This window comes from Neptunomonas qingdaonensis, assembly GCF_900113275.1.
Lineage (GTDB): Bacteria > Pseudomonadota > Gammaproteobacteria > Pseudomonadales > Balneatricaceae > Neptunomonas > Neptunomonas qingdaonensis.
In genome coordinates this window covers 1-57671 of sequence record NZ_FOOU01000003.1, presented here as the reverse complement: position 1 = coordinate 57671, position 57671 = coordinate 1, and the positions used below count along the sequence as shown (strand labels likewise).

Genomic DNA, 57671 nt, shown 5'->3' with positions numbered 1-57671 from the left:
TTTTCCTACAAGTACGCCCATTGTTTTCTCCAATTTTGTCCGGTTTAAAATAGTCAACCAGGATACCAATAGTATTGACACCCTGAATAAGAATTTACTCGCTCTGTGCGCTATCATCAGCGCTGGCAGCCGCTTTAATCAAAGCTTCCAGATCGCCTGATGCTGCCATTTCACAGATAATATCGCAACCACCTACCAATTCACCATTAACCCACAGCTGAGGAAACGTAGGCCAGTTAGCATATTTTGGAAGTTCGGCACGAATCTCCTGGTTTTCAAGAATATTTACAAATGCAAATTTCTCACCGCACGCCATCAGAGCCTCTGATGATCTTGATGAGAAGCCACACTGAGGGAAACGTGGTGTGCCCTTCATATATAACAGGATTGCATTGCTCTCGATCTGCTCTTTAATGGTATCAATTACGCTCATCTGGCTACCTTCTGAAGACACTACTGTCGTATTAACTTATGTATGGACTTATTACTACTATTTAGAAAAAATATTATCACATACCCAACCAAATTACTCGGGTAAGGTATCAAAAAAAACACCTCATATTATGCAAGTTTTTCCTGCTCTTAGACCTTTTATGGTGTTTACCACAAAGGATTTCAAGTTGATGATTCTGCATAGTTGCGAAAAAAGACTAGTATCAATAGAATGATGTTCTTCAAACGGCAGCCATGGCTGCCTTTTTTCGTTGTAGGGAGATAATAATATGCCACAACAGCCTTTAATGAATACTTACAAACGACTCTCCGTCAGTTTCGAACGCGGGGAAGGCTGCTGGCTTTACGATACTGATGGCAATAAATATCTGGATGCACTATCCGGCATAGCTGTATGCGGGCTCGGGCACTCACACCCGGCCGTCACAACGGCAATTTGCGAACAAGCTAGCCAGCTAATACATACATCCAACCTGTACAATATTCCGCTACAGGAACAACTTGCCGCTCGCCTGACCAATATATCTGGAATGGATAAAGTCTTTTTTTCCAACTCAGGCGCGGAAGCTAACGAAGCAGCCATCAAAATTGCGCGCAAATTCGGTCATGCTAAGGGTATCGAAAAACCGTCAATCATTGTGATGGAAAGCTCCTTTCACGGCCGAACGATGGCAACTCTGAGCGCCACTGGGAATCGGGCAGTTCAGGCGGGATTTGAACCGCTTGTCGGCGGCTTTGTTCGTGCCCCTTATAATGATGCTGAAGCTATTCGCGCCATTGCTGCCAACAATAAAAATATCGTCGCCATTCTGGTAGAACCCATACTAGGTGAAGGCGGCGTGCTCATTCCTGCCGATGACTATCTTGCACAGCTAAGAAGCATCTGCGATGACAATGACTGGTTACTCATGCTGGACGAAGTACAAACAGGTAATGGCCGGACAGGGCGCTACTTCGCTTACCAGCACAGTTATATTATTCCTGATGTTGTAACAACCGCTAAAGGCCTCGGCAATGGCTTCCCGATTGGTGCCTGCCTTGCCAAAGGGCGAGCAGCCACTACCTTTACTCCCGGCGCGCATGGTTCTACTTTTGGCGGTTCACCCTTGGCTTGCGCCGTCGGACTGGCTGTGACTGATACCATTATGAACGAGGACCTCTGTGATCGTGCAGCATCACTGGGCAAACGCATACTGGATGGCTTCAAAGAGCAACTCGAGGGCATGAACTATGTCAAAGAGATTCGCGGCAAAGGTCTGATGATTGCTATCGAGCTAAATGAAGCAGGCTCCGAGTTGGCTATTTTAGCCAAGGTCAAAGGTATTTTGCTGAACATCACCGGCGGCGGGCATGTTATACGTTTACTACCACCACTGGTCATGACTGATACTGAAGCGGACCTGTTAGTCAACACACTGTCAAAACTGATTAAAATTTACGCTGCTGATGAGCGTTCAAAACCCAGAAGCTAGAGCCAAGCTCTGAAACAACATGGAAAGTCGTTATTTCGACATACATATATGAATATTAGACATTTTTTAACACTACTGGACTTGTCTTCAGAAGAATTAAAACAGATTATCAATCGCGCTATCGAGCTTAAAGCTATGCGCAACAGAGGAGAAGTTTACGAACCTCTGTGTAATAAAGTGATGGCGATGATTTTTGAAAAGTCATCTACCCGTACACGTGTTAGCTTTGAAGCAGGCATGGCGCAACTGGGCGGACATGCGATGTTTCTATCATCTCGTGACACCCAACTGGGACGAGGCGAACCTGTTGAAGATTCTGCCCGCGTAATTTCCAGCATGGTTGATGTCGTGATGATCAGAACATTCAGCCATGAAATAATTGAGAACTTTGCAAAACATTCAAAAGTACCGGTTATTAATGCGCTCACCGACGATTATCATCCCTGCCAGCTATTGGCCGATATGCAATGTTTCTTTGAGCATCGCGGTGATATTCAAGGCAAAACGGTTACCTGGATTGGAGATGGCAATAATATGTGCCATTCCTATATAAACGCGGCGGCGTTGCTGGACTTCCATCTGAATGTTGCATGTCCACAGGGATTCGATCCTGATGCCACACTCCTTGCAGAAAACAAAAACCGGGTCAGTATCTTCAGAGACCCGAAAGAAGCCGTCAAAGGTGCTCACCTGATCGCTACAGATGTTTGGGCATCTATGGGCCAGGAAGATGAACAGGAAGTTCGCCTTAAGCGCTTCGAAGGCTACCAAGTCAACCCCGCGCTGATGGATCTAGCCCATCAGGATGCGATTTTCATGCACTGCCTACCCGCACATCGCGGCGAAGAGGTCAGTGATGAGATGATGAATGACCCACGATCAGTGGTATTTGATGAAGCAGAAAACCGCCTGCATGCGCAAAAAGCACTGCTTGAATTTCTCTTGGTTAATTAAAAATCAATCAAGAGTCACATCACAATCAAATATCAGTTAAATAAAATTTAGCTAAAATGAGTCGGCTAATCTTTACGAAGCATTAGCCGTCACCCCCCTTTTAAGACTAGACTGTAATAATTAATATCAAATTATTAAGCTCAAACTATTAAGATCAAGCTATCCGACGTTTAAATAGCACTTGCAGGACTGATGCATGATTGAACTAAGACATCTCAAAACGCTATCAGCCTTACGCGATGCGGGCAGCCTGGTTGAAGCCGCTGAACGCATTCACCTGACTCAATCCGCCCTTTCTCATCAAATAAAAGATCTGGAAGACCGGCTTAACTGCTCCCTGTTTATCCGCAAAACAAAACCTATATGTTTTACTTCCGCTGGCCAGCGTTTATTGCTCCTGGCTGACGAAGTGCTGCCGATGATTCGTAATACTGAGCGGGATATCGCAAGGTTGGCAGGTGGCGAAACCGGACGACTCAACATCAGCATCGATTGCCACAGCTGCTTTGACTGGCTAATGCCAACCATAGATCACTTCAGACAGCACTGGCCAGAAGTAGAAATGGATCTTTCCAGCGGTTTCACATTTCAACCACTGCCAGCGTTATCGCGTGGTGATCTGGATCTGGTTATCACTTCCGATCCCGAAGAGCGCAACGGCATCATCTACATCCCCCTTTTCAGTTACGAATCGGTACTCGCCCTGAGCAAGCGACACCGCTTGGTTTCGCGTAAATATATTCAGCCACAGGATCTCGCTTCAGAAACGATTATTACCTATCCGGTTGATCAAAATCGTTTGGATCTGTTTACCCGTTTTCTTGATCCCGCCAACATAGAACCTCAAGAGATACGTACCGCAGAACTGACCCTGATGATTCTTCAGCTAGTCGCCAGTGGCCGTGGCGTAGCAGCACTCCCCAACTGGGCACTGCATGAGTATTTGCAACGAGACTATGTTGTAGCCAAGCCTCTGGGTGAAAAAGGCGTTTGGTGTACACTTTACGCGGCCATTCGCGAAGACCAGAAAAACAGCGAATTCATGCAGGACTTCCTGAACACAGCAAAAGAAGTGTCGTTCAGCACATTAAGCGGCATTAAATCAGCCTGAGCCTATAGGCTCAGCGCTGAGGACACTGTTTCTGATCTACTTTTGATTCAGCTGGTACTCTTCAATCACATCCTTAGCAGCCCTGAAAGCCTCCTGTGCCGCCGGTGCGCCGCAGTAAACAATAGAGTGAAGCAGTACTTCTTGAATTTCTTCTGGGGTACAACCGTTATTCAACGCACCACGCACATGACCTTTCAACTCAGCAGGCGCTTTTAAAGCAGCCAGCATGCCAATCGTCACCAGAGAACGGGTGCTGCGCGGCAATCCTTCACGCTGCCAGGTAGAACCCCAGGCATGTTCATTTATCCAATCCTGAACCGGCTGCGTCAGTTCCGTTGTATTGTCGATTGCACGTTGAACGAACTCCTCACCCATCACTTCTGTACGTACTTTTAGTCCGTTCTCGTAATCTTCTCTGGACATAATTTACCCTCGCTAGACAATTTCTATACACATCAGTTTGATGAAAACATTTAAGTATTCATTCTACGAAACACTAACAATGCTCAATATGAGTATCTATATTTCAGACAATTTTTCTTAAGCGGATACTACAGCCATTTTTCCTGATCTCAACACTTGTTTATTAATGATGATTGCTTACACTGTGAACCCTCTTATACACACTATAAATATAGACGGATCACCATGACTATCTGGACCCCAAACAGCTGGAGAAACAAACCTATCGTTCAGCAACCTGCGTATGCTGATCTTGAGCAAGTACGCTTGGTAGAACAACAGCTGGGTAAATTTCCACCTCTGGTGTTTGCGGGTGAAATCCGCTCTTTACACAACAATTTGGCAGAAGTCGCCCACGGCAAAGCGTTTTTACTGCAAGGGGGTGATTGCGCCGAAACCTTTTCAGAGTTCAACGCCAATAAGATTCGCGACACGTTTAAAGTACTGCTGCAAATGGCAGTAGTGATGACATTTGCTGGCAGCGTTCCGGTTATCAAAGTAGGCCGGATAGCGGGCCAATTTGCCAAACCTCGCTCATCCGATGTAGAAACAAAAGACGGGGTTACGCTGCCGACTTACCGTGGAGACATCATTAATGATAACGCCTTCACGCCTGAAGCCCGTATCCCTGATCCAGAAAGGTTATTGAAAGCCTATCACCAGTCGGCTGCTACGTTAAATTTACTGCGTGCTTTTGCACAAGGCGGTTTCGCCGATCTGCATCAGGTACATCGCTGGAATCTCGGCTTCGTCGAACAAAGCCCGTTAAGCGAAAAATATCAGCACATGGCAGATCAGATTGATCAAACACTTGCGTTTATGGAAGCCTGTGGGATACACGCAGAAAACACGCCACAAATTAAGGCGACATCTGTATATACATCTCACGAAGCCCTGCTGCTTGGATATGAGGAAGCGCTAACCCGTCAAGACAGCATGACACAAGACTGGTACGACTGTTCCGCCCATATGTTGTGGATTGGTGACAGAACGCGTCAGACTGACCATGCGCATGTCGAATTTCTACGCGGCGTAAAGAATCCAATCGGCATCAAAGTAGGGCCAACAACCGTGCCGGATGAGCTCATCAAGCTGCTAGACATACTGAATCCGGACAACCTGCCAGGGCGCATCACATTAATTGCCCGCATGGGAGCCAATCAGATTACTGAGAAGCTGGCACCACTGGTACGCGTAGTGAAAAGCGAAGGCCGCCATGTCGTCTGGAGTTCTGATCCAATGCATGGCAATACGATTACGGCTACCAGTGGCTACAAAACCCGCAGCGTCGATGCTATTTTATCTGAAATCAAAGGATTTTTTGCGGTACACCGTGCTGAAGGCACGCATGCAGGCGGTGTTCATCTGGAGATGACCGGCCACAATGTGACCGAGTGTATTGGTGGTGCATTTCAGATTACCGAAGAAGGTCTGGCGGATCAATATGATACCTTTTGTGACCCACGCCTCAACGGTGAACAGGCACTTGAATTAGCATTTATGATTACCGATACCATGAAATCAGCAAGAAACCACACACTGTGAGACAGCACAAAGAACTCTTATTAATCCTTAACGCTATCTCTTCAGAGATGATGGAAAAGGGCTTATGGCAAGCGACTCCTCCTTCACAGGAGGCGCTTAGCAGCCCTGAACCTTTCTGTGTGGATACCCTGACCTTTTGCGAATGGGTTCAATGGATCATGCTGCCACGCCTGGAGCAGATGGCTCAGTCACAAGCATCCTTGCCGGGCAATAGCGATATGTTCCCGATGGCTGAAGAAGCATTTAAAGGCGTCGACACGGAGACGGCAGAGCTACTCAGCCTGATCCTGCGACTGGATCAATGTTTACGCACCAGCCATTAATTTTCCACTCCTGTCAGCCACTTGTATAATCTACAGCGGATACACCCTATCCGCTGTAGCGATAACCTGGATAACAGCCCCTACAACAGATCAAACGCAGACCTGTCGTGTAATCTCAATTCTGTTTACACGGCCTGTAGAATACTACCCTGACCCTTAATATCGTTTAAGCTTTTTTGCCATGCGTAGCGCTCAAATAAAATAGCCAGCCCTATCAAGCTGTCATTTTTTTTGTTAATCGGGATACACTGTCTTTACTGAAGAAAACTGAACAGACCGATTTACAGTTTTCAACCGATTTTCAACTAAGGTCGTTTATAATGGACCAAAGTTTCTTTGAACCGTTTCTTATCATTCTGCTTAGCGCGGTCATTGCTATTAACTGTCTGCGCTATGTGCAACTTCCTCCGATACTCGCGTATCTGTCTGTCGGTGTTATTGTTGGCCCATATTCGTTCAAGTTTGTTGAATATTCTGACACCATACATCTACTCAGCGAACTGGGGGTTGTCTTTTTATTATTCATGCTGGGGTTAGAATTCTCCCTCCCCCGCATGATCACGATGCGCAAGACCGTATTTGGACTTGGCTTTTTGCAGGTTCTCAGCACCAGCCTACTTATTCTTCTGGTCGCCATACTGCTCGGACTACCCTTAGCAACGGCCATTGTCATCTCAGGTGCGTTAGCACTTTCATCCACCGCTATAGTGACAAGAGAGCTTATTCAGGCAAGCGAACTAAACACAGGTCACGGCCAGATCTCTGTTGGTATTTTACTCTTTCAGGATTTAGCTGCCGTATTTTTCCTGATTATTGTGCCCTCTCTCAGCGGCCAACAAGAAATTGACGGCCAAACCATCTTCGTGATGTTACTCCAAGGGGTAGCCCTGCTATTAATCTTACTTTTATTTGGTCGTACTCTACTCCCCACACTGTTTAATGAAGCCGCTAAAGCACATTCAGACGAACTCTTTGTGATGACCGCCTTAGTCGCAGCCCTGACTGCTGCGTGGTTAACTTACACGGCGGGGCTATCCATGGCACTGGGAGGGTTTTTAGCAGGCATGATGCTCGGCGAAAGTCGTTATAAGCATCAACTCAAAGCAGATATTCGCCCCTTTAGGGATCTGTTACTCGGGCTGTTCTTTGTGTCCGTCGGCATGCAACTCAACCTTATTGCGTTACAAGAGAACTGGTTCTGGATCATTGTTATCACCATCAGCTTACTGGCATTTAAAACGCTGACAACCACCGGATTAGCATTCATTCTCCACAAAGACCTGAAAAACGCCTTTCGTGCAGGTTTAAGCTTATCTCAGGGCGGAGAATTTGGTTTCGCGCTACTCACTCTCGCCATGAGTCACCAGTTAGTCAGCTTACAGCTGAATTCAATCATCACCTCTACCATTATTCTTAGTATGGTGTGTACGCCACTGTTAATTAAGCTAGGCAGGAAGCTCTCTCACTACCTGACAGTCAAAGTACACCCTTCCACACCTGACCCCTTTACACTCACACATACCCTGCAACAAGAAACCCGGGAACTGCATAATCATGTTGTCATTTGCGGTTATGGACGTGTCGGACAAGTCATCACACGCTTTTTAAAACCACTTAACATCCCCTATGTCATTATTGATTCTGATCCACTACGCGTGCGTGAATCCGCCGCCGCAGGCGAACGTATCTACTACGGTGATGCTAAACGCCACGATCTTATGAAGTCCATCGGCGCAGAACGCGCAAAACTCATCATTGTAACCTTCCCCGATGAAAAGGAAGCGCTGAAAACATTACTCAGCTTACAGCACCATCTGACTCACGTCCCCATTCTGGTTCGTACCCGTGATGACTCAATGCTCGAAGCGCTGCAGCAAGCGGGCGCAACCGAAGTGATACCTGAAAAACTGGAAGGTAGCCTGATGCTGGTATCTCATGTACTCACGATGCTGAAAATCCCAGCGGCTGAGATTCGTGAACGTATTCGCCAGGTGCGGAGCGAGCGTTACCAGATGCTACAAGGCTATTATCACGGCACGCGTTCCAGCAAAGTCGATAAAGAAGGCGCCGCTAACACTATCCTCCATCCGGTATTTCTTTCAGCCGATAGCGCTGCATGTGGCCACACCATTTATTCGCTGACATTAGAGCGCTACCAATCCAGTATCCAGTTGATAAGGCGCCAGCAAACATCCCTGCAACACCCCTCCCCCGAAACAATACTGGAGGCAGGTGACATCCTGATTATTCAGATGCCTGCCGATCAGCAAGAAGTGCTGGAAGCTAAACTATTATCAGGTGGCTGACCCTCTCGCTGGTTACTGTTAAGATAGCGCTTTTTTATCTCAATCAGTGACGAGGTTTACCATGTCCCAATTCAATAGCATCAGCGATCTCCTGCATGAAAGCGGAGCTCAATTTCGCATCTTTGATATGGGACGTCGCATCTCGAAAATCAGTAGTGGCCAGTTTGAAAAACTGGAGCAGGGCATGATCCCTTACCCTTTGCCCTATTTACACCATGCATGGCTAGCCCTGATGCTATGGAACAATAAAGACAAACAACAGAATGTTGTCTGGTTTCTAAAATTTCCACTCGACGAACAAGGCTTCCTTGTCCAGGCGGTGCGTGATGATTTTCTCAATCGGCTGATGCAGAATATCAGCCAAATGCTGCAAAAGGAAAACCTCGATCAGAACAATGACGCATTAAAAGACAACCCTTTTTCCTTCACACCCGATCAGGAGAAAATGGCGATGTTTCATGCGCAATCAGCCACCATTATCCAACAACCCGCCAGCCAGTTTTATACCGGTACGAAAGCATATTTCAGTGGTGATCTGGGTTGGGAGAACTGGTCGACACTCGGCTATCAGGGTATTGCGGATCTTGCTGCTCGTTTAGATGAAGATAACAACAATGCTTATCTATTAAATGCGATTCCGCACCTACCCGCCGAACCTCTGCGAGCATTGTGCACATGCCTGGAACATGTTGAACCCGATCACCGTATCGCTAAAGCGCTGCTAAGCCGCTTACAAGAGCAATTACAAACAGACCCGGATGAGACAGGCAATACTAATCTGGTTGCTGCGCTGTTACGCGGCTTATCCAACATCCATAATGAAGAACTAAAGAAAGCGACGATTCATCAGACGCTGACCTCCTCATATGCGGCAAAAGCAGAAGTCATGGCGGCCATCGCAACGCGTTGCAACCTGTCATTGCAATATCCGGATCTGTTAAGCCTGTATCTTGAAAAATTAGCCGTTTCAGAAGCAGGACAAACCGGCTTCTCGCGCATTCTGGCTGACCTGATGTTTATTCCAATGATGCGGATACTGATATTACAAGCGTTCAGAAACCCACAACGAAGCGAAGAGCTGTCTGCCGCCATAGGACTGATGTTTGGGACATCGTTTGAGCACTCTACGAAAAACTAACCGACTGACTCAACATTATCAGGAAGTTTTATACTCAGGTTCATTTCACTGACTTTCTGCTCAGCTTTCTTTTTATAGGAAGCTCGGGCACGAGAGCCCTCAGGCTTCGTCAGATAATAGAGTAATGAAGCCGCTTGCTCCTCGGAGATCGACTGAGACTGACTCCACTCGCGGATAAATGCATACAAGGTCGCGTCACGATTATCGGTTATCGCCTGCGGATGCGGCTGATCCAACAACTCTCCCTGGCGAAAGCGTCGCACTACCATTTCGTAATGATAAGAAAAAACCGGAAAAACAACGCGCTCCTCTTCTGAACGCAAACGAAACCATTCCGCTTCACGCCCTGCATGATAAACCACCGGGTGGCTCCACTGATGCTGAGTCGGATGATCTGCATAGCGACAGGCTTCTATGTAGGCCTGCCTGACACCCGGCACACCATCGCCAGCACCAATCGTTTCAAGAATCTTAAGAAACTCAGAAACTGTCGGCATCCACGCCAGCGTTTCTTTACAACGATCAACTGCCGTTACCAACTGCATTTCTGAAAACGCCGCCAGGCTCAATGCCCACTCTCGCTTAGCAATACGGATCTCTTCCTGCGTTTCAAAACAACTTTTGAACTTATGGCCATAAATTGCCATAAAGCGCGCAAAAATTAAGTTCACCAGCGCTTTCGTTTCAAGACTTATCGGGTCGGAAGATTTTTTTTCAGCCGCTGTCGTCTGGACATTACCAGTCTGTGTCTTTGATATCCATGATGGCTGCTGTAACCCGTTTTCGTTTTTCTTTAGTATCTCGGCGGGTGTTTTCATCATTTATACCTGAACCTGAAGAGTGTCGTGGTTGCTGATTACGTTGCTGCTCATTACGTTGTTCCCGGGCGTCACGCGTCTGTTTTTGCACCCATTCACGTTTAACCCACGCCAGAAATTTCTGATCCCAGTTACTTTCTTTTCGCTCTTTATCGATATAGTAGAGTATGAACTCATCCAGACATGTCTCGACAAATTCACGCGGAATCTGATGCCGTGGAAGAATCGAAAAGAACATGTCAGAGGGCGTCCAGCCCAAATGCATCATATGCAGTTGTTGATTGCGTTCTTCATGACGATCAAATAACTGCTGTAATTCATCTTTCTGCCGCTTCCAGCCAATACTACCACCAAAAGCCGGAGCGGGCCCACGATCACGCATATTGTTACGCGATGGCAGAGGCCGTCTCGGGTACGGCGGCGCATCTACAATCGGCAACCGGGCAATGCGTTGCAGCTCGTCCTGCTGCTCTTTATGATGATTGGCTTCTACGAATGCAGGCTCCTCAGCAGAGCCTGATGTGTGATTTTTTTCGTTGTTCTGTTGGGATGAAAATACGCCAGGCGCTGTCGTTTTTACAGGTTGAGATACTGATTCTTCACGTCTTTGTGAAGATCCTTGGGTAGCTCTTTGAGACACGCTTTGCGACGTTATTTCGGTGATCCTAACGGATCCACCCGCATTAATAATAACGTTAACAGGAGATTTCGCTGTTAAGATCGACAGTAGTTCAGCGACTTTTTCACGCGTCCAGAAGTCAGTCAAACTCAGCCACTGCTGAGCGGACAGCATGGCTTCACACTTACCCGACTTATCGGTAATACCGGCGATACTTAATTGCTCATGACAAATATAAAAGAGTAACGCGGCTTCCACACCTAGCTTACGTGCCAGTGAGGGATAAACAAACAACGGTTTTTCAGGAATCGTAATCGACATTCAAATACCAAATAAGGGTTGGTGCTGAGCAGCAACCCTCAACCGGTGATGCTAATACTCAACATTACGTATGTTGTGCGAACTCTTCTACAGCACGTAAAATATCACTCCGGCTGATCTGCCCAACCAGCTTGCCTTCACGCGTCACCGGCAAACGGCGTCGCCCTTTATCAATAAAAATTCTTGCGACTTCAATAATATTCGCATCATGACCAATCGTTTCAACATTGGGAGTCATATAGTTGCCAACAGTTCCGCCAACCTCCTCTTCGTGATAGGTCAGCGTCAAAATCGCTTTAAGACAATCGACTTCCGATATAATTCCAACCAACTCACCTTGTTCATTGGTCACTGGTGCGCCTGAAATCTTATATCTCAGGAAACTATTGATCGCTGCAAAAAGATCGGTTTCAGGATGAAAAGTTACCAACCCTGTTGCCATATAATCCTGAACTTTTACAGATTTTAACATTCCACATCCTCCAATCTGATATCAACACTTCCTTGCCCATACTACTTTCCTTTATTTATATAGTAGTTCAGCGGGCAGACAACATATATTGATTTCAGTTAAATACTACTGTTTTATTTCCACACACTAATATCCGGTCTTCCAGATGCCAGCGCAAACCACGAGACAATACACTTTTTTCCACATCACGCCCCAAACGAACCATATCTCCTGGTTGGTCACGATGACTGATGCGAATAACATCCTGATCAATAATCGGACCTTCATCCAGGTCCTGCGTTACATAATGACAGGTCGCTCCAATCAGTTTTACTCCCCTATCATGTGCTTGGTGATAAGGTTTTGCTCCGGCAAATGAAGGCAAAAAACTATGATGAATATTAATGATCTGATGAGGGTATGTCTCACACAGTTCATGCGGCAATATCTGCATATAGCGCGCTAAGACAATCACATCCGCCTTATACTCATTGATCAGTGATTTGATTGTATCAAAGTGATCTTGTTTGTTGTCTTTATCCACCGGAACATGATGGTAAGGAATATCATGCCATTCCACCATTGTTCTAAGGTCATTATGGTTAGAAATTACACAAGGAATATCACAAAACAACTCTTTTGAATGAAAGCGATACAGCAGATCGGCTAAACAATGAGATTCGCGGCTGGCCATCAGAACCACACGTTTGGGTTGATTCGAATCAGTTATCTGCCATTCCATTTTAAAAGACTGAGCAATAGGTAAAAATGCATCTCTTAGCCCATCCAGCTCAAAAGGCAAAGAGCAGGCGATAATTTCCACTCGCATGAAGAACCAACCGATCGACGGATCTGAATGTTGATTAGCATCGGTTATTGAGCCGCCGTGACTCGAAATAAAGTTACTGACCATAGCTACAACACCCACTCTGTCGGGGCAAGCCAGCAGCAATCGATATCGACGTTCCATTGTTTACAGATTCCTGTCAGATTAAAAACGAGGAGTAATAATAACAGCTTAAAGACGATTCAGGCATCCAATCTTGGTTGAATGAGTCCTTCATCAATAGATTATCTTGCCTGGTTTATATTGACGACCTGATATCTGCTGTATTTATAGCTATGATAAAATAAAAGAAACTTAGCAGGCTGCCGGGCTTGGCCGGTCGTCGATCCGTGTTAAGCCCGACAGTCCGCGAAGCACAGGAGTTTGTTGCTGATGCATTTCACGCCCGAACGCATGGCCCCCCTAAAAGCATTACGCCTTGGCATTGATAGTCATCATGAACTGATCATCTATCTCAGAGCAGACTGCCCTGTGTGTCGCTCAGAAGGTTTTTCGGCCATGTCTCGCGTGCTGGTTTCATCTGATCAGCAATACGCCATTGCGACACTCAATATTGTCACCGGTGATCTGCTTCAAAAAGGGCAAATAGGATTTTCCGAACCCGCATGGCGACGACTGGCACTAAAAGATAGCGACTCAATATGGTTATCACACCCAAAGCCCGTTCAATCCCTCTCGTATGTCAGGGCGAAAGTATATGGCCACACGCTGGATGAAATGGCTTTTCAAAGCATTATCAACGACATCGTTGAAGGTCGCTATGCCGATGTGCATGTGGCTGCTTTTGTAACGGCCTGTGGGGATGACCATCTCAACAATGATGAAATTACAGCACTCACCCACGCCATGATTAAGGCGGGCAGTCGCATTGACTGGCATTTACCCATGGTTGTTGATAAACACTGCGTTGGCGGCCTCCCCGGTAATCGCACGACACCTATCATTGTCCCTATTCTGGCTGCCTGCGGTTTAACCATGCCGAAAACGTCTTCCCGTGCCATCACCTCACCTGCCGGTACAGCAGACACAATGGAAACATTAACCAATGTGAGCTTATCTCAGGAAGAGATGCGCCAGGTAGTAAAGCAGGAAGGCGCTTGTCTTGCCTGGGGAGGATCCATGCGACTCAGCCCGGCGGACGACCTGCTGATTCAGGTTGAACGGGCACTCGGGATTGATAGCGAAGGACAGCTTATTGCATCGGTTCTTTCCAAAAAAATTGCCGCCGGGGCCACACATGTATTAATCGATATCCCTGTGGGCCCAACAGCCAAAGTACGCACGACGGCAGCCGCTGAACAATTAGCAAGAAGCTTCCATAGTGTGGCCAAGAAACTCTGCCTTAATATTGAAGTTCTATTTTCCGACGGATCTCAACCCGTGGGCAGAGGCATTGGCCCTGCGCTTGAAGCCTATGACATTCTTGCGGTACTGCAAAACACCCCCAACGCACCGGCAGACTTAAAAAATCGCGCGTGCATGGTGGCAGGAGCAATGCTGGAAATGATCGGCCATGAGAAGAAAGGCGAAGGTAAGAAAAAAGCCCTGCGCATTCTTGAAAGCGGACAAGCATGGGAGAAGTTTAAAGCCATTTGTCACGCACAAGGCGGCCTACACATGCCTCCTGTTGCTCCCTATCGATACAGCCTGGTTTGTCATCATGCAGGCGTCGTAGCAGAAATTGATAACCGTCAGTTGGCTCAGGTTGCAAAACTAGCTGGCGCACCGGCGGATCCGGAAGCAGGTGTTGAGTTTTTTGTAAAGCTGGGCGAGCATGTAAAAGAAAATCAGATTCTTATGACGATCCATGCTGCTAACGCGGGCGAACTTAATTATGCCGTTGAGTATCTGGAAGACCATCATACTATCGTCCGGATCGATGAGGCAGAGATCTAAAAAAAGCTAAAGCATCAGAGAGTTAAAGAGAACCATTATGCCACCGATACTATTTAATCTTGACTCAGACCCTTCACTGTTTGACGCACTGCTTGAGGCTATGGCCGCCAATAGAGGTCAACTGGAGCAGCGCAAGTTCCCTGATGATGAGTCTTACCTGCGTGTCCATAGTGACTGCGCGGATCGTGATGTCATCATCTACTGCAACCTGTATCAACCGGATAACAAAATATTACGTCTGTTGTTTCTGATTTACACGGTGAAAGAGATGGGCGCCAAACAGGTCGGCCTTATCACTCCCTACCTGCCCTATATGCGTCAGGATAAACAGTTCCACCATGGCGAATGTGTTAGCTCACGGCCTTTTTCCCAACTGTTGTCAGCGGCACTGGACCTGTTAGTCACCATGGATCCTCATCTGCACCGCTACCATTCTCTTGACGAAATTTACACCATCAAATCGACAGTAGTACCCGCTGCACCATTAATCGCAGAATGGATTAAACAGAATATATCTACGCCCCTGTTAATCGGCCCTGACATAGAAAGTGAGCAATGGGTTTCTGAAGTAGCACGGATGTCTCAGGCGCCATTTCAGGTATTACAAAAAATTCGTCACGGCGACACAGATGTTGAAGTCTCATCACCACACCTGGAGCAATACCATGATGCAACGCCGGTTTTAGTCGATGATATTATATCCAGTGGCCGCACCATGTTAGAAACTATTCAGCACTTAAAGCATGCCGGCATTAAAAGACCAGTGTGCATTGGTGTACATGGCATTTTTTCCGGCGATGCTTTTATGCAACTAGAGCAAGTCTCAGATGTCGTCACAACCCAATGCATACCACATCCCAGCAACCGTATAGATATTGCGCAGCCTCTGGCTAAAGCAACCTTACTGCTACTTAATGAATAATCCACCTAAATGAATAACGCACAAACATTAATGCCGCAAACCAGATTAGAGCCAAAAAAAATTGAATTCAGCCCCTCTTCAGGATCACTGTTGATAATATCAGGGCAAACACAGCACTTTTGGCAACACACTGTTCCTTCTGGTTCCCGTATTCAGAAGAAACGAATCAATTTAACCTTTGTCATGTTCTTCCATCATTAAACAGAGGGTTTTATGAATCCAACTATTGATCTACTTAACAACCATCGATCTATTCGTCTATTCAAAAAAGATGCTGTTACCCAGGAAACTATCAACACACTTATTAGCTGCGGCCAGGCGGCGGCGACGTCCAGCTTCATTCAGGCCTGCACCGTCATTCAGGTCGAAGATAGTAGCAAAAGAGAGAAACTTGCCGAGTACGCCGGCAATCAGAAATATGTACAAACGGCTCCGGTCTTTCTGGTTTTTTGTGCCGACATGAAACGTCATGAGCTAGCCTGCGACATGCATAACGAAGAGATGCTGAGCGGCTTTACCGAACAATTTATTACCGCTACCGTAGATTGCGCCTTGTTTGCGCAAAATGTTGCGATCGCAGCCGAATCGCTTGATTTGGGTATTGTCTATATCGGCGGTATTCGCAATAAAATTGCAGACGTCAGCAAGCTGCTGGATCTTCCTGAATTGGTTTATCCGGTATTTGGTATGTGCATTGGTTACCCGGATCAAACCCCCGAAGTCAAACCCCGGCTACCCTTACCTGTTGTATTAAAAAAAGATTCATACTCTAACGTTCAAGATTCTGAGCTACTGGCCGATTACGATAAAGTCATCCGCGATTATTACAATTCGCGAAGTGGCGGCAATAAAGATATGAGCTGGAGCGAACAAATAGCAGGGATGCTAAGAAAAGAAGCCCGACCACATATGCTTGATTTTTTAAAGTCACGTGGTTATTTACTGAAATAATCTGTGTACTCCCTGCGCAGTTAACATACAAAAATATCTGTATTGTTGTCAGGGGGTACTTTGTCAGTGAGTACTGATGGACGCATTAACCAATCTGAAAACCAGCCTTTCACCGGAACAGGCTAGTAGTGATTCCCAACCCACTGTTCAGGATCTGAATCGTCTTCTTATCCTGCAGCGAGATTTGCTGGAAAAGATCACTCTTAATCTGCCGCTCAAAGCTGTGCTGGACGGACTTTGCCTGGAAGTAGAGAAGATTGTCGGTTCATGCCAGGTATTCATTATGGTTCTGGATAACCGGGGATATTTAGATCTGCTCAGCGCCCCCAGCATTTCAGAAGAAAATACAGAACTTTTCAACCGCCTGGCACCAGGCCCTAATGCCGGGTCCAGCGGCACTGCGGTATTTTCAGACCAGCCCGTTTTTGTGATCAATACTCAGACTGATAGCCGCTGGGGGCATTACCAAAAACTCGCATATTCCAATAACATCGGTGCATGCTGGTCATACCCCTTGCATGAATCAGCGCATAAAGCGATAGGAAGTATTTCCATTGCCAGCGAATATCCAAGAAGCCCTTCCACCTTCGATGCGCGGTTACTGGAAAGCGCAGCACACATTGCAGGGATTGCCATCTCACGTCATCTGAGCCATACGAATCTGCAAAACTCAGAGCAACGTTTGTCCCATATAGCGTCATCAATTCCGGGGGTGGTTCTTCAAACTGAATTCGACATCAACAACAAACCTTTTTTTACCTATGTCAGCGAAGGCATTAAAAAACTGTGTGGCATAGAATCTACAGAAGCACGTAAACACTTCAACCCGGTCTGGAAACGTTTACATATAGATGACCGTGCAACCATTAAATCTGCGTTACAAAGCAAGCAACATAATGACTCGTTATGGACAATGGAATGCCGTCTGACAGATGAAAATGGCAAGATCAAATGGATACACCTGGCATCCACTCCTGAATGGGACGAACAGAAGAGTCTCAAACGGATAAACAGCATTGTGCTGGACATCACCAGTGAGAAAGAAGCCAATGCACGCCTTGAACTAGCCGGTATCGCATTTGCCTCCACCAATGAGGGCATTATGGTCGCCGACAAAGACAACCTGATTGTTGATGTCAATCGTGCCTATTGTGAAATGACAGGATATTCAAGGGAAGAACTTATCGGCACCTCCCCATCAATACTAAGTTCTGGCCGCCATGAAGCTAACTTTTTTCATAACATTGAAGACACCATAAAAGAACAAGGGTTCTGGCAAGGTGAATTATGGAACCGCCGCTGTAACGGCGCCATCTACCCTCAATGGCTGAATATTAATGCTGTCTTAAACAACCAAGGTGAATTAACCCACTACGTCAGCGTGTCTGCAGATGTCAGTAATATTAAGGAATCAGAAGCAAAACTTCGCCACATGAGCCAACATGATGCGCTGACAGACCTGCCTAACAGACAACTTTATAAAGTACTGCTGGATCATGCCATCGAACATAATCTGGAAGATCAGCATACTGCTGTATTAATGATAGATCTTGATCGCTTCAAACATGTTAATGAAACCATGGGACATCAAGCAGGCGACCAGTTGCTGATTCAGGTGGCTCGTCGCTTACGCAATGTGATTGCTGACAGTCATCTTTTGGCACGCGTAGGCGGCGACGAATTCGCCATCATGATTGAGAACTGCCCCCATCAGGGCGAAGCCGAACGTGTCGCGATGCGGATCGTAAATGCATTAGAAACCGCCGTTGATCTGGATGGCCATAATTTTTTCACCACGGCCAGTATCGGCATTACGCTATATCCGCAGCATGGGTTTGATAGTGAAACCTTAATTAAAAATGCGGATGCTGCTGTTCATCAGGCAAAAGATGATGGGCGTAATAATTATGCATTTTATCAGCCCGAACAAACCCACGTTATTGAACAATGGGTGCGTTTAGAGCCTGAGCTGCGAAGAGCCTTAGCCCTAGATCAGTTCAGGGTATTCTACCAACCACAATTAGATGCAGTCTCCGGAAAAATATCAGGCGTCGAAGCGCTACTACGCTGGCAACATCCAACGGATGGCTTAATGCCCCCGGGGATGTTTCTGCCAATCATTGAAGAGATCGGTCTGATGAACCAGGTAGGAGACTGGGTGCTGGAACAAGCCTGCGCTCAGGCGGCGGCATGGAAAAAAGCGGGTTACCCTGTATTTCGTATTGCCGTCAACATTGCCGGTCAGCAGGTGCTTAACCATAGTCTCGTTACTACCGTCACCGAACTTCTTAGCAAATATGATATAGATCCTGATCAACTAGAGCTGGAGATTGTCGAAAATATTGTCATGAAATACGATGATGCCGCGCAACCTGTACTTAATGAATTACGCAATCTCGGCGTTCGTTTAGCGCTAGATGACTTTGGTACAGGCTACTCATCACTGAGTTACCTTAAAATGCTTCCTGTACAGAAGGTAAAAATAGATCAATCACTCGTCAGGGATATTCCCGACGACCCGAACGATGAAGCTATCGCCAAGGCGATTATTGCATTAAGTCACAGTTTAAACCTTAGCGTCTGCGCGGAAGGCGTTGAAACAGAAGAACAAAAAGCATTCCTGCGAAACGAAAACTGCGATCAATTACAAGGCTACCTTATCAGCCGACCTATTCCTGCAGCAGAACTCACGCTATGGCTGGATCAACACATCCTGGATCACCCTTAGGTCAGAGTTTAGGATGCAATAAACGGATCCACTCTAAGACAGCCTCTTCCGGATCTGGCGTCTCACACGCATCGATCAATAACATCTCCTGCACACTGACAGCTTGCAACTCATGCATCAGCTCATTCATTTGCCGACCGCCATCCGCAAAATTATCATAAGAGCTATCACCTAACGCAATCACGGCATATTTCACATGAGGCAGTAACGGACTTTGGTCGCTTAACTGAGAATACAGAGGCAACAAATTATCAGGAATATCGCCTTCTCCGATCGTTGCTGAACAGATAATAAGCACGTCTGTATCTTCGCCGATGACATCATCAATGCAAGGATGGTTAAACACTTCACATTGATGCCCTAACTGATTTAATTCCTCACAAGCCTCATCTGCCATCTGTTGCGCATTACCATAAGTGGAACCTACCAGAAACTTAACTTTAGCCATCCATTACCCCTAAAAATCATCAAAAAATTATGCCGCCATACTATAAATAAAAGCGATTTGACTAAACACCGCTATTTAGTAAGGATGTTCCAAAAAACTTTAGCTAATTTAGTCGTTAGCGCTATACTGATATTGCAACTATAAAAGCTCAGGAGCGGTTACATGGGAAGCCAAAGTCTATCCAAACTTCTACAATCATGGGAAGAGCATGTCGCTAAAGTCAGTGAACAAACTGAAGTAACTTTATCGATAAATCAAGCAGACGTAGTAAGACTAGCCGCGTTAGCTGAAATTTATAAACTTCCAGAAAAACAGATAATCGCTACATTAATTCATGAAGCCCTCAACGAGCTTGAAGCCAAAATGCCTTATGTGCCCGGTAAAAAAGTCATTCGCGTTGAAGATGGCGATGAAATATTTCAGGATACTGGCCCGATGCCCGAGTACTTAGCTGCGCAAAAACGTTTATTAGAGCAGTAACATCACCGAATAAGGATTGAATTCAATAGCATGATCGCCGAGAATTGTTATTTTATAACATCGTGAACTTCTTTCATGCTATCAAACATCCCCACCAATATTATTACCGGCTTCCTTGGCGTTGGTAAAACAACTGCGCTAAATCAACTCATCAAACAAAAACCTGAAAATGAAACCTGGGCTATTGTCGTTAACGAATTTGGCCAGGTTGGCATTGATGAAAGTATGTTACCTGACCAGGCAGGCATAAAGATCAAAGAGATTGCCGGTGGCTGTGTGTGTTGCGCCCTCGGACCCGCATTAACCATCAATCTCGCCATGCTGATACGTCGTACTAAACCGGATCGGGTCATTATCGAACCGACAGGATTAGGCCATCCTGAAGGATTAATTGACATACTTCAAAGCGAATCATTCCGTGATGTTCTGACCCTACGCAGCATTATCTGCTTACTTGATCCACGTGTTCTGGAGCAACCTGAAGTACTGCGGCACCAGGCTTTTATTGATCAGTTAAATCTGGCGGATATTGTTGTTCTGAATAAATGCGATCTTGCCACACAAGATCAGGTTGACGAAGCTCAGCAACTTTCGGAGCAAATGTTTCCGCCAAAGCAGCAGATTGTTCAAGCGATACAAAGTGATTTCCCGATTCAATTATTAGATCAACATCGCAATAGTGAACTGACAGCTTGCTACCCGGATGCACATAAAGGAAACAGATCATCAGCAGCCCCGGCAGCGCTGTTTTTAGCGGAACCGAGCAAACCCGTCAGACGAATAGGCAGTCATCCGGAAGTCTTTAGCTGCGGATGGGTTTTTCATCCCGATGATCAGTTTGATCATGACAATTTACTCGCATTTTTTAATTCTCTGCAGGCTGTCTGGCGCTTAAAAGGTGTGTTTCGAATTGGACACGCACGTGTCTTGTATAACCGCGCTGCAGATGAAACTACCACCCAGCCTATCGCCTGGAGAAGAGACTCCCGACTCGAAATCATTAGCCAGACAGCGATGGATTGGGACGACATTGAAAAAAAGCTGATTTCTATCATCAAAAGCCCCCAGTCTTAACGGAGAATGAATAATCAGGGCTGACAACTGTCGTTAAGAGGATAAAGGCTGGTATAATTGCGCCCAAATACGTCAAATGGTCTGTAAAATGTTTAACTTTGTCGTCAAAAATAGTTCAAAATTGCCCAAACTGGTGACCTTCATAACCCTACTCTGCATGCTTATGAGCCCTGCTTCGCGCGCCGAAGAGAGTGTCTGGGAATATGAGATGCAACCTGGTGATCATATTTGGAAAATTGCTCACGAATTATTAACAGATTGGCGTAGCTGGCAAACAGTTGAACGCCTGAATAATGTAGACAACGACCGCCTCATGGCTGCGGGCACCATTTTACGCATACCAACGTCCATGATCCAACAACGCCCGGCAACGATTCAGCTGATTGAAGTATCCGGCCCCGTCACCCTAATCAGCGCTAATGATCAGTCAGGGCAACCACTCAAAGATCAGGTGTTACAAGTCGGTGACCAGATCCAAACCGGAACCAATGCCAGTGTATTATTGAAATTTGAAGATGACACTCAAATTTTACTCAACCCTGAAAGTGAGTTCATCATCAATCAGGCAAGTATCATTGGTTCAAAGAAAAATGTTATTGATATCAAAGTCCTGCTCAAAGCAGGTGAAGCACAAGTGCGCGCCAATCCTGAAAAAGTCCCGGGATCTCGCTTCGTTATTGAAACACCTTCTGCTTTTGCCACTACCCGCGGTACTGTGTATCGTGTGCGTGCCGACCAGAGCCTGACAGCAACGGAAGTAACACAAGGTAAAGTAGATGTAGAAAACAACCTTGGTCGGACAAAAGTACCTCAGAATTTTGGTACTTTGACGGCAAAAAACTCGCCGCCGCAAAAACCAATACGCTTATTAGCGGCTCCGGCTGTGCCTGCGATTGATACCATCCGCTACCTTCCGGCCAGGCTCAGTTGGGGCCTGATCAAAGGTGCGACGTCCTATCGTAGCCAACTATCCGATCAGCCAGAATTCCAGCGCATTCTGCTGGATAATCTGGGGCAACCACCTAAACTGAACATCCCTGCGACTCTGGCAGATGGCCAGTATTGGTTGATGGTACGTGCAACTGACACCAACGGGCTTCAGGGGCTGGAGTCATTACAACACTTCTCTATCGACGCCCGCCCTTTCCCACCGACCATCCAATCACCTTTCTCTAATGACCCTGTTTACACTGGCGACGTTAGTTTTGTTTGGGCACAACCAGAAGAAGCTGAAGAATACCTGTTTGAACTTTCTGTAAAAGAAGATTTTTCCACACTCGTTCAACCAGCCTCCACCCTGAACAGCCAAACAATTAGCGTCTCCATTGCTGATCCCGGCACCTATTTCTGGCGTGTCACCAGCATTAACGCTAAGCAAAAAACAGGGCCTAGCGGTTACACAAACACGATCACCGTTCGCCCGACACCGGCGACCCCGGAATTACAGGAAGCAACCACCAGCAAAACCGAATTAGGGTTTGCCTGGCAACAAGATGACTTCTCCGAGCGTTATCAGATACAACTGGCGAATGACAAAGACTTTACCCACCTGGTGGATGAACTGAATGTGACTTCAGCCGAAGCAACTTTCAATAAACCAGACACGGGAACTTACTACATGCGCGTACGTGGATTTGATAGTGACAACTACGCAGGCAGTTGGTCCAGCACACAAAAAGTCGAAGTGCCTGTTGATAGTTATCTTCCTGCGTTTATTTGGAGCGTATTGACTATCGCCATTTTCTTATAAGAGATGAGCGCCGCCTGATGAATCTGTTTCGCCAGAAGGATATCGGTTTTCTGCTCTGTCAGGCTTTTGTGCTGCTGATTGCATTTGTGCCTGCACATCACACTCTGGAAAATATCCTGTATGATCTTTTCATCCAAGAAGAGCAGACCCCGCCTCCGGATAATCTGGTTATTATCGATATCGATGATAAAAGCCTTGAAGCTTTAGGCCGCTGGCCCTGGCCACGATCACTGCATGCAGAGATGATTCAAAAGCTCAACACGCTCGGCGCAGCGGTTATCGGTTACAACATCGCCTTTGTCGAACCAGACATCAGCCCGAATTCAGATGACGCGGCCCTCAAACGGTCGATAGCAACACATGGAAATGTCATTCTGCCGATTTTTGCAGAGCGAGGTTCTCTTATCTACCCTTTCAGGGGGAATAAAGCGATTCCAGGAAGCACACTCGGCCATGTAGATGTCGAGGTAGACAATGACGGTTATGTTCGTCGCACCTACCTCAAAGCAGGTATAGACTCACCACAATGGCCAGCATTCGGGCTGAGTGTTTTAAAGGGCTCTACGCAGTATTCAGGCTTTCTTCCAGGCACACGCAGCCCTGCTTCACGCGTTGGCATCAGTAGCAAATGGACTCGCGACCTTGAAGTTCTGGTGCCCTTTCAAATAAATCCAAAATCATTTCAGCACTATAGCTTTATCGATGTACTTGAAAATAATAGTGTTACTGATACGTTTGACAACAAAACGGTATTGGTCGGAATAGAAGCCACCGGATTGGAACCCAAGTTTCTCGCACCCTATCAAAACAGCAGAGAGATGCTTTCCGGCACAGCCATACAGGCTAACCTGTATAGCGCACTCAGCAACAGCACCCTACTAACGCCTATTTTGTCAATTTGGGGCGTATCCTATGCCGTACTGATTAGCGCACTGCTCTACAGCGTTTTGTTCTTTTTAGCTCGTTTCCCACTGATCAGACGTATCAGCACAGTGACCTGCCTCGGTGTATTCATGCTACCGGTAGTCGCGGTTCATTACGGTTACTGGCTGCCGATAGCGCCCGCTTTTGGCGGGGTAAGTCTGGTCTTCATCATGCTGATTGCAAGAATGCTGAATCGAGCCGGGATGGAGCATCGCAATGACAATATCACCGACCTGTCTAACCACCGGATGTTTGAAGAAACATTACAATTAGAGTGGGAGCAAAGTCTTCGAAAACGCACACCGCTCTCTTTAATTCTGATAGAGATCGATTATTTCAAACGTTTCATTGATACTTTTGGTCCCGAGAGGGGTGACTGGTTACTTGCACGTATCAGTCCTATATTGCAAAGCCATAAACGTAAAACCCGTGATTTAGTGGCACGCTATGACAACGACACATTCGCCATCTTACTGCCCATCACACCGAATCATATTGCTCTCTCTATAGCGGAAAAAATACGCAAAGATATTGAAGATTTACAAATTGAGCATACGGGATCGGATTCGGCTAAATACATTACGGTCAGCGCAGGTATCACTACATTTCATGTGACCAGCCCATCAGCCCAAAATGCCAGCATGGATGCATTCGTCCTGAAAAGCTTAAAGGCGCTTTCCAAAGCTCACTTACAAGGGGGAAATTGTCTTTATAATAGCGACGCGGAATAAACAATAAAAAAGCGGCAGAAGCCGCTTTTATAACGAGTAAAAGGTTAGACTTGCTTAGCAGCAATAATATCTTTCCATTTTGCTGGACCCGTGTTGTGCACAGACTGGCCATTCGTATCAACAGCAACGGTCACTGGCATATCTTTTACTTCAAACTCATAGATAGCTTCCATCCCCATCTCTGGAAATGCCAGTACTTTAGCACCGATAATCGCTTTAGAAACGAGGTACGCCGCACCGCCCACTGCCATCAGGTAAACGGCCTGATTGTCTTTAATTGCCTCAATAGCAACAGGGCCTCGCTCCGACTTACCAATCATACCCAGCAAGCCGGTACTTTCCAGAATCTGACGTGTGAATTTATCCATACGTGTAGCGGTTGTTGGGCCGGCAGGACCCACCACTTCGCCAGCAACAGGATCAACCGGGCCAACGTAGTAGATAAAGCGACCTTTCAAATCAACCGGAAGCTCTTCACCGTTATTCAGCATCTCGATCATACGCTTATGCGCTGCATCACGGCCGGTTAGCATCTTGCCGTTCAGCAGAACCGTTTCGCCTACTTTCCAGTCCTTCACATCTTCTGGGGTGATCTCATCCAGATTAACCCGACGCGTAGTTGCACCTACTTCAAACGTCACTTGTGGCCAGTCATCAAGACTCGGCGGAGTCAGCACCGCAGGACCATTCCCATTCAGTGTAAAGTGAGTATGACGAGTCGCAGCACAGTTAGGAATCATCGCTACCGGCAATGAAGCCGCATGAGTAGGATAATCCATGATCTTCACATCAAGGACAGTTGTCAGACCGCCCAATCCTTGCGCACCTATGCCCAACGCATTGACTGCATCCATAATTTCAAGACGTAACTCTTCGATACGGTTCTTCGGACCACGCTCGCGTAGTTCGTGAATATCGATAGAGCCCATCAAGGACTCTTTCGCTAATACTGCTGCTTTCTCAGCCGTACCACCGATACCTATTCCTAACATGCCTGGCGGACACCAACCAGCCCCCATGGTAGGCAGGGTTTTAACCACCCAGTCAACAATACTGTCGGATGGATTCAACATCACCATTTTAGATTTGTTTTCAGATCCACCGCCTTTGGCTGCGATATGAACTTCAACGTCGCCACCCTCAACAATCTCGTAATGAATCACAGCCGGCGTATTATCTTTGGTATTTTGACGTTTACCAGCAGGGTCCGACAAAATTGAAGCACGAAGTACATTATCCGGGTGCAGATAAGCGCGGCGAACGCCTTCATTGACCATGTCGGTCACACCCATTTTGGCATCCCACTTAACGTCCATACCGACTTTAAGAAAGACCGTAACAATACCCGTGTCCTGACAAATCGGGCGGTGCCCTTCGGCACACATACGCGAATTGATAAGGATTTGAGCCATCGCATCTTTAGCGGCCGGATTCTCTTCTTTTAAGTAGGCTTCGTGCACCCCTTTGATGAAATCAAGCGGGTGGTAATAGGAAATAAACTGCAATGCATCTTCGATGCTACTGATAAAATCGTCTTGGCGAATAACGCTCATACGAGGCTCTCCACTGCTCAGGTTCTTGATCATGGTATGGCTCGGTTGAGCCTAAGTGTGGCAAGATTATACACCAAATCAATTAATATGCGGGGTTGGGCGTTAGTCTTAACCTGTATCCGGACCAGACGCTAAAGTTACTTGATTACGCCCCCGGTGTTTACTCATATATAAAGCATCATCGGCACGCTTCAGACATTCACCCAGCGTAAATCCGGACTGGTATTCCACTACACCAAAGCTCATCCTAAGCACATAACTATCATCACTAGATAGCTTGATCTCCTGCTCGAAAGACTGACGTACCGCATCTATTTTTTTACACGCGGATTTACCATCTACTCCAAACAAGACAATCAAAAACTCCTCGCCTCCCCACCGGGCGATGATATCGGCATCGCGTAATTTCGAGCGAAAAAACAAAGCCACTTCAGACAGCACATGATCGCCTTCAGCGTGACCAAAGGTATCATTAACCTTCTTAAAGTAATCAATATCCCCCAAAACCACGCTCACAGATTCGCCGGTTCTTGAAGCTTGCTGCAGAATTTTAGTAGCAATCTCAGTTGCCATACGCCGATTATATAAGCCGGTAAGACTATCCAAAGAAGCCAGTTTTGACATATGAGCTTCCTGCGTAACCGTTATTAAGCGGATTACCGTAATGGAAATAATAAAAGGAATGCCTGCAATCATAATATTAATGAAATGTACTGCATCAAGATATTCACTATATTTATAGTCATATTGAACATCACCAAATACTAAGTAGAGCAAGGCAAACGTCAGTACAAATGAAAAACTATACAGAGAAGCATAAAAGAAATTGAGCCGTGTATTTAGAATAGCTAAAGCGGCAGTTGCCCATAAATAATGCTGAAATCCCACATCCAAACCCAGATACATAGCCGCTAATACTGAATGAGTCCATACCTCAGTACATATCAGTAATATAGCACTGGCATGCTTACCTTTAGCATTAAGGAATAACCCATAAACCCACGCCACGACGCTGGCAACATTAACCAGCGCCATCTCGGTTGCACCAATATGAACAAATACCGGGATAAGCGCCAGATGGACTAGCCCGGCAAACAAACTCAACATGGTCACAATAACGAAACGACGAAAATCTTTTTCTTTAATGCCAGAAGGCCGACCCGCAAGGGTCAGATACTTCAATATAGTTTTCAATTTTAGTTCCGCAGCTATTTAGAAAAGCGTTCGTCAGACGCAGCATAAATATTACCCGCTTCATCTACGATAGTAGCACGCCTAAAGTGAAAGCCTAGAGTGAAGCTATACTAAGAATAGAAAATAACTACTGAGAATAAGCTGTTGTTCGCTTATTATATTGCCCCAGTTGATTTTATTTTTATCAGCAGCGCACGCATTCAGCATAGATTCCCTATATGGGGTTGATAATCATGGCTTTTCAACAGTGCAGATCTATTCTGTTCTTAAAGGATTATGAAGATGAATAAGGTCCTGATTCAGCGCCAAGCTATATTACCGGATCCCATGCGAATCAGCCGCTATCAAAAAAGCCCTGAACTGGGACCTCGCGTTCTGTTTTTTTCAGGCGGTAGTGCTCTTAAGCAAGTTAGCCGTACCCTCAAGCATTACACGCATAACTCTATACACCTGGTCACAGCATTCGATTCAGGCGGCAGTTCAGCCAAATTACGCAATGCTTTTGATATGCCAGCGATTGGCGACCTGCGCAGCCGCTTACTCGCGCTAGCGGATGAAACAGTGACAGGTAACCCCGCCATTTATGCCCTGTTTAATTACCGGCTACCTGAGTCTGCAACGCAAACCGACTTGTTCTTGCAGCTCACCAGCATCGCTGATGGTATCCACCCACTCATTCTGGCTATTCAGCAGCCGATGAGAGACTTGGTACGCAGTTTATTAAAATTTTTCATCGATGAAATGCCCGCTCACTTCGATCTGCGTGGAGCCAGTATTGGTAATTTATTAATTGCCGGTGGTTATGTTACCCACCACCAGCAACTCGAGCCGGTTATTTTCCTGCTGAGTAAACTGATCAATACATTAGGTGAAGTACACGCTATTACAGAAGAGAGCCTGCACTTAACAGCGCACCTGGAAGACGGGCGGTCTATTGTCGGTCAACACCGGATTACCGGAAAAGAAGCGGCACCACTGGAATCCAGAATCATGGATATCAGCCTAAGCAGTGACCCGGACAACTATCAACAGACACAGTGCCAACTCAGCGGCAAACTGGCTGACTTCATTCAGCAAGCGGATCTTATCTGCTACCCTCCAGGCAGCTTCTATAGCAGCATCCTTGCCAATTTATTGCCCATAGGCGTTACTGAATCCATCCAACGAAATACCTGCCCAAAAGTTTATATCCCTAATCTGGGACAAGACCCGGAGCTCTATGGCATATCAACGACACAAGCCATTCAACAGTTACTCAAATACCTGAAAAGCCAACAACCGGATACGCGTGATGATCAGAGCATCAACATTATCCTGCTGGATGCGCGCTTTACACACATAGACAGTAATACCAAACAGCAATTAGCAGCGAAGCGCATCGAGATTATCGACATTCCCCTTGTTACGCCTGAAAGCGAGCCCTATTACCATGCAGAAAAACTGGTACATGCACTGCTTTCATTAACCTGATTAATACTGTTAACAGACTATTCCAAAAGATCGCGCCAGCGTTATCTCATGTTAAATAATGATGGCTACTTTCCACATACCAGACCCGAAACCTTGAAGAGTGATAAATATCGGAGTAGAACATGACTAACGCTTTAAGGTAACCATAAGGAAGGACGCCTCTCATGTTAAGACGTAAAGCTCTGGCTATTTTAATCAGCTCCGCCCTCTTCACCCCCTTTGTCACAACCGTTGCACTTGCCACCTCACAGGCAGCTGACTCAGTCGCGCCCGAAGCGGCCAGTGCAACCGTTTTCAAAAGCAGTGTTAGCGCAAAGGATTACATGGTGGCGGCAGCCAACCCTCTTGCAGCAAATGCTGGCTATCAAGTACTTAAAGCAGGCGGATCTGCAGCCGACGCCCTGGTCGCTGTACAAGCCATGCTTGGCCTGGTCGAGCCTCAATCATCAGGATTAGGCGGTGGTGCCTTTTTGATTTACTACGATGCAAAAACTAAACAAGTCACCACCTTTGATGGACGCGAAACTGCACCGTTAGCCGCCACACCGGAACTGTTTCAAAATGCTGATGGCAGCAGCATGCAATTTTACGATGCGGTAGTAGGTGGCCGATCTGTCGGAACCCCCGGCACCGTCAAATTACTAGAAACCGTACATAAACGTTTTGGCAGTAAACCCTGGGCCGAGCTCCTTAGTCCAGCTATCAAACAAGCAAAGCAAGGTTTTACTGTTTCAGAACGCCTGGCCGGCGCCATTGAGGATGATCAGGAACGATTAAGCCGTTACCCCGATACCAAAGCCTACTTTTTTAATGCCGACGACACACCCTTAGCTGCGGGACAACTACTCAAAAACCAAGCCTATGCCAACACATTGGCCACGTTATCCAGTAAAGGGGCTGATGCTTTCTATAACGGAAAAATTGCTCAGGATATCGTCGCCCGGGTACGCTCTGCGACCGATAACCCAGGCGTATTAGAAACCCGGGATTTCGCGGCTTATCAGGTAAAAGAACGCACAGCCACATGCGCACCCTACCATCAGTTTTCCGTATGCGGCATGGGGCCACCCAGCTCTGGTGCATTAACCGTCGGGCAGATTCTTGGCATAGCGAGCAATTTTGATATTAAAGGTTTAGGCAAAGACAGCCCGCAAGCCTGGCAAATAATTGGCGATGCATCACGTCTGGCCTTTGCAGACCGTGGCCGTTACATGGCAGACAGCGACTATGTACCTATGCCGCAAGGACTACTTGATCCGAGTTACTTAGGTGAACGCGCCAAACTGATCACTCCCGGAACAGCCCTGACCAAAGAGCAGGTCGCTGCCGGAGAGCCAGTCTGGGGTAACGAGGCAAAAGTCGCTCAAGCCGATGATCAATCAATCGAATTCCCTTCTACCAGCCACTTCGTTATCGCTGATAAAGAGGGCAATATCGTATCGATGACGACCACCATCGAGAACGGCTTTGGCTCCCGCCTGATGAGTAACGGCTTCCTGCTCAACAACGAGTTAACCGACTTCTCATTCGAATCGCACAAAGATGGTTACCCGATAGCCAATCGACTCGAGCCTGGCAAACGCCCGCGCTCATCGATGGCGCCCAGCATTGTCATGAAAGATGATTCGCCATACATGGCGATCGGCTCACCGGGCGGATCACGCATTATCGGCTACGTCGCCAACACTTTAATTGCGCATTTTGATTGGGATATGGATATCCAGGACGCCATCAACCTACCGCACTTAGTCAATCGCTTCGGCACTTATGACCTGGAGCAAGGCACGTCTGCTGAGCAGTTCAAAGATCCTCTGGAAAAAATGGGTTATGACGTCAATATACGTGACCTGAACTCAGGCATTCACGCGATTTTGTTGAAGGATGGAAAACTAGTCGGTGGCGCGGATCCACGTCGTGAAGGCGAGGTCTACGGGGACTGAAAGTTAGAACCTGTTTGATGGAATCTTATTAGGTTTCATATTCAGTATGAATTGCCTACTAAAAAAAATGAGCCTGAATTAACAGGCTCATTTTTTCATTCTTAAACTCTCTTCTTACACTCTCTTCTTAAACTCTCTTCTTAAATTCTCTGTCAACTATCCTCTACAACTTAGCCGCTAACCTTGTCCCCTGATCTATTGCCCGCTTGGCATCCAGCTCAGCAGCAACATCGGCTCCGCCAATAAGATGCACAGGCTTAGTAGTGATCTGGTCGGCCAGCTCGCGGCATGGATTTTGGCCTGCGCAGATAATAATGTTATCCACAGCCAGCAATTGCGGTTCACCTTTTACCAATAGATGCAGACCTTGATCATCGATCTTTTGGTAGTCGCAGTTGTTCAGCATCTTTACGCCTTTGTTCAACAAGTCGGCACGGTGAATCCAGCCGGTAGTTTTGCCTAAGTTAGCACCCACTTTGGTTTTTTTACGTTGCAGCAGGAACACTTGACGCGCTGCCGGTGCAAAGTTTTGTTCTACCTGCGCTACTCCGCCACGGGCTTGCATGCTCATATCGACACCCCATTGTTGCATAAAAGCCGGAATATTCTGGCTGGTAGACACGCCTTGATGCACGAGTACTTCGCTGATATCAAAGCCGATGCCGCCTGCGCCTATCACCGCCACTTTTTTACCAACGTCAGCACTCATGTCAGCACTGCCCATCACATCCAGATAAGTGAGCACTTTAGGATGCTCTATGCCTTCTATTTCGGGCAACCGAGGTGTTATACCCGTGGCGATCACGATTTCGTCAAAATCGCTGTTATCCAGCATTTCTGCCGTAACGCGTGTATTCAATCTTAAATTAACTCCGGTTAATTCTATTTGCCTGGCGAAGTAACGAATGGTTTCGTAAAACTCTTCTTTGCCTGGGACGCGCTTGGCGATATTAAACTGCCCACCGACTTCACTGGCGGCATCAAACAGAGTGACCTGATGGCCTCTTGTCGCTGCTGTGGTGGCAAACGCTAATCCTGCCGGGCCTGCACCTACCACTGCTATTTTTTTACTCTGAATAGCCTTCTCGATGATCAATTCTGTTTCATGACAGGCACGCGGATTGACTAGACAACTCGCGGTTTTACCGACAAAGATGTGATCTAAACACGCCTGGTTACAGCCGATACAGGTGTTAATCTCATCCGCACGATTTTCCGCTGCTTTTTTTATAAACTCAGGGTCCGCCAAAAACGGGCGGGCCATAGAGACCATATCGGCATCGCCGCGCGCTAATACGGCTTCTGCCACATCTGGCATATTAATGCGGTTAGAGGTAATAACCGGTACCGACAGGGCTTCGCGAATTTTAGCCGTCACCCAGGTAAAGGCCGCTCGTGGCACCTTGGTTGCGATGGTCGGAATACGCGCTTCGTGCCAGCCAACCCCTGTGTTGATGATAGTGGCACCGGCTTTTTCTATTGCTTTACCCAGTTGAACCACTTCATCGTGTGAACTACCGGCTTCGATCAGATCGAGCATAGATAAACGGTAGATAATGATAAAGTGGGTACCCACGGCCTCACGCACACGACGCACGACTTCTATCGGAAAACGAATACGCTGCTCATATTCACCGCCCCACTCATCATCACGTTTATTGGTATGCGTAACTATGAACTGGTTTAACAGATAGCCTTCTGAACCCATAATCTCGACACCATCGTATCCGGCTTCTTTAGCCAACGAGGCACAATTCACAAAATCCTGAATCTGCTGTTCAATCTCATCCTGGGTCAGCGGATGTGGCGGGAACGGATTGATAGGGGCTTGCACAGCAGACGGGGCCACCAGCTTAGGGTTGTAAGCATAACGGCCTGTATGCAGGATCTGCATACAGATTTTACTGTCTTGTGCGTGTACCGCATCAGTGACGATTCGATGATGCGCAACATCCTCTGGTTTATTCATCAGGGCAGCGCCGGAGTGCACCGCCCCTTCGGAGTTTGGCCCTATACCACCGGTTACAATCATGGCAACGCCAGCCCTGGCACGCTCGGCATAAAATGCGGCCATACGTTCAAATCCGTTCGGCGCCTCTTCCAGCCCCAGGTGCATCGAACCCATTAAGACACGGTTTTTTAAGGTGGTGAACCCAAGATCCAATGGTTTGAGTAAATTAGGATACTGTGTATGACTCATATCGGTTCTCTCTTCCTGTTCTGTCTTTTTATTCTGTTTATATTTTGACTGCTTTTTACTACTGACTTCTGACTATTTAGTCGGTGAATGCGGGCTTTCCGGGCCTTAATGCTTCAAACTCAGGCTTTTTACCTGACATTTTTGCAGTGAAAGTCTGCATCATATCCGCCGGTTGAAACATCCCCGCCTGCCAGGTTGCCATATAACTGAGGCTATCGGCAGTATTGTGGTCACGGGCATAATTGATCATCTGCTTACAACCAGTAACGGCTAAAGGAGATCGCGAGGCAATTTGTGCGGCAATCTGCATCACGCCATCCAACATCTGTTGCTGGTTTGAATAAATCTGATTTACAAAGCCACTGCTTAACGCCTCCTGCGCCAACATCTTGCGACCCGTATAGGCCAACTCACGCGCCAGACCTGGTGCAATTAACCCTGGTAACCGCTGCAACGTGCCTAAGTCGGCAGTCATACCCAACTCAGTTTCCTTGACGGTAAAAAAAGCATCCGACGTGCAATAACGCATATCACTGGCACACACAAGGTCCAGTGCCCCCCCGATACAACCGCCCTGAATGGCCGTAATCACGGGTATTCGTATCTCTTCTAAAACCGAAAAACAGGCTTGTAACTGCTGAACCAAACGACGCATCGCTTCAGCACGACGTCCTGCTTCACCGTTAAACATCTGCGGATCTGGCTGAGTAAAAATCTCCAGATCCATACCTGCACTGAAATGCTTCCCGCCAGAGGAGATCACCAACACCCTCGCCTGTGCTGCATTATCCACTGCACGGATCGCTTCAGGAAATTCCTGCCAAAAAGCCCGGTTCATTGAGTTGTATGCATCCGGCCTGTTGAGTTGCAGGTGTGCAATCGTATCAGTTACCGTCAGGTCAAAGGTCTGGTAGCTCATCAGAATTTCCTGTTTTTACTGCGATTTTATGACTTTTTATTATCTGGACAGCGTCAAGATAATATTCTATTTTGACACTGTCAAGATAGCTTGATAAATTCCGCCCATGATAAAAGACAAAAAACCTTACCACCACGGCGATCTGCGCCTGACATTATTGAATAAAGCGACCGACATTATTCGTCAGGGGGGTGTCGAATCACTATCGATGCGTAAACTGGCCGATCAGGTCGGGGTTTCCAGAACCGCGCCCTATCACCACTTTAAAGATAAGAACGCGTTACTCTGCGCCATCGCTGAACAGGGATTTTTATTGCAGGATCAGGCTGTTAAGCAAATACCGAGCGAGCACCCTCAGCTCACTGCGGCGGCTATGTTTGAGCATTATGTGCTCGCCTATATCCGCTTTGCGAACGAGCATCCGGAAACTTATGACCTGATGTTTGGCCGGGAGATATGGAAAACAGGCGCGCCTACCGAGTCACTGAAGTTAGTCTCAAAAAACAGCTTCAGGATATGGGTAGAGTGGATCGAGCAGTTACAGCAACAGGGATTGTTTGACAGTGGTGAACCCGCATTACGCATAGCACAAGCCAGTTGGGCCGCATTGCACGGGCTTTGTCGATTATTTAATGACGGGATCTATGTCAACCGTGACGATCTGGAGGCCATTGCCAGAACCAGCGCACAAATGCTAATAAGCCCCTCTCGCTCTTAAAACCGATGTCAGGAAGAGTAACCAAATAGTAGTGACAAGTTATACAGAACGCCAAAAACCATCAGCATTCGCCCACTTCCCGACGTCAGCGGCCCTCGCTCTGAGGCATCAGCCCGCAACAAGCCTATCAGACGTGGTAAAAAAACAAAGGCCAATAACCCCGATAACAACCAGGGTTGATTAAACCGCCACGCCAGAAGCATCACGCTCAAGCCTACCGCTGCTACAAGCGCTTTATAGATCAGAATGCCCTTCTGATAGCCAAGACGCACCACCAGTGTTTGTATAGTGGCGTGCTTATCCGCTTCATAATCACGCAACTCATTACTCAACAACAATAACGAGACTAACAAGCTCACCGGGATGCTGAACCAAATCACATTTGTATTCCAGTGCCCTGTCAGCGCCAAATAGCTACCCAGCACCATCAACACGCCCATCAGCCAGAATACCAACACGACACCTAACCCACGGGTTTTATAATTAACGGGTTTTAAGGTGTAGCCGAGGGCGCCAAGCAAGCCGCCCATGCAGAGTATAAAGAATGCAAAGCCAACCTGATAAACAAACCATAAACCAATAGCTGCAGCGACGGCAAAACAGCCCATCCCTATCTGAAAATTACGTTTAATCGCCTCTATCTGCGTAGGCTTTAGCGCACTTTTTTCGCTCAGATCTGAGTAGTCATTAATCAGGTTAACACCCGCCTGAAGCAGTACTCCACCCAGAAAAACCAGCAGAATACTTGCAGGATTGCGCCATCCTTCGACCCACGCCAAGGATACACCAGCACCACATGCTACCAGTGCAACCGCGAATGAAAACGGACGCAGCGCATGAATGAATTTATATTTGTCTTTACTAATGTTTTTCATACGTCGTTAAAAAAGGTGCTCAATAGCACCTTTTTAGTTCTCTGTAGTAGTTCTCTGAAATTATTCGCTATGTTACGCAGCAGCCGGCGCATTCGGCAGATCACGCATTAATAACGCATACGTCATATCAGCATCGACATCGATGGGAATTTGCATCACATGACCAGAACCTGGTGCGACATCAACGACCTCACCACGCTTGTTGATCATGGTATCCAGTTTAAATTTTCGATTGCCAGAGGGTGTCATCAATTCCAGCGTATCGCCTTTTTTGAAGTGGTTTTTTATTTCCACTGTCATCAGACCGCTGTTGGTGTCATAGCCTGAAACCTCACCAACAAACTGCTGGTGAACACCAATCGAGTGGCCGGTTTCGTAATTCTGATATTCATCATGAACATGACGACGATAGAAGCCCTCAGTAAAACCACGGCTGGCCAGATTCTCCAGCTCATCCATCAACCCCATATCAAATGGCTTACCCGCCACCGCATCATCTATTGCTTTACGATAGGCCTGAGCGGTACGTGCAGCGTAATAGTGAGATTTAGTACGACCCTCAATTTTAAGCGAATCTACGCCCATCTCTGCAAGCCTGTGCACATGCTGAATAGCGCGAAGATCTTTTGAGTTCATGATATAGGTACCATGCTCATCTTCAAACGCTGGCATGAACTCACCCGGACGCGTCTCTTCCTGTAACAGGAAGATCTTATTAGTTGGCGCGCCTTCGCCTAATGAAGGCTCGACTGCCTGTTCTACAGGATCAAATGACTGCACAGCAATGATATCGCCCGAGTCATCCTGCTTTGCCTCATGTGCATCATATTTCCAGCGGCAAGTATTAGTACAGGTGCCCTGATTCGGATCACGTTTGTTGATATAACCAGATAACAGGCAACGTCCCGAGTAGGCAATACACAACGCGCCATGAACAAAAACTTCAATCTCCATTTCAGGGCAGCGTTGACGTATCTCGGCCACTTCATCCAGTGACAACTCACGAGATAAAATGACACGTTCAATACCCGCTTGATGCCAAAACTTTACCGCTGCCCAGTTCATCGTGTTTGCCTGAACAGACAGATGAATAGGAATATGTGGAAACTGCTCTTTGACTAGCATGATCAAACCAGGATCTGACATAATAATCGCATCAGGCCCCATTTCGATAACCGGACGCAAGTCATCAATATAGGTTTTTAACTTACTGTTGTGCGGCAAAATGTTACTGGCTAAAAAGAACTTTTTATTGCGTCTGTGAGCATACTCGATCCCCTCTGCCAGATTAGCCATAGTGAAGTCGTTATTGCGTACCCTCAAACTATAACGGGGCTGGCCGGCATACACAGCATCTGCACCATAGGCAAATGCGTATTTCATATTTTTCAGTGTTCCCGCAGGAGACAATAATTCGGGGCTTCGCATACTTAGCAATTACTCATTTCTGCTCGGGGTTTAGATTTGTGTGTCGGTTGCAACTGTAGATTCGGACTCTAGATTCAAGCTCAGGCGAGATCCTGCAGATCAACTTCAAATAAGGGAGTGTAAACAGAGCCATACTCACCCGGCTTACTTTGTAAAAGCACAACAGAATCAGCAAGGCTGTATAGATTCAGCTCAGGCCACTCTTCAGGATGCTTCAGTTTATTTTTCTTCGGCAGTTTTCCTAACGTAATATGCGGCTTAAAATCATCAGGCGTGCTTTTAATTCCCGCTGTTTTTACCATATCAGCTACACTTTTCTGCAAAGAACGTAACGCATCATTCTCAGCAGGTAACGCGGCGATTAACGACAGGCGCTGGCTGATTTCATAATAGTTAACCTTTTCCAGACACACTTGAAAAGATAGCTCATCTTTCAACTGCTCCTTTGCCAGTTGCTCCAGATGATCGACCTGATCCAATGCAGTATCACCCAAAAAACACAGTGTTAAATGATAGTGATCTGAATCAACCCAATCAACTTCGAGTTTGCGGTCATATTCACACAAATTATCGGCATGATCGGCCAACTGCCTTACGACTGAGTCATGCAGGCGTAAAGCGAAAAACGTTCGAATCCTCATCGGTTCGTGTTTAAAACCTCTGCTATTATAAGAGCAGGTATTTTGCCTTGCTGTTTAGCATTGCGCAAATTTTTTACACCTGTACTTTGCATACTTTTCCACGCTTTTTAAGCTTTTTCCAACCTAGTCCCAACCTTTTTCAGTGCCTTAATGACAACTTCACTTACAAGGTTACTGACTACTGAGCAGCGGCTGCCACTTTTTTATTTTCAGGGGACGCCAGAATACGGCTTATCCATTGATCAACATTAGGATATGGACTGTAGTCAAAACCTGCCAACTTAGGCCAGCTTAACACCATAGCGCCATGGATATCAGCGATGGTTTTATCGCCCACCAGATACTCTTTACCTTGCAACTGAGCTTCAAGTGCAGGTAAAAAACGCTGCAACTGTGTAGCCGCATTATCAATGATCTGCTGATCTGGCTGGCCACCCGAGTACTTAAATTGCAATAACAAGTCTAATGCCGGCACTTCCAGCTGATTACTGATATACAAAGACCAACGTAAAATATCCGCTTCCGCTTGCGGTGTGTCGGCCCATAAACGGCCTTTGCCGTACTTTCTGACCAGATAGTACAAAATCGCCTGAGTTTCAAAAAGGAAGAAATCACCATCCTGCAAGGTAGGAACTTTACCTGTCGGGTTGATTCGACGGTAATCGGCAGATTGTGATGCGTCGCTGCGTGTGCCGATATTGATCAGCTCATAGTCCAGCCCCAGCGTTTCCAGTGTAACCATGACCATGCCAGCCCGCGAAAACACACTGCCATATACCTTCAACATACTATACTCCTGCCGTACGATGCCTGTTACAGCCTATTAACTTTGAGCTGTAACGCATTTAGTTTATTGGTGAGAAAGAGGATATCGCTATTCGTCTGGCGACGCGTGCCATCAATAGCCCGGATGGCCTGCTCATTGGCTTTCACACGTGCTTCAATATTCCCTCCGCCGCTGCGAGATGACTTCTCCACAGCGCTTAAACGACTCACTATCTTGTTCAGTGACGCTTGCTGGTTAGATTGCTTCTCTCCCAGTGTCTCTTCAAAAATAGCGATCTGTGTCTGCAGCGAAGATATACTCTGCCTTAATGATTTTAAGTTTTCTGCATCGCTGCTTTTCAGGGCGGCCTGATCTTTAGACAACTGACTGTTGGCATTGATCAGCTCAGTCAGTTTCTTATCAACCGCAGCAGCTTGGGTGGCTAACGTAGCTACCTGCGCAACTTTTTGCTCAAAGGTAGCCAGCAATTTAGTCTGCTCCTGCTGTCCTTTAACCAGCACACTATTTGCCGCAATAGTCGTTTGATCAGACTTACTGACGTGCTCAGTCAGATCTTTTAGTTCTGCGCTCAGCGCATCAATACTGTTCTTATTACGCTTATTGGCAACATCCCACAACTTGGCAATTTCAGAATCGTAGAAGCTGTATTTTTCCGTAGCATCTTGATTAACCTGTAACAAACGCTGCTCCAGTGTCTGGCCTGTTTGTACGGCGCTATCGCTGGCGACATTCAGCATTCTCTCTAGTTCACTGATTCGCTCAGCAGCATTACTGACTGTTTGCTGCTGCTCAATGATGGTTTGCTGCAGTCCAAAACCCAGATATCCTAAACCGCTGCACGCGGCCGTCAGCAACACCAGGATTAAGGTTGTAAACCAGCCACCACCATTTCCAGTTTGTGCGACCGTATGCGAAGCTGATTGTTCGGAGTGGATTATTTTTTCAGAAACATCGACTTTTAAAGTTGCCGGGCTACGATCTGCAGGGCCCAGGTTAGGTACATGCAGATCGTTATTATCATGGCTCATCAGAACACTATGCCTTAGTTAAAATACTGGTCACAAATTACCAGCTTTAAACAAGCAACAAAAGTCCCGCCAATCAGATATATTCTATTTCAGATGATTAAACGCATCCCGCGTATAGTTCTCAACACCATTGGCAGTTACGCAGACGTTATCTTCAATACGAATACCTCCCCACGGCGTCAATGAATCAACCAAAGGCCAATCAATATAATCCGCCAAAGGCGTACTTTTGAGCTGACTCAACAGCTGTGGAATGAAATACAGCCCGGGTTCAATGGTAACCACCATATTTGCTTTTAGCGTCCGGTTCAGACGTAAAAAAGGATGATCCTGCGGCGGATTGAGCATGCGGCCTTCACTGTCCTGCTGCCATCCGCCAATATCATGCACCTGAATACCCAACAGGTGCCCTAACCCATGAGGATAAAAAATGCGGGTAATCGATAACGACTCTGATTGATCCAGCAGATGACTTCGCTTAATAATACCGGCATCAGCCAATATTCGAAAAAGCTGCTGATGCATCGTCTCATGAAGACTGAGAAAAGGAACGCCTGGCTTGATCGTATCCACTAAAGACTGCTGCACGCTATCCATAGCACTAAGCAGCGCCTGGAAATCCTGACTTCCCTGACTAACCGTGCGGGTAATATCAGCCACATACCCATGATAAACAGCACCGCCATCCACAAGCAGTGTGCGATGTTGTTCTGGCACTTTGCGATCTTTATGCTGATAATGCAAAACAGCGGCATGCTCGTTCAACGCAATAATATTACTATACGGCAACTCTTTTTCCAGATGGCCGATCGCGCTGAGATAGCCCTGATGCAGCTCATACTCGGTCATTCCTGCCAGAAATCCGTTTTGAGTAAACTGATGGCCTTTAACCGCACCCTGATTAGCCTGACGAATACAATGTTGCTCCCACGCCGTCTTTTCTGCGCGTAAAAAATGCAGCGCATGCATAAGTCGTTCGGGGTTGTGCTCAAGGGTGGCTTGCGCAAGTCCAACAGAATCTGCCGCAATTAAAGCGACATTCCCAGCTAATGGCATCTGTTTTAATTGCGTTTCAATATCGGTGAACACTTGTATATCAAATAGCTCACTCCAGAAATCAGTAGGTTTTGCAGCGCTTATATGCCAGAAATCATCGGGCGAATAGAGAAATAAGCATGGCTTGGTGCCCGGCTTGATAATCAGCCAACACTCGGGGTGCTCGGTCAGAAAAGGCATCCACTGCACAAAATGCGGGTTCGGCTTAAATACCGGCGCATAATCATCTAAGAAATAATTCTTTGTACTACCTGAGTGGATCAGCAATGCATCAAACCGCTCATTCTCAAGCGCGATTTCCGTTCGTTGTATAAGTGCAGCCAGATGATCAGTAAACAATGCTTTCATGATTAACTTTTCGTCTCTATAAGGCCATCCGTTTGCAGCTCTGCGCGCATCTTCTCCCAAAAAGGATCTAATGTAGCGCGATGACTGTCTTTCAAACGATATAAGCGGATCTGAAGTGGGATATTCCATTGCGCATCGCCCGCCAGTGCAAGCCTGTTATAAGTAAGACTTTCATTGATCAGGCGTTTAGGTAACCAACCTACGCCAAAGCTTTCTTTAATCATCGCTTTAACGCTGACAGATAACATATTTTCATTAATAGTCACCAGATGCGGTGTTTCTGCGGTTTGTTGTAATGAATGATCTATCAGCGGGCGAAGGAACGAACTGTTGTGGTAACTGATATAAGGCAAAGGGTTGCGCGACGTACCTGGCAGTCGAAAGAGTGGCTGATTATCCTCCCCTAATGCCGTCACCGGCACTAACTCATCATCGCACACCACAAGATACTCAAACCCAGGATCATCAAATCCCTGAATGAAGTTAATCAGTGGATGCCAATAGCACAACACCAGATCACATTGACCCTGCGTCAAAGCAGACACAAAATCACTAGCGGCCCAGGAGGTCGAGTTCAGATTAAGATCAATAGGAAAGCCGTGTCGCTCAGACGCGGGCATAAGCCAGTTTCGGTAAAAGAGCAGATACAGCGTCTGAGTAGTGGCAAATCGCAAGCGACTATCGACCTGCTTTCGAATTTCACGGCATTGAGATTTAGTATCACGGGCTATTCGCGACATATTCTCGGCACCGCTTAAAAATATCTCCCCGGCAGGCGTCAGGCTCAAAGGCAGTGTATTTCTGTCTATCAGCGTGACACCCATTTCATCCTCAAGCAGCTTGATGCGACGACTCAAGGTAGGCTGAGTTACATTTCGCTCTTCGGCTGCTCTGGAAAAATGACGTGTACGCGCCAAAGCGATAAAGTCATCTAACCACCTCAACTCCATACTTGGCGAACTCCATACCGGCTAGGCCCCATAATGTCTAAGCCTCATACTCTCAAAGCCCCATATTCCAAGAGCGCCATACTCCCAAAGCTCCAAACCGTCTAACCTCAAAAAAGCTGCTTTGAAACTCAGCATTAACGCCTGGCTAGCCAGTCTTTAATCGGGTTGAGCATAGATGCACCAAGCTTTCGCGAACGCTCTGCTGACCAGCCATAAACCGGATCCGGACGCTCATCATGATCCTTAAACGGCATCTCTAAAGTCATAGCCGGACAATGAAAGTGATCACCCACCCAAAACGAAGCAATCGTCAGTGTTTCTGGCCCGAACTTACCAGGCTCATAACCGCGTTCCAACTGAAAGTCGGGATTCACCCGTCGCAGATTGTGCTTAAACTGCTCTTCTTCAGCCAGCGTCTTAGCAGACACATCCGGTGCGCCCGCCTGCCCGGCTATAAAATTACACGGTAACGCTTCATCACCATGAATATCAAGGAACAGATCCACACCATGCGCCATCATTTGTTCGCGCACACAGAAAACCTCAGGGCTTTTTTCCAGTGTCGGCGTTTGCCACTCCCGATTCAGGTTAACACCTGCCGCATTAGTTCTAAGGTGACCGCGCACCGCACCATCCGGATTCATGTTAGGCACTACCCAGAAGGTACATTGCTTCAACAGGTCAGCGGCCAGTGCATCTTCTTCATCGAGCAAGCGCTCTAACATCCCCTCAACAAACCATTCAGCCATGGTTTCTCCCGGATGCTGGCGTGCAGTTACCCATATATTAAGCCGTTTGCTAACGTCAGACTCATCAGAGGCAATCCGCAGTAAGTTAATATCTCTGCCATCTAATGTGCTGCCTATATCCTTAACGTCACATAGCTCAGACTGCTGAGCAGCGGCGATTAAATCAAGGTGCTGCTCAAAGCTATAGGGTGCAAAGTAGGCATAGTAAATGCTGCCTTGTTCTGGAGTGTGTTCGATAATCAATTCACCATTATTATATCGGGTCGGCACCCGAAACCACTCTTGGCGATCATAAGAAGCGACGGCTTGATAGTTATCCCAACCATCTGGATAAGCGGCCTCTGCGGCATTAAGCAAGCGCAGTCGCAGCGTTTCACCCGCGCCACCCTGGACACGAAAATAAAACCATTGATAGAAGTCTGAGTTATGATCTTTACGAATCTGCAGCTGAATATCTTGTAGCGAGGAATTGTCAATCACCTCAATATTACCGGCATCAAACTGACTGCTGACCTTAAGCATGTAACACCTCACCAAGCTAAATCAATAAATGCTAATCAATAGATTCTACATGAGTACCCGCCGTTATAAGCGGTTCTCTTCTACGCCATGGCACGCGACCTGAGTACCATCCTGTAACAGAGTCAGCGCCGGAATTTCTCGTTTACAACGCTCATTAACATGTGGGCAACGACCATGGAAGACACAGCCAGAAGGCAGATTAACGGGCGTCGGTACTTCCCCTGTTAGCTTAATGTAATCAGGTCTGTCATCCTCTAAACGGGGAATGGCCGACATCAGTGCCTGAGTATAAGGATGGCGTGGACTGGAAAACAACTGTTTAGTCGGTGCTAACTCACATAAAGTGCCCAGATACATCACAGCAACACGGGTACCAAAATGTTCCACCACAGCAAGATCATGCGTGATAAAAAGATAGGTCAGGTTGCGCTCTTTCTGCGCATCCATCATTAAGTTAAGCACCTGCGCCTGAATAGATACATCCAGCGCTGATATTGGCTCATCCGCGACAATAAACTCCGGATCAACAGCCAACGCCCGCGCAATGCTGATACGTTGCCGCTGCCCTCCTGAAAACTCGTGTGAATAGCGCTCTCCCCAACTGGGATCAACGCCAACTGCGAGCATCACTTCCGCTATTTTGTCGCGAATTTCACCCGAAGACATCGCCCGATTATGAAAACGGATCGGCTCACGCAGGGTTTCCATTATCGTCATCCGAGGATTCAATGATGCGTAAGGGTTTTGAAAAATCATCTGCATCTTTTTACGATACGGCAGCATCTGCTTATCACTCAGATTATCAATCCGCTCACCGCGATAGAAAATCTGCCCCGCCGTAGGCGTTAACAATCCCATCACCGTTCGGGCAACGGTTGATTTCCCACAACCGGATTCACCCACCACACACAGCGCCTCACCTGGCATCACATCCAGTGACACCCCATTTATCGCATGTACATACTCTTGATGGCGAATCAGTTTTCCGCCTTTGAACTGCAACTGATCCAGCAAGTCACCCGAGATAGAAAAACGTTTGTACAGATCCCGAATCTGTACCAGTGAATTATTCTGCTCTGTCATCATCACACCTCTTCACTGCGCAGTTTTTCTTGTTGAGGCCCATGTTGAGAGTCAGCGACCATATGACAAGCAACCAGACAGTTGCCTGACTGAGTAAAAGGCGGCAATTTCTTAGTACAGATATCCATCACATACTCGCAACGCGGATTGAATGAGCAGCCTGTTGGTATGTTCTGCAGCGGCGGCATCGTACCTTTAATCTGATTCAGTTTTTGTCCGGGTATTGCCATTTGTGGCAACGCATTCATCAGTCCTTGTGTATAAGGGTGCTGCGCATCATTGATGATTTCCTTGGTAGGCCCCTGTTCAATAATGCGGCCGGCATACATTACCAGCATGCGCTGCGTCACCTGTGACACCACACCCAGATCATGAGTAATCAGGATCAACGCCACATTATTCTGCTCACAAAGATTAAGCATCAGATCCATGATCTCAGCCTGAATGGTGACATCCAGAGCCGTGGTTGGCTCATCCGCGATAATAATGTCAGGATCAAGCAGTAATCCAATGGCAATAACAATACGTTGGCGCATACCACCGGATAGCTCATGAGGATATTGGTCCAAACGCTTTTCCGCTGAAGGAATCTGTACCTGTTGTAACCTCTTCAAGGCGATACGTTTAGCATCCGAAGTGGATATCTGACGATGCGCTTGCAGGCACTCCACCATCTGCACACCAATCGTCAGCACCGGATTGAGTGTCATCATCGGATCCTGAAAGATCATAGAGATTCGATTGCCACGGATTGACCTCAGTTCTTCCGGTGCCAGACTCGCCAGATCTTTTCCTTCAAAATTAACATTACCCGCTGAGATGTGCCCAGGGCGTGACAACAGGTTTATAATTGAGAATCCAAGCACAGACTTGCCCGCACCCGACTCGCCAACCACACCTAAACGCTCACCTCTCTCGAGTGTAAAACTAACATCACGAAGTGCTTTAACCGCGCCGCTTCTAAGGCCAAAACACACTTCCAGGTTATTAACTTCTAACAAAGGCATGTGTTACCCCTTATACAGTTTTGGATTAAGGACATCGCGCATCCAGTCACCCAGTAAGTTCATTACCAGTACCAGTACGACCAATACCACACCCGGGATAACAGTAATCCACCAAGCGCCAGAGAAGATATATTCAAAACCACTGGAGATTAGCGACCCTAATGAAGGCTGAGATACCGGCATCCCCAATCCTAAAAAGGACAGCGATGCTTCCGAAATAATCGCATTAGCAATCTGCACCGTAGAAATAACCAAAATAGGCGAGAGTGTATTAGGCAGAATATGTCGAAACATAATTCTTAACCTGCCAAACCCCATGACTCGTGCCGCATCTACATATTCTTTCTTTTTCTCTGCCAACACGGATGCACGAATTGTCCTGGCATACTGTGGCCACTCAGCAATACCAATCACCAGAATCAACATGATCATCGCCAACTGCTGATACAGCTCAGTCCCAAAGGTCGCTTGAAACACCGCCAACACAATAATAGCGACCATCAGCGTCGAGAAAGACAACTGAATATCGGCTATACGCATCAACAAACTATCGACACGCCCACCGATATATCCGGCCGTTAGCCCGATAACAATACCCAGCAACGCCTGTAAAGCCACCGCACAAAGCCCGATCATCAAAGACACCCGTGTGCCATAGAGAATCGTCGACAGCATATCGCGCCCTTGCGCATCGGTTCCTAAAAGAAAACCTTCCTCCCCACCCTCTTCCCAGCTAGGCGGAATCTCAGAATTCATAATATCAATCTGAGACGCATCATAAGGATCGAAAGGTGCGATGACTGACGCAAAAATGGCCAATAACGCATAAATCAAAAAAACTATAAAACTCAGTTGTGCAACCCGATCTATCCTGAAGCTATGCCAGAAGTGAGACGCTTTAAAGCGTTGCAAAGTTGTCGGTTGCTGCTCCATTTGTTGCGTAGAATCAGCCATTATTTTTTACCTGCCAGATTAACTGTCGGATTAACCAGACCATAGATCAGATCAACTAAGGTATTGGTGACAACGAAGATCGCGCCTACAACGATCAGATAAGCCACAATCAGGGGTGTATCTACTCTATTCACCGCCTCAAGAAACAGAAAGCCCATACCCGGCCACTGAAAAACGGTTTCGGTAAGAATGGTATAAGCCACCATCGTGCCTATCTGCACACCACCCACAGTGATGACCGGCAGCATAGTGTTCTTCAGTGCATGAACAAAATAGATACGTCGCGGAGAAATCCCTTTTGCCCAGGCAAATTTGACATATTCAGACTGCAGCACCTCCATCATTTCAGCGCGGATAAGCCGGATAAACAACGGCAGCATGATAGAAGCCAAGGTGAAACTGGGTAATATCAGATGTCTTAAGCCATCCGCAGATAACAGCCCGGTTTCCCAGAAACCCATCACACTGGTCGTCTCTCCCCGGCCATAGGAAGGAAGCCAGTTAAGCTCTATTGCAAACAGATAGATCAAGCCAATCGCTGTCAAAAATACAGGGATCGATATCCCGACAATACTCAAACCCATCACTGTTTTTGAAAACCATTTCTCTGGATGAATAGCGGAGTACACACCGATGGGGACTGAAAAAAGAACGATAATAATAGTGGCGCCAAATACCAGTTCCAATGTCGCTGGTAGTTTTTTCATGATCACTTCAAAAGCAGGTTTTTTGAAAAAATAGGAGTTCCCAAGGTCACCCTGCACTGCTTTTTTAGCAAAACGCAGATATTGCACCAGAAATGGATCATTTAATCCCATCTCATCCCGCATCGTCTGACGTTCCTCTTCCGATACTGCTTGCCCTACCAGTTCTCTTAACGGATCACCCAGATTATCCTGGATAGAGAAACTAATAAGGCTGATGACAAACATCACAACAACCGCTTGAAAAAACCGTTTAACAAAGAACGCAATCATGATTATCAGCCTTAGGATTTGGCAGTGTGGTTCACAAAGCCAGATGTTTTATGCTTTTTATTCTAGGCCGGAGCGGTAGCTCCAAAAGGCTAGGAACAATACCTGAGCGACATATCAGCGCCACTCAGATATTGCTTGAGACTAGGCTTACTCTTTAATGACCAGGTCACCAAGGTAAGGAAAGTCCATAACATTAACCACCGGAGCAATATCTACACCCTTACGAGCGCCCCAGCTCAGGTTCTGCCAGTGCAAAGGTACAAACCCTGCATCATCGTATACCGCTTTTTCCATCGCCTGCATGATAGCTGCACGCTTTTCAGCGTCAGTCACTGTGTTCGCCTCAACCATCATAGCGTCCACGTCAGGGTTACAATAGTTACCGCTGTTGTACTGCCCGGCACCTGTATCCTTGTTTGCACATGCTGATAAAAATTCGAAGAAGTTATTGGTATCTTCGGTATCAGAATGCCAGCCTATCATCATCATATCGGCAGCACGCTCATCAAACGCAGGCCAGTATTGAGCTTTAGGCATGGTTTTAAGATCAACTTTGATATTAATTTTTGAAAGCATAGAAACAACTGCCTGAGCAATTTTCTCATCATTCACATAACGGTTATTAGGCGCCATCATGGTGACGGTAAAGCCTTTTTCATACCCCGCTTCTGTCATTAACGCTTTTGCTTTTTTCAAATCGTAGCGTGGTGTTAACGCAGCGTTATGCCCAAGGTAGCCTGCTGGAGAAAACTGAGCCGCCGGTGTTGCAAAGCCTTTCATGATTTTCTGAACGATACCTTCCTGGTTAATCGCATAATTAACCGCCTGACGAACCCGCACATCTTTAAATGCTTCAACCCGTTCCTGGTTCATCTGGAAGGTGATGATACGCGTCCCCCCCATCGTCACTAAATCAACCTTATCGCTTTCTTTAATTCGATCATGATCCGTCGGAGGAACAGGTGCGATAAAATCGACATCACCGGCCAGAAGTGCCGCTACACGGGTCGGTGCTTCTTTGATCGGCGTAAAGACAATTTTATCAACATTACCGGGTGAATTTTTATCCCAGTAATCAGCGTTGCGGGCAAACTCAACCCTAACACCCTGTTCACGATACGAAACGGTGAAAGGCCCCGTTCCTGAAAGGTTACTCGAGGCAAATGAATCGCCATGCTTTACCAACATATCTTTAGGCTTGCCATTAGCATCATCTCCGCTAAAAAAGACACTATCCATCGGAAACAGATAAGTCATATTATTAAGAATCAGCGGAAACGGCTCAGCCGTGACCATATCGAAGGTGTGATCATCGATGACATTCAGTGCCTTGAACGGTGCGAATACCCCTTTAAAATCGGGCGATTCCTGCAAGCGCTTAAAAGTAAAAGCGATATCTTTTGTAGAGAGTTCATTACCACTGTGGAATTTTACGCCTTTGCGTAAGTGAAAACGCATCGTGTTATCGTCAATGCGCTCCCATTTCTCAGCCAAGCGTGGCTCAAAGCCCAGATTCCTATCCCAGCGTACCAGTGGGTCATAGGTCATATGAGATAACTGCAATGTACCGCCGGAAAGCTGCTCATATGGATCAAGAGAAACAGGGTCGGCATCATAAGCCATTCTTAAGGTGGCAGCCTGTGCACTGGCTATATTCAACGCAAGTGCTGCACCTGCGAATAGCAAAGCGGTCTTTTTCATCTCGGTATCCCTTTTTGATTATTCTGTTAGGGTATTTTGTAGTCATGAGGACTAAAACCAGACTACCGCAACGCTACCAACATACCAATCGAGATTACGAGTAAGCCTATAGAGAATCTAAATGATCTATTTTTTCTTTTAATTATTAGACAGTTAAAAACAAAAAACCCGACCAGAGGTCGGGTTTTTATTAAAAGCTATGAGCTAAATGAATTACATCATTCCTCCCATGCCGCCCATTCCACCCATGCCGCCCATATCAGGCATACCACCTGCACCGGCTTCCTGAGGCTTGTCTGCAATCATCGCTTCAGTTGTGATCATCAGACCTGCAACAGAAGACGCTGCCTGCAAAGCAGAACGTGTTACTTTAGCTGGATCCAGGATACCCATTTCCAGCATATCGCCGTAAGTATCGTTACCAGCGTTGTAACCGAAAGAACCTGTACCTTCACGTACTTTTGCAACAACAACCGAACCTTCACCGCCAGCATTGTTAACGATCTGACGCAGTGGAGCTTCCATTGCACGGCAAGCTAACTGAATACCGATTGTCTGGTCGTGGTTATCCCCTTCCATACCTTCAACAGCCTGCAGAGCACGAATCAAAGCAACACCACCGCCAGGAACCACGCCTTCTTCTACCGCTGCACGCGTTGCATTCAATGCATCTTCTACACGCGCTTTTTTCTCTTTCATTTCAACTTCAGTCGCTGCGCCAACTTTAATGACAGCAACACCGCCAGCCAATTTAGCAACACGTTCCTGCAGTTTTTCACGATCGTAATCTGAAGAAGTATCTTCGAGCTGAGCACGGATCTGGTTAACACGAGCTTCGATAGCATCAGTATTACCGGCACCATCAACCAGGATAGTGTTTTCTTTAGTCACAGTAACACGCTTAGCCTGACCCAAATGTTCCAGAGTTGCTGTTTCCAGGCTCAGTCCCACTTCTTCAGAAATAACAGTACCACCCGACAATACAGCGATATCTTCCAGCATGGCTTTACGACGATCACCAAAGCCAGGTGCTTTAACAGCAGCCACTTTAACGATACCGCGCATGTTGTTAACAACCAGAGTTGCCAACGCTTCGCCTTCAACATCTTCAGAAATGATCAACAGCGGACGGGAAGATTTAGCAACCTGCTCCAGTGTTGGAAGCAAATCACGGATGCTTGAAATCTTCTTATCAACTAAAAGAATGTATGGCTGTTCTAATTCAACCGTCATGCTTTCCTGATTGTTGATAAAGTAAGGAGACAGGTAACCACGGTCAAACTGCATACCTTCAACAACCGTCAGCTCGTTTTCCAGCCCAGAGCCTTCTTCAACGGTAATAACACCTTCTTTGCCTACTTTTTCCATTGCTTCAGCAATTAGCTGACCGACAACTTCATCAGAGTTTGCAGAGATAGTACCTACCTGAGCAATCGCTTTAGAATCTGTACACGGAACAGCCATCTTCTTAATCTCTGCAACAACAGCAGCAGAAGCTTTATCGATACCGCGTTTCAGATCCATTGGGTTCATACCCGCTGCAACTGATTTTAAGCCTTCACAAACGATTGCCTGAGCAAGAACGGTTGCCGTAGTTGTACCATCACCAGCAACATCGTTAGCCTGTGAAGCCACTTCTTTAACCATCTGTGCGCCCATGTTCTCGAACTTATCTTCCAGTTCGATCTCTTTAGCTACAGATACACCGTCTTTAGTGACAGTAGGTGCGCCGAATGCTTTATCTAAAATAACGTTGCGACCTTTAGGGCCCAATGTTGTTTTTACAGCGTTAGCCAGAATGTTGACACCTTCCAGCATGCGCTGGCGAGCATCATTACCAAAACGTACGTCTTTAGCAGCCATTGTTTCTAAATCCTGTTACTTAATGTTATTAGTAATGTTTTATCGAAAGCAGTAAAAGTGCTGGAATTAACTTTCCAGAACACCGTAAATTTCGCTTTCGTTCATGATCAGCAGCTCTTCACCATCGATCTTAACCATGTTAGAACCTGCATACTGTCCAAATAGGATCTTGTCACCTACTTTGACGGATAAAGGCTGTACTTCACCATTTTTAAGTACACGACCCTGGCCAACAGCTAAGACTTCACCTTCATTCGGTTTTTCAGCAGCAGAACCTGGTAGCAAGATACCACCGGCTGTTGTTTTTTCTTCTTCACTGCGACGAACTACTACACGATCGTGAAGCGGACGAATTTTCATCTAATTTCTCTCCTGATGGTTTAATCAAAATGCGATAAAGCTATTGATAAGTCGAAGACCGTAACCATCTGGTTACCGGTTGATATCATAAGTGGGGGCACACGGGTGCATTTCAACACCCGCTAAGAATATTTTTATGGATATTTACAGATTAATCATCACGACGAAATTCACCATCGATGATATCGCCCTGTCTGGGGGGCTTGGAAGGATCTTTGAAAGAGGAATGATGCCCAAATTTGGACTCATCAAATGTATCTGTTTGCTCAAATGTTTGTCGTTTGGACATCGAAACCACTTGAAAGCGTTTCATCAGGCCTTTGACAAACGCTTGTCGGGTAAATGGAATCAAACAACAAAAACCTATGAAATCTGTTACGAACCCCGGGGTTATTAATAACGCACCACCCACAGCCAGCACTAAGCCTTCCACCATTTCTTGCGCTGGCATCTCTCCAGCATTAAGCCGCTGCTGCGCTCGGGCAAGCGTAGACAAACCCTGATACCTGAGCATATTGATGCCGATAAAAGCCGACAACAAGACAAGACCAACCGTATACCAGGTCCCTATCGTTTGTCCGACATTGATAAGAACCGTAATCTCGATAATAGGTATCAGGATAAAAAGCAGAAAGAGAAATGGCATAGTAAAAACCTGAATTATTTTGTTAATCAAATCAGATGATTGAAAAAACTTCAAGAGTACGACCATAGTCTAAGCAGATACTTTTGTACACATCCTAATTAACTATATTCATTTAAAAACAATATAAATCAGTAGGTTAAACTATATTTATAGACAATGACCAAGTTTCCCATATAAGTATATACCCGTACAATATAAATTATTGATGGACATTTATTCAACTACACTCTATTTTTTGTTGCACTGCAATATTCCGCAGTGCACAATAAGTCATTAAGATGAAGATGAAGATTAAAGTAGCACTCATAGAACAGGGGACTCTACGATGGAATTGAAAGATAAAGTTATCGTTATTACCGGTGGCGGCCGCGGACTAGGTCGATCAATGGCTTTAGAACTAGCAGGACAGGGTGCTAAAATAGCACTGGCTGACCTGAACGCAGAAGACTTGGATGTTACTGTTGGTCTTTGCATGGAAAAAGGCGTTGAAGCTCGCGGATACATCGCTAACGTTGCTGACGAAGCAAGCGTTGAAAAGCTTTTCAATGACGTCGTAGCAGACTTCGGCACACTGCACGGATTGGTTAACAATGCAGGTATCACGCGTGATGGCCTGTTCATTAAAGTGAAAGACGGTAAAGTCGTTAAGAAAATGACTTTGGATCAGTGGAATCTGGTTATGGACGTTAACCTGACCGGTACTTTCCTCTGCGGTCGTGAAGCGGCTATTAAAATGATCGAAACAGGTTCTCAGGGATGCATTATTAACATCTCTTCTGTTTCACGTTCAGGTAACATGGGCCAGACCAACTATACTGCTACAAAAGCAGGCGCACAGGCAATGGCGGTTACATGGGCTAAAGAACTAGCGCGTTACGGCGTGCGTGCAGCGTCTATCGCTCCAGGTTACATCGGTACAGAAATGGTACTGAGCATGAAACCAGAAGCGCTGGAAAAAATTGCTGCAGGTATCCCTGCTAAGCGTCTGGGTACACCAGAAGAGATCGCAAAAACGGTTACTTTCATTTTCCAAAATGACTATATTAACGGTCGCTGCATCGAAGTAGATGGTGCTCTGCGCATCTGATGCCAGCCACCCTTGAAAAATAGCCGACTTCGTGTCGGCTTTTTTCATGGCGTTTACATCTCCCTCCAAGCCGGACACAATAGCGCGCATCGATCTCGAAGGTTTTCTCCATGTCATCTGTTGATTCACTACCCGATACCTGGCTTGGCTCGTTAAAGATTTATCTTCATCCACGCGCTATTGCTCTTTTATTTCTTGGCTTTTCCTCCGGGCTGCCTATATTACTGGTATTTGGCACGCTATCTTTCTGGTTGCGGGAGGCGGGGGTCGAGCGCAGTGTTATCACTTATTTCTCTTGGGTAGGCCTTGCTTATGGCTTTAAATGGCTCTGGGCCCCGCTGATTGACCGCCTCTCCCTCCCTTTCCTTTCCCGCTGGCTTGGCCGGCGCAGAAGCTGGCTATTCCTCTCTCAATGCTTACTCATCGCCAGCCTTAGCGGCTTAGCTTTTTCAGATCCACTGGTAAACCTCAACTATATGGCACTATTGGCCATCGCTGTGGCGTTTAGTTCTGCGACACAAGATATCGTCATTGACGCATATCGTATTGAATCAGCAGGAGAGAGACTTCAAGCGGCCATGGCGGCTACCTATATGGCAGGTTACCGTTTAGCGATGATTGTTGCCGGCGCCGGTGCCCTTGCTCTGGCCGCCTGGATCGATGTAGACCCTGCCCTCTATTCGAAACACTCATGGCAAGTTGCTTATCTTTGTATGGCTGCGCTCATGGGAACGGGCCTGATCACTACCCTGGTGATTGCCGAACCTCCGGCCGTTGAAATGGATCAGGAAACGCTTCAACAACAACAAAAAATCACTACAAAAGCTGAGCAACTGGCTCACCTGCCCTCTTGGTTATCCCGCTTTTTAGGGTGGAGTTACATCGCTGTTATTTGTCCTTTTGCAGACTTTATTCATCGTTATGGGAAACAGGCGCTTATTATTTTGGCGCTGATTGGCACTTACCGTATTTCAGATGTCATTCTTGGGATTATTGCCAACGTATTCTACGTCGATATGGGATTTACCAAACAGGAAGTAGCACAGATTATTAAGATCTATGGTGTTGTGATGACAATCATTGGCGCGGGTCTGGGTGGCATTTTAGTCAACCGCTTTGGCGTCATGAAGATTCTGTTCATCGGCGCTCTACTGGCAGCGGGCACTAACCTTTTGTTTGCCTGGTTAGCAACGTTAGGCCACGACACACTGATGCTTACCGTGGTTATCTCGTTAGATAATCTCAGCGGTGGTATAGCGACTGCTGCTTTTGTTGCCTACCTGTCAAGCCTGACTAACATTCAGTATTCAGCCACACAATATGCGCTATTTAGCTCAGTCATGCTGCTGTTTCCCAAATTTTTAGGTGGTTTCTCGGGTGGAGTGGTAGATAGTTTCGATTACACCTGGTTCTTTACCGGCACTACACTACTCGGAATTCCTGTATTAATTTTGGTATGGATGGCTGCAAGAATTACACCTATTAAAAGCAAATGATGACAACTCAATATGAATTATTTATAACATTGTTGACTTTGCTCCAGTAAAGCTAGACTATGCATTACAACGTATATACATAAGATGTACTTTTAATAGACATACAAGCGGGCTTTTCTGCTGTATTTTTCTCACATTACCTGCTTTGAGGTCCTCGTGGATGGGTACAAAAAAGAAACCAAAAAACAGCCAGCTTGTGATTCGTATCAATGAAGATGAGCGTAATGATTTTGTATCATTATGTGACGAACTGGATACGAGTGCAGCTCGAGAGTTACGCCGGTTTATACGTAGTTTTATTGCGGAGCATGGACAAGCGTCTAAAAACTAGAATTGTTTAGTCAGTAACGCATTACTCATAGAAGTTAAATGGAGAAGATCAAATGTCTAAAATAAAAGAAGCTAAAGCAAAAGTAAAAGAAGTTAAAAGCGAAATCAAAACACGCGTAGCTAAAATCGAAAAGCAGGCAAAGAAAGTCAAAAAACTGAAAAAGAAGCTTAAAAAAGCAAGTAAGTAATCTGCTTTTTCGTTGCTGTTCAAGGGGCGGCCTGATCTAATGCCGACCCCTTGTGTATTTACCGATCCAATAAATAAATCGATAAAAAAACCTATCGACTGCTAATCGCGAAAATTGTTGTATTGCAGTGGCATGTCAATATCCGAGTTTTTCAACAACGCCATCGCTTGCTGAAGGTCATCACGCTTTTTCCCGGTAACACGCACTTTTTCTCCCTGAATCTGTGTTTGTACTTTCAATTTAGCGTCTTTGATCGTTTTAATAATTTTTTTCGCTACGGGCTGATCAAGTCCCTGCTTAATCGCGAGCTCTTGACGTGCCTTCACACCCGATGTATCAGGATCTTTTTCTTCCAAACACTTGATATCAATGCCACGAGCTAACAACTTAGAACGTAATACTTCCAACATCTGTTGAAGTTGAAAATCTACTTCTGCTTCCATGTTTACATTGTCACCATTTAACTCGAATCTGGCGGCGACACCTTTAAAATCAAAACGCGTCTGAATTTCACGATTAGCCTGATCCACCGCATTGGTGACTTCATGCTTATCCAGCTCAGAAACAATATCAAATGATGGCATACTCGTTTTCCTCAGTTACTTTTAATACAGTATTAGCTAGGTTATTTTAACCAAGCACACGAGGCTTTTCACCTTATGCATCAGGCTAAAAAGCAATTCTCGTTATTATGATGTGTTCTCAATGGTTTATTACTATGCATTGGCATATTCTCGGCGCTGGCGCCATAGGCTGCACCTGGGCAGTACAGCTTTTTAAATCCAGGCATGATGTTACTTTAATTCTAAGCAGTAATGAACGCCTGCAACAATTAAGTACAAACGGCGGTGTTACTTACCAAGCCACGGATGGTGAAATCAAAACATATAAGGTTAACGCTGAATTGGCAGAAAAAAACACGCCTATCCAGAACCTAGTTATCTGCACCAAAGCTTATTCCACAATCAACGCCTTACAGTCAGTCGCAGATAGGCTCAGCAGTGACGCTAATGTGATATTGCTACAAAACGGATTAGGGCCACAGCAAGAAGCCGTTACGCTTTTCCCTGAACTATCGATCTGGGCGGCGACAACCACCGATGGCGCTTATTTACGTTCCCCTTTTCATGTTGTCAGAGCGGGTCATGGGGAAACATTGATAGGCGCCATATCCAGAAAAGCACTATCGAACAAGCCATTATCCCTGTCGCCGTCAGGAGACCTGACACTCTCTTTGATTGACGACATCGAACACAAGCTATGGTGCAAAGTTGCTATCAATGCGGCTATCAACCCCCTTACTGCATTAAACAACTGCAAAAATGGCATGCTAGTATCAGATGCAACGCTAGCAGAAAAGATGCAAGCAGTATGTCGTGAGGTAGAAACTATTGCTGCGTCCTGCGGACAGCCTTTATTTGAAAAGCCTCTGTATGACATGGCCGTGTCGATAGCCACGTTAACCGCAGAAAACTACTCCTCTATGCTGCAGGATATTCAGAAAAAAAGATCAACAGAGATCGAACAAATTACTGGCTTTTTATGTAAACAAGCCGAAAAAACCGGCACTGATGCGCCACAAAACCGACGTCTGTTACAACAGGTGCGGCAGTTATCATTAATTCGCTAATGTAAGCTTTATCTCAGTTGCCATCCCTGCTATCTCCTATCTGTTAACTTCTGGCTTCCAGAAACAAAAAAGCTCAGCGTGAACGCTGAGCTTTTTTAGTCTGAAACAGACCGTTACGCTACTTGTTGATCATCTGCAGTGCCCAGAACAGTCATATCAGGAATGTCCAGTGCATCGAAAGTACCATTATCACCTTCGTAAGCAAACTCCGTTTGTTCTTCCATGCCAAGATCCGACGAACTGAGGCTACTAGTCCGACTAGCAGTCGATGAAGACTCAAGCCTTTCTACATTACTCAGATCGATACTGTCTCCTGTATCAAAGTAACCCTCTTCAGACGCGACATTCATAGGTATATTACCCGTATCGCAGTTTTCCAGAACAATACTATCAATTCGAGCATACTCGCCACTGTCTTTCCAGCCAGAAACTTTAATCTCATCACCTTTACTCAAGTGGAGCTCGTCAATTGTCACTGAAGCAAAACCATTCTTATGATCACCAACCTGCTGATCAAGATTAATAGTCTTAACAGTTGACCCGTTAATCTTAATTTTCAACATACCGTAACCATCATTTTCGTCGATATAGTTCAACGTGAAGTCATAGTTACCACTCTCGCCATCGAAGGTAGTTTTCACATATCCGTCATTGTCACTCAGCTTAACAACGGCCTCACCTGACGCGGCACTATTCGACTCAACCTTATAGTCCTTAAGGTACATATCCTCTGCTTCGATAATGATAGGAGCACACTCTCCATCACTTTCACACGCAGACTCTTTCACCTGAACATTCAAATGTTGAATTTTAAACTCATCATTCGAGCTTTCTGTTTTAGCAGCAATAATCAGAACATTGCCTTCCAATTCATCTGCATTCAGATCAGCCAGACGCGTTGACGAAGAACCGGCATTAATCTCGGTGAAGCCCATCTGCGACAGAATATCGTCACTCAGGTTGGTATGGTTATTAAATGCATTATCCAAAGTGCCTATCCAGACACTCATGTCGCTGTCATCAACAACATAACCGAGGAAAGCACTATCAATGACGACATTCTGATCAAACTCAAACAGAACGTAATCATCCATATCGCCCCGGTTATCAACCGTATGGCTGTTACCACTGCCACTTTCATTGCGGTTAGTAACGCCCATACCACCAGAGAAAGCCCCAAGATATGACGTCGACCAGTCACCAGACTTATCAGAGCGGCTGTGAGCACTCACGTTTACAGATACACC

53 protein-coding genes (1 of these 53 running past the window's edge) are annotated in these 57671 nt (G+C 46.3%); 23 read left to right on the top strand and 30 right to left on the bottom strand.

Annotated elements, in window-relative coordinates:
• Together BM099_RS05270 and grxD are read right to left on the bottom strand one after the other, a co-directional pair.
• Positions 1-21, bottom strand: partial view of a peroxiredoxin gene (locus BM099_RS05270; RefSeq protein ID WP_090725429.1) — the 5' end (the start) only. Its footprint begins 582 nt before the window's first position; only the first 21 of its 603 coding nucleotides appear in the window; it begins with the start codon at positions 19-21; its stop codon lies beyond the left edge, outside the window.
• A gap of 73 nt (positions 22-94) precedes the next feature.
• The gene (gene grxD, locus BM099_RS05265) at positions 95-433 is read right to left on the bottom strand and encodes a Grx4 family monothiol glutaredoxin (protein WP_090725426.1); all 339 of its coding nucleotides are present in this window, start codon (positions 431-433) and stop codon (positions 95-97) included.
• A gap of 289 nt (positions 434-722) precedes the next feature.
• Here grxD and BM099_RS05260 point away from each other — a divergent pair, with 289 nt between their 5' ends.
• The 3 genes from BM099_RS05260 to BM099_RS05250 all read left to right on the top strand — a co-directional run bounded on the left by BM099_RS05260 (position 723) and on the right by BM099_RS05250 (position 3990).
• Complete coding sequence (locus BM099_RS05260; RefSeq protein WP_090725423.1) at positions 723-1925, top strand: aspartate aminotransferase family protein; 1203 nt, start codon at positions 723-725, stop codon at positions 1923-1925.
• A 48-nt stretch (positions 1926-1973) separates the two neighbouring features.
• Positions 1974-2879 carry an ornithine carbamoyltransferase gene (argF, locus tag BM099_RS05255; RefSeq protein ID WP_090725420.1) on the top strand — a complete coding sequence of 302 codons (906 nt, stop codon included), beginning with the start codon at positions 1974-1976 and terminating at the stop codon, positions 2877-2879.
• A gap of 196 nt (positions 2880-3075) precedes the next feature.
• Positions 3076-3990 carry a LysR family transcriptional regulator gene (locus BM099_RS05250; protein ID WP_090725416.1) on the top strand — a complete coding sequence of 305 codons (915 nt, stop codon included), beginning with the start codon at positions 3076-3078 and terminating at the stop codon, positions 3988-3990.
• Positions 3991-4026: 36 nt separating this feature from the next.
• Here BM099_RS05250 and BM099_RS05245 read toward each other — a convergent pair whose 3' ends face one another.
• Positions 4027-4413, bottom strand: a complete 387-nt coding sequence (locus BM099_RS05245; protein WP_090725414.1) for a carboxymuconolactone decarboxylase family protein — start codon at positions 4411-4413, stop codon at positions 4027-4029.
• A 225-nt stretch (positions 4414-4638) separates the two neighbouring features.
• On the opposite strand from BM099_RS05245, the gene BM099_RS05240 reads away from it, so the two are divergent.
• The 4 genes from BM099_RS05240 (at position 4639) to BM099_RS05225 (ending at position 9764) form a co-directional block, all read left to right on the top strand.
• Positions 4639-5997: a class II 3-deoxy-7-phosphoheptulonate synthase gene (locus BM099_RS05240; RefSeq protein ID WP_090725412.1), complete on the top strand. Its 1359-nt coding sequence runs from the start codon at positions 4639-4641 to the stop codon at positions 5995-5997.
• A complete protein-coding gene (locus BM099_RS05235) occupies positions 5994-6320 on the top strand; it encodes a YqcC family protein (RefSeq protein WP_090725409.1) in 327 nt (108 codons plus the stop codon). The genes BM099_RS05240 and BM099_RS05235 overlap by 4 nt, the downstream gene beginning before the upstream one ends.
• Before the next feature lie 320 nt (positions 6321-6640).
• Positions 6641-8626: a monovalent cation:proton antiporter family protein gene (locus BM099_RS05230; RefSeq protein ID WP_090725407.1), complete on the top strand. Its 1986-nt coding sequence runs from the start codon at positions 6641-6643 to the stop codon at positions 8624-8626.
• Between the two features lie 61 nt (positions 8627-8687).
• Positions 8688-9764 (top strand): DUF3549 family protein, encoded by a 1077-nt coding sequence (locus tag BM099_RS05225; protein WP_090725404.1) that lies wholly within the window; start codon positions 8688-8690, stop codon positions 9762-9764.
• Here BM099_RS05225 and BM099_RS05220 read toward each other — a convergent pair.
• The 4 genes from BM099_RS05220 to purU form a co-directional block, all read right to left on the bottom strand.
• A complete protein-coding gene (locus tag BM099_RS05220) occupies positions 9761-10435 on the bottom strand; it encodes a replication protein P (protein ID WP_244889916.1) in 675 nt (224 codons plus the stop codon). The genes BM099_RS05225 and BM099_RS05220 overlap by 4 nt on opposite strands.
• Positions 10436-10499: 64 nt before the next feature.
• Entirely contained in the window at positions 10500-11522 is a 1023-nt protein-coding gene (locus BM099_RS05215) for a DnaT-like ssDNA-binding domain-containing protein (protein ID WP_090725401.1), read from the bottom strand.
• Positions 11523-11586: 64 nt separating this feature from the next.
• The gene (locus BM099_RS05210; protein WP_090725399.1) at positions 11587-11994 is read right to left on the bottom strand and encodes a CBS domain-containing protein; all 408 of its coding nucleotides are present in this window, start codon (positions 11992-11994) and stop codon (positions 11587-11589) included.
• Between the two features lie 94 nt (positions 11995-12088).
• Positions 12089-12943: a formyltetrahydrofolate deformylase gene (gene purU / locus BM099_RS05205; protein WP_090725397.1), complete on the bottom strand. Its 855-nt coding sequence runs from the start codon at positions 12941-12943 to the stop codon at positions 12089-12091.
• Positions 12944-13192: 249 nt separating this feature from the next.
• On the opposite strand from purU, the gene BM099_RS05200 reads away from it, so the two are divergent.
• The 4 genes from BM099_RS05200 (at position 13193) to BM099_RS05185 (ending at position 19317) form a co-directional block, all read left to right on the top strand.
• Entirely contained in the window at positions 13193-14716 is a 1524-nt protein-coding gene (locus BM099_RS05200) for a thymidine phosphorylase family protein (RefSeq protein ID WP_090725394.1), read from the top strand.
• A 37-nt stretch (positions 14717-14753) separates the two neighbouring features.
• Positions 14754-15638 carry a ribose-phosphate pyrophosphokinase gene (locus BM099_RS05195; protein ID WP_090725391.1) on the top strand — a complete coding sequence of 295 codons (885 nt, stop codon included), beginning with the start codon at positions 14754-14756 and terminating at the stop codon, positions 15636-15638.
• Positions 15639-15851: 213 nt separating this feature from the next.
• Entirely contained in the window at positions 15852-16589 is a 738-nt protein-coding gene (gene nfsA, locus BM099_RS05190) for an oxygen-insensitive NADPH nitroreductase (RefSeq protein ID WP_090725387.1), read from the top strand.
• Between the two features lie 76 nt (positions 16590-16665).
• Positions 16666-19317, top strand: coding sequence for a sensor domain-containing phosphodiesterase (locus tag BM099_RS05185; RefSeq protein ID WP_090725383.1), 2652 nt, complete (start codon positions 16666-16668; stop codon positions 19315-19317).
• A 1-nt stretch (position 19318) separates the two neighbouring features.
• Here the strand turns inward: BM099_RS05185 and BM099_RS05180 are convergent, their stop codons facing one another.
• Positions 19319-19765, bottom strand: a complete 447-nt coding sequence (locus tag BM099_RS05180) for a flavodoxin (protein WP_090725380.1) — start codon at positions 19763-19765, stop codon at positions 19319-19321.
• A 162-nt stretch (positions 19766-19927) separates the two neighbouring features.
• Between BM099_RS05180 and BM099_RS05175 the strand changes: the two genes are divergently transcribed.
• From BM099_RS05175 to BM099_RS05160, 4 genes are all read left to right on the top strand, one after another.
• The gene (locus BM099_RS05175; protein ID WP_090725378.1) at positions 19928-20245 is read left to right on the top strand and encodes a hypothetical protein; all 318 of its coding nucleotides are present in this window, start codon (positions 19928-19930) and stop codon (positions 20243-20245) included.
• A 75-nt stretch (positions 20246-20320) separates the two neighbouring features.
• Positions 20321-21319 (top strand): CobW family GTP-binding protein, encoded by a 999-nt coding sequence (locus tag BM099_RS05170; protein ID WP_090725376.1) that lies wholly within the window; start codon positions 20321-20323, stop codon positions 21317-21319.
• 88 nt (positions 21320-21407) lie between these two features.
• Positions 21408-23069, top strand: coding sequence for a FecR family protein (locus BM099_RS05165; RefSeq protein ID WP_177201091.1), 1662 nt, complete (start codon positions 21408-21410; stop codon positions 23067-23069).
• A gap of 17 nt (positions 23070-23086) precedes the next feature.
• Positions 23087-24724: a CHASE2 domain-containing protein gene (locus BM099_RS05160; RefSeq protein WP_090725370.1), complete on the top strand. Its 1638-nt coding sequence runs from the start codon at positions 23087-23089 to the stop codon at positions 24722-24724.
• A 44-nt stretch (positions 24725-24768) separates the two neighbouring features.
• Here BM099_RS05160 and BM099_RS05155 read toward each other — a convergent pair whose 3' ends face one another.
• Both BM099_RS05155 and BM099_RS05150 read right to left on the bottom strand, forming a co-directional pair.
• Positions 24769-26277, bottom strand: coding sequence for a fumarate hydratase (locus tag BM099_RS05155; RefSeq protein WP_090725368.1), 1509 nt, complete (start codon positions 26275-26277; stop codon positions 24769-24771).
• A 108-nt stretch (positions 26278-26385) separates the two neighbouring features.
• Positions 26386-27471: a GGDEF domain-containing protein gene (locus BM099_RS05150; protein ID WP_090725365.1), complete on the bottom strand. Its 1086-nt coding sequence runs from the start codon at positions 27469-27471 to the stop codon at positions 26386-26388.
• A gap of 282 nt (positions 27472-27753) precedes the next feature.
• Between BM099_RS05150 and BM099_RS05145 the strand changes: the two genes are divergently transcribed.
• Positions 27754-28941, top strand: coding sequence for a GAK system CofD-like protein (locus tag BM099_RS05145; protein ID WP_090725362.1), 1188 nt, complete (start codon positions 27754-27756; stop codon positions 28939-28941).
• A gap of 164 nt (positions 28942-29105) precedes the next feature.
• Positions 29106-30881, top strand: a complete 1776-nt coding sequence (gene ggt, locus BM099_RS05140; RefSeq protein WP_090725360.1) for a gamma-glutamyltransferase — start codon at positions 29106-29108, stop codon at positions 30879-30881.
• A 163-nt stretch (positions 30882-31044) separates the two neighbouring features.
• Here the strand turns inward: ggt and BM099_RS05135 are convergent, their stop codons facing one another.
• Positions 31045-33081, bottom strand: a complete 2037-nt coding sequence (locus tag BM099_RS05135; protein WP_090725357.1) for an NADPH-dependent 2,4-dienoyl-CoA reductase — start codon at positions 33079-33081, stop codon at positions 31045-31047.
• A gap of 76 nt (positions 33082-33157) precedes the next feature.
• Positions 33158-34000: a crotonase/enoyl-CoA hydratase family protein gene (locus tag BM099_RS05130; protein ID WP_090725355.1), complete on the bottom strand. Its 843-nt coding sequence runs from the start codon at positions 33998-34000 to the stop codon at positions 33158-33160.
• 106 nt (positions 34001-34106) lie between these two features.
• Here BM099_RS05130 and BM099_RS05125 point away from each other — a divergent pair, with 106 nt between their 5' ends.
• On the top strand, positions 34107-34718 hold the full coding sequence (locus tag BM099_RS05125; RefSeq protein WP_090725353.1) for a TetR/AcrR family transcriptional regulator: 612 nt from the start codon (positions 34107-34109) through the stop codon (positions 34716-34718).
• A gap of 8 nt (positions 34719-34726) precedes the next feature.
• Here the strand turns inward: BM099_RS05125 and BM099_RS05120 are convergent, their stop codons facing one another.
• From BM099_RS05120 to BM099_RS05045, 16 genes are all read right to left on the bottom strand, one after another.
• A complete protein-coding gene (locus tag BM099_RS05120; protein ID WP_090725350.1) occupies positions 34727-35593 on the bottom strand; it encodes a prenyltransferase in 867 nt (288 codons plus the stop codon).
• A 72-nt stretch (positions 35594-35665) separates the two neighbouring features.
• Entirely contained in the window at positions 35666-37021 is a 1356-nt protein-coding gene (trhP, locus tag BM099_RS05115; protein WP_090725347.1) for a prephenate-dependent tRNA uridine(34) hydroxylase TrhP, read from the bottom strand.
• 80 nt (positions 37022-37101) lie between these two features.
• Positions 37102-37662: an RNA 2',3'-cyclic phosphodiesterase gene (gene thpR / locus BM099_RS05110; RefSeq protein WP_090725345.1), complete on the bottom strand. Its 561-nt coding sequence runs from the start codon at positions 37660-37662 to the stop codon at positions 37102-37104.
• A 178-nt stretch (positions 37663-37840) separates the two neighbouring features.
• A complete protein-coding gene (locus tag BM099_RS05105; protein ID WP_090725342.1) occupies positions 37841-38449 on the bottom strand; it encodes a glutathione S-transferase family protein in 609 nt (202 codons plus the stop codon).
• Positions 38450-38475: 26 nt separating this feature from the next.
• Positions 38476-39477 (bottom strand): hypothetical protein, encoded by a 1002-nt coding sequence (locus tag BM099_RS05100; RefSeq protein WP_090725340.1) that lies wholly within the window; start codon positions 39475-39477, stop codon positions 38476-38478.
• A gap of 84 nt (positions 39478-39561) precedes the next feature.
• The gene (pepQ, locus tag BM099_RS05095) at positions 39562-40881 is read right to left on the bottom strand and encodes a Xaa-Pro dipeptidase (protein WP_090725337.1); all 1320 of its coding nucleotides are present in this window, start codon (positions 40879-40881) and stop codon (positions 39562-39564) included.
• Between the two features lie 2 nt (positions 40882-40883).
• Positions 40884-41831: a LysR family transcriptional regulator gene (locus tag BM099_RS05090; RefSeq protein ID WP_090725334.1), complete on the bottom strand. Its 948-nt coding sequence runs from the start codon at positions 41829-41831 to the stop codon at positions 40884-40886.
• 134 nt (positions 41832-41965) lie between these two features.
• Entirely contained in the window at positions 41966-43102 is a 1137-nt protein-coding gene (locus BM099_RS05085) for a M14 family metallopeptidase (RefSeq protein WP_090725332.1), read from the bottom strand.
• A gap of 63 nt (positions 43103-43165) precedes the next feature.
• A complete protein-coding gene (locus tag BM099_RS05080) occupies positions 43166-44188 on the bottom strand; it encodes an ABC transporter ATP-binding protein (protein ID WP_090725328.1) in 1023 nt (340 codons plus the stop codon).
• The gene (locus BM099_RS05075) at positions 44188-45192 is read right to left on the bottom strand and encodes an ABC transporter ATP-binding protein (RefSeq protein ID WP_090725325.1); all 1005 of its coding nucleotides are present in this window, start codon (positions 45190-45192) and stop codon (positions 44188-44190) included. Before BM099_RS05075 ends, BM099_RS05080 begins: the two co-directional genes overlap by 1 nt.
• Positions 45193-45195: 3 nt before the next feature.
• Positions 45196-46125, bottom strand: a complete 930-nt coding sequence (locus tag BM099_RS05070) for an ABC transporter permease (RefSeq protein ID WP_415860132.1) — start codon at positions 46123-46125, stop codon at positions 45196-45198.
• Between the two features lie 20 nt (positions 46126-46145).
• Positions 46146-47123 (bottom strand): ABC transporter permease, encoded by a 978-nt coding sequence (locus tag BM099_RS05065; RefSeq protein ID WP_090725317.1) that lies wholly within the window; start codon positions 47121-47123, stop codon positions 46146-46148.
• 147 nt (positions 47124-47270) lie between these two features.
• Positions 47271-48824, bottom strand: a complete 1554-nt coding sequence (locus BM099_RS05060; RefSeq protein ID WP_090725314.1) for an ABC transporter substrate-binding protein — start codon at positions 48822-48824, stop codon at positions 47271-47273.
• A gap of 213 nt (positions 48825-49037) precedes the next feature.
• Positions 49038-50687, bottom strand: a complete 1650-nt coding sequence (gene groL, locus BM099_RS05055) for a chaperonin GroEL (protein ID WP_090725311.1) — start codon at positions 50685-50687, stop codon at positions 49038-49040.
• 66 nt (positions 50688-50753) lie between these two features.
• The gene (locus BM099_RS05050; protein ID WP_090725308.1) at positions 50754-51047 is read right to left on the bottom strand and encodes a co-chaperone GroES; all 294 of its coding nucleotides are present in this window, start codon (positions 51045-51047) and stop codon (positions 50754-50756) included.
• Between the two features lie 151 nt (positions 51048-51198).
• A complete protein-coding gene (locus BM099_RS05045) occupies positions 51199-51693 on the bottom strand; it encodes an FxsA family protein (protein WP_090726139.1) in 495 nt (164 codons plus the stop codon).
• 325 nt (positions 51694-52018) lie between these two features.
• Between BM099_RS05045 and BM099_RS05040 the strand changes: the two genes are divergently transcribed.
• The 4 genes from BM099_RS05040 (at position 52019) to BM099_RS20770 (ending at position 54794) form a co-directional block, all read left to right on the top strand.
• On the top strand, positions 52019-52780 hold the full coding sequence (locus BM099_RS05040; protein WP_090725305.1) for an SDR family oxidoreductase: 762 nt from the start codon (positions 52019-52021) through the stop codon (positions 52778-52780).
• A 110-nt stretch (positions 52781-52890) separates the two neighbouring features.
• A complete protein-coding gene (locus BM099_RS05035) occupies positions 52891-54276 on the top strand; it encodes an AmpG family muropeptide MFS transporter (RefSeq protein ID WP_090725302.1) in 1386 nt (461 codons plus the stop codon).
• A 160-nt stretch (positions 54277-54436) separates the two neighbouring features.
• Complete coding sequence (locus tag BM099_RS20400; RefSeq protein WP_177201090.1) at positions 54437-54607, top strand: hypothetical protein; 171 nt, start codon at positions 54437-54439, stop codon at positions 54605-54607.
• Positions 54608-54659: 52 nt separating this feature from the next.
• Positions 54660-54794 (top strand): hypothetical protein, encoded by a 135-nt coding sequence (locus tag BM099_RS20770; RefSeq protein ID WP_269750454.1) that lies wholly within the window; start codon positions 54660-54662, stop codon positions 54792-54794.
• Positions 54795-54895: 101 nt separating this feature from the next.
• On the opposite strand, the gene BM099_RS05030 is transcribed toward BM099_RS20770, so the two are convergent.
• Complete coding sequence (locus tag BM099_RS05030) at positions 54896-55378, bottom strand: YajQ family cyclic di-GMP-binding protein (protein WP_090725299.1); 483 nt, start codon at positions 55376-55378, stop codon at positions 54896-54898.
• A gap of 134 nt (positions 55379-55512) precedes the next feature.
• On the opposite strand from BM099_RS05030, the gene BM099_RS05025 reads away from it, so the two are divergent.
• The gene (locus BM099_RS05025; RefSeq protein WP_177201089.1) at positions 55513-56424 is read left to right on the top strand and encodes a ketopantoate reductase family protein; all 912 of its coding nucleotides are present in this window, start codon (positions 55513-55515) and stop codon (positions 56422-56424) included.
• A 113-nt stretch (positions 56425-56537) separates the two neighbouring features.
• Here the strand turns inward: BM099_RS05025 and BM099_RS20395 are convergent.
• Positions 56538-57671, bottom strand: a 1134-nt coding sequence (locus BM099_RS20395) for a carbohydrate-binding protein (protein ID WP_218150138.1), incomplete at its 5' end; no start/stop codon positions are given.

Bases quoted from the DNA above. Each gene is read 5' to 3' on its own strand.
- grxD (WP_090725426.1), bottom strand. From the start codon at position 433: ATGAGCGTAATTGATACCATTAAAGAGCAGATCGAGAGCAATGCAATC.
- BM099_RS05260 (WP_090725423.1), top strand. From the start codon at position 723: ATGCCACAACAGCCTTTAATGAATACTTACAAACGACTCTCCGTCAGT.
- argF (WP_090725420.1), top strand. From the start codon at position 1,974: ATGAATATTAGACATTTTTTAACACTACTGGACTTGTCTTCAGAAGAA.
- BM099_RS05250 (WP_090725416.1), top strand. From the start codon at position 3,076: ATGATTGAACTAAGACATCTCAAAACGCTATCAGCCTTACGCGATGCG.
- BM099_RS05245 (WP_090725414.1), bottom strand. From the start codon at position 4,413: ATGTCCAGAGAAGATTACGAGAACGGACTAAAAGTACGTACAGAAGTG.
- BM099_RS05240 (WP_090725412.1), top strand. From the start codon at position 4,639: ATGACTATCTGGACCCCAAACAGCTGGAGAAACAAACCTATCGTTCAG.
- BM099_RS05230 (WP_090725407.1), top strand. From the start codon at position 6,641: ATGGACCAAAGTTTCTTTGAACCGTTTCTTATCATTCTGCTTAGCGCG.
- BM099_RS05225 (WP_090725404.1), top strand. From the start codon at position 8,688: ATGTCCCAATTCAATAGCATCAGCGATCTCCTGCATGAAAGCGGAGCT.
- BM099_RS05215 (WP_090725401.1), bottom strand. From the start codon at position 11,522: ATGTCGATTACGATTCCTGAAAAACCGTTGTTTGTTTATCCCTCACTG.
- BM099_RS05210 (WP_090725399.1), bottom strand. From the start codon at position 11,994: ATGTTAAAATCTGTAAAAGTTCAGGATTATATGGCAACAGGGTTGGTA.
- purU (WP_090725397.1), bottom strand. From the start codon at position 12,943: ATGGAACGTCGATATCGATTGCTGCTGGCTTGCCCCGACAGAGTGGGT.
- BM099_RS05200 (WP_090725394.1), top strand. From the start codon at position 13,193: ATGCATTTCACGCCCGAACGCATGGCCCCCCTAAAAGCATTACGCCTT.
- BM099_RS05195 (WP_090725391.1), top strand. From the start codon at position 14,754: ATGCCACCGATACTATTTAATCTTGACTCAGACCCTTCACTGTTTGAC.
- nfsA (WP_090725387.1), top strand. From the start codon at position 15,852: ATGAATCCAACTATTGATCTACTTAACAACCATCGATCTATTCGTCTA.
- BM099_RS05185 (WP_090725383.1), top strand. From the start codon at position 16,666: ATGGACGCATTAACCAATCTGAAAACCAGCCTTTCACCGGAACAGGCT.
- BM099_RS05180 (WP_090725380.1), bottom strand. From the start codon at position 19,765: ATGGCTAAAGTTAAGTTTCTGGTAGGTTCCACTTATGGTAATGCGCAA.
- BM099_RS05175 (WP_090725378.1), top strand. From the start codon at position 19,928: ATGGGAAGCCAAAGTCTATCCAAACTTCTACAATCATGGGAAGAGCAT.
- BM099_RS05170 (WP_090725376.1), top strand. From the start codon at position 20,321: ATGCTATCAAACATCCCCACCAATATTATTACCGGCTTCCTTGGCGTT.
- BM099_RS05165 (WP_177201091.1), top strand. From the start codon at position 21,408: ATGTTTAACTTTGTCGTCAAAAATAGTTCAAAATTGCCCAAACTGGTG.
- BM099_RS05160 (WP_090725370.1), top strand. From the start codon at position 23,087: ATGAATCTGTTTCGCCAGAAGGATATCGGTTTTCTGCTCTGTCAGGCT.
- BM099_RS05155 (WP_090725368.1), bottom strand. From the start codon at position 26,277: ATGAGCGTTATTCGCCAAGACGATTTTATCAGTAGCATCGAAGATGCA.
- BM099_RS05145 (WP_090725362.1), top strand. From the start codon at position 27,754: ATGAATAAGGTCCTGATTCAGCGCCAAGCTATATTACCGGATCCCATG.
- ggt (WP_090725360.1), top strand. From the start codon at position 29,106: ATGTTAAGACGTAAAGCTCTGGCTATTTTAATCAGCTCCGCCCTCTTC.
- BM099_RS05135 (WP_090725357.1), bottom strand. From the start codon at position 33,081: ATGAGTCATACACAGTATCCTAATTTACTCAAACCATTGGATCTTGGG.
- BM099_RS05130 (WP_090725355.1), bottom strand. From the start codon at position 34,000: ATGAGCTACCAGACCTTTGACCTGACGGTAACTGATACGATTGCACAC.
- BM099_RS05125 (WP_090725353.1), top strand. From the start codon at position 34,107: ATGATAAAAGACAAAAAACCTTACCACCACGGCGATCTGCGCCTGACA.
- BM099_RS05120 (WP_090725350.1), bottom strand. From the start codon at position 35,593: ATGAAAAACATTAGTAAAGACAAATATAAATTCATTCATGCGCTGCGT.
- trhP (WP_090725347.1), bottom strand. From the start codon at position 37,021: ATGCGAAGCCCCGAATTATTGTCTCCTGCGGGAACACTGAAAAATATG.
- thpR (WP_090725345.1), bottom strand. From the start codon at position 37,662: ATGAGGATTCGAACGTTTTTCGCTTTACGCCTGCATGACTCAGTCGTA.
- BM099_RS05105 (WP_090725342.1), bottom strand. From the start codon at position 38,449: ATGTTGAAGGTATATGGCAGTGTGTTTTCGCGGGCTGGCATGGTCATG.
- BM099_RS05100 (WP_090725340.1), bottom strand. From the start codon at position 39,477: ATGAGCCATGATAATAACGATCTGCATGTACCTAACCTGGGCCCTGCA.
- pepQ (WP_090725337.1), bottom strand. From the start codon at position 40,881: ATGAAAGCATTGTTTACTGATCATCTGGCTGCACTTATACAACGAACG.
- BM099_RS05090 (WP_090725334.1), bottom strand. From the start codon at position 41,831: ATGGAGTTGAGGTGGTTAGATGACTTTATCGCTTTGGCGCGTACACGT.
- BM099_RS05085 (WP_090725332.1), bottom strand. From the start codon at position 43,102: ATGCTTAAGGTCAGCAGTCAGTTTGATGCCGGTAATATTGAGGTGATT.
- BM099_RS05080 (WP_090725328.1), bottom strand. From the start codon at position 44,188: ATGATGACAGAGCAGAATAATTCACTGGTACAGATTCGGGATCTGTAC.
- BM099_RS05075 (WP_090725325.1), bottom strand. From the start codon at position 45,192: ATGCCTTTGTTAGAAGTTAATAACCTGGAAGTGTGTTTTGGCCTTAGA.
- BM099_RS05070 (WP_415860132.1), bottom strand. From the start codon at position 46,125: ATGGAGCAGCAACCGACAACTTTGCAACGCTTTAAAGCGTCTCACTTC.
- BM099_RS05065 (WP_090725317.1), bottom strand. From the start codon at position 47,123: ATGATTGCGTTCTTTGTTAAACGGTTTTTTCAAGCGGTTGTTGTGATG.
- BM099_RS05060 (WP_090725314.1), bottom strand. From the start codon at position 48,824: ATGAAAAAGACCGCTTTGCTATTCGCAGGTGCAGCACTTGCGTTGAAT.
- groL (WP_090725311.1), bottom strand. From the start codon at position 50,687: ATGGCTGCTAAAGACGTACGTTTTGGTAATGATGCTCGCCAGCGCATG.
- BM099_RS05050 (WP_090725308.1), bottom strand. From the start codon at position 51,047: ATGAAAATTCGTCCGCTTCACGATCGTGTAGTAGTTCGTCGCAGTGAA.
- BM099_RS05045 (WP_090726139.1), bottom strand. From the start codon at position 51,693: ATGCCATTTCTCTTTCTGCTTTTTATCCTGATACCTATTATCGAGATT.
- BM099_RS05040 (WP_090725305.1), top strand. From the start codon at position 52,019: ATGGAATTGAAAGATAAAGTTATCGTTATTACCGGTGGCGGCCGCGGA.
- BM099_RS05035 (WP_090725302.1), top strand. From the start codon at position 52,891: ATGTCATCTGTTGATTCACTACCCGATACCTGGCTTGGCTCGTTAAAG.
- BM099_RS20400 (WP_177201090.1), top strand. From the start codon at position 54,437: ATGGGTACAAAAAAGAAACCAAAAAACAGCCAGCTTGTGATTCGTATC.
- BM099_RS20770 (WP_269750454.1), top strand. From the start codon at position 54,660: ATGTCTAAAATAAAAGAAGCTAAAGCAAAAGTAAAAGAAGTTAAAAGC.
- BM099_RS05030 (WP_090725299.1), bottom strand. From the start codon at position 55,378: ATGCCATCATTTGATATTGTTTCTGAGCTGGATAAGCATGAAGTCACC.
- BM099_RS05025 (WP_177201089.1), top strand. From the start codon at position 55,513: ATGCATTGGCATATTCTCGGCGCTGGCGCCATAGGCTGCACCTGGGCA.